Raw genomic sequence first — 55,771 nt, forward strand, 5'->3', positions numbered from 1 at the left:
CTATGGGCGGATCGCTCGTCCTCCTGATCGCCTACCGCCCCCTGCGCGCCACCCCGCGCGACGCCCGCGCCCGCCGCCGCCGGCGGGCCGCCGGGGGGGGCGGGGGGGGCGCCCGGGGGGCCCCCACCCTTCTCGTATCCGTGCGCGCGGGGGGCCGGGGGCCGGACCTACCGGTAGTTCACGAACTGCAGGGCGAAGTCGAAGTCCTTGCCCTTCAACAGGGCGATGACGGCCTGCAGATCGTCACGGTTCTTGGAGCTGACACGCAGCTCCTCGCCCTGCACCTGCGCCTTCACGCCCTTGGGGCCCTCGTCGCGGATGGTCTTCGCCACCTTCTTCGCGTTCTCCTGGGAGATGCCCTCCTTGATCGACGAGAAGATCTTGTACTCCTTGCCGGAGAGCTGGGGCTCGCCCGCCTCCAGAGCCTTCAGCGAGATGCCCCGCTTGATCAGCTTGGACTGGAAGACGTCGAGGATGGCCTTCACCCGGTCCTCGGAGTTCGCCTCCATGAGGATCTGCTCACCGGACCACGAGATCGAGGCACCCACGCCCTTGAAGTCGTAGCGCTGCGAGATCTCCTTGGCGGCCTGGTTGAGTGCGTTGTCGACCTCCTGCCGCTCGACCTTCGAGACGATGTCGAAACTGGAGTCGGCCATGTCCTGTGGCTCCTTGTATCGGGGTGCGTATCGTGCGTACCGGCGTTGTGGGCGGTCGCAGGGCCCGTTCAGGTCCCGGGCCGCATCCGGACAAGCCTAGCCACCCCAGGCCTTCCGAGCGCTGATCAATCGGGTGGCGAAGCACCCCTCGGCATCAGGTATTGTTTACGTCGTTGCCACGGAGCGCCGCGGAAGAGCGGCTCGAAGGGCAGCAACCCCGGCGGTGTGCCCGAGCGGCCAAAGGGAGCAGACTGTAAATCTGCCGGCTTCGCCTTCCCAGGTTCGAATCCTGGCGCCGCCACACTGGGGAAGACCCCCTCTACTCAGGTTGTCACCTGACTAGAGGGGGTTTTTCGTTTCCTCCTCCTGGTCCATCCCAGCCCCCGGCCCCTTGAGCGCCCCCCGGTCCTCCCTCCATCGGCGTGAGCATGATCACTCCACCTCGCCGGGCTGGAAGGCATGGACGTGTCAGGTACGCTGCCGCCTCTTGTAACGGCACCCTTCTGAAGAGGTGTAATGAAAACAGGCAGACGGACCGTCGCGGTGGCCGCGCTCGTGGGGGCGCTGGGGCTCTCGGTGCTGAACGCGCCGGCGGCCCAGGCGGCGGACACCGGTATCACCGTGTCGGACATCGTCATCAACAACGGCAAGCCGATCGTGGTCGGCACGTCGAAGGTGGTGGAGCCGCCCATCAGCTTCAACATCGCGCTGCCCTCCGGGTACAGCACCGCAGCACCGTCCCGCTACGACGCGTATCCCTTCCTCTACCGCGGCGATATCAAAACGGCGGCCGACTCGGGCGAGAACTTCATCCAGCCGGGCAGCTACACCTGCTACGAGATCGACTCCAAGCACGCTCGCTGCGAGGGCGACCTCTACATCGACCCGCACCCGAGCCAGGAACACGTCGACTCCAACAGCGACGCCACGACCTGGAAGGTCGGCGTCTCGCTGAAGCTGTGGAAGGCCGACGGCGGCCTCAAGACCGGGGAACTGGAGACGCGGTCCACGACCGCCCCACTGAAGCGCGCGGCCAAGGCCACCACCAACGCCTCGCCGGAGCCGGTCACCAAGGGCAAGACGATCACCGTCACGGGCAAGCTGACCCGGGCGAACTGGAGCACCAAGAAGTACGACGCCTACAGCGGTCGCACGGTCAGCCTCCAGTTCCGTGCCAAGGGCACCGACACCTTCAAGACGGTCAAGAAGGCGACCACCAGCAGCACCGGAGGACTGAAGACCACGGTCACCGCCTCGGTGGACGGCTACTACCGCTGGGTGTACTACGGCAACTCCACGACCGGCGTCGCCACCAGCGCGGCCGACTACGTCGACGTGCGCTGACGCATTCGCAACCGGACCGGGATCTCGGGTTCAGCCTTCCCCGGTCCTGCTATTGGCGCCGTCACGCCGGGAAAGCCCCCTCTCATCTCCGAAAGACGCTGATGAGAGGGGGCTTTCCTCTTTTCCTCACATCAACGTTCTCGCACCTCAACGGCCGTGCACAGCGGCGTACACGGGGCCCCTGACCTGCCGTTCCGTGGCGGGATGAAAGGTGTTGGCGCACATGAGAAAGGCAAGGAGTCACCTGCTCCTTGCCACTCTCAACGTATAGCGCATGGGGGGCCTTGCGGCAAGACCCCTGTCGTGCCGCACAATTTGCGGCCTGAAGTCAGAGACGGGCGAAAATTGGGGTCTGCCTTGATTGATGTGGTCATTTCCGGCGGTGGACCGACCGGAATGATGCTGGCCGGGGAACTGCGGCTGCATGGCGTGCGTGTGCTCGTGCTGGAGAAGGAGGCGGAGCCGACCCCGCACGTGCGCGCGCTCGGTCTCCACGTGCGCAGCATCGAGGTGCTCGACCAACGCGGGCTGCTGGAGCGCTTCCTCGCCGAGGGCACCAAGCACCCGCTCGGCGGCTTCTTCGCCGGCCTCGCCAAGCCGGCACCCGGCCGGCTGGACACCGCGCACGGCTACGTCCTCGGCATCCCGCAGCCCATCACCGACCGCCTGCTGGCCGAGCACGCGGCCGAGCTCGGCGCCGAGATCCGGCGCGGCTGCGAACTGGTCGGGCTCAGCCAGGACGACGACGGTGTGACCGCCGAACTGGCCGACGGCACGCGGCTGCGCTCCCGCTACCTCGTCGGATGCGACGGCGGCCGCAGCACGGTGCGCAAGCTGCTCGGCGTCGGTTTCCCCGGCGAACCCTCCAGGGTCGAGACGCTGATGGGGGAGATGGAGGTGGCCGCGTCACCGGAGGAACTGGCGGCCGTGATGGCCGAAGTACGCAAAACCCACTTCCGGTTCGGCGCCATGCCGATCAAAGACGGGGTCCACCGCGTCATCGTGCCCGCCGAGGGCTTGACAGAGGACCGCACGGCCCCGCCGACCTTCGACGAGTTCAGGCAGCAGCTGCACAAGTTCGCCGGCACCGACCTCGGTGTGCACTCCCCGCGCTGGCTCTCCCGCTTCGGCGACGCCACTCGGCAGGCCGAGCGCTACCGCACAGGCCGGGTCCTGCTGGCCGGCGACGCCGCGCACGTACACCCGCCGACCGGTGGGCAGGGGCTCAACCTCGGCCTCCAGGACGCCTTCAACCTCGGCTGGAAGCTGGCCGCCGAACTGCGCGGCTGGGCACCGGAGGGGCTACTGGACAGCTACCACACCGAACGCCATCCGGTGGGCGCCGCAGTGCTGGACAACACCCGCGCGCAGATGCACTTGCTGGCTCCCGAGCCCGGGCCGCAGGCCGTGCGCCGGCTCCTCGCGGAGCTGATGGACTTCGAGGAGGTGAACCGGCTCCTGATCGAGAAGGTCACCGCGATCGCCGTCCGCTACGACTGCGGCGAGGGCCACGATCTGCTCGGCCGGAGGCTGCGGGACGTGGGGTTGCAGCGGGGCCGCCTCTACGAGCGGATGCGTGACGGCCGCGGGCTGCTGCTCGACCGGACCGGCGGCCGGCTGTCGGTGGCGGGCTGGTCGGACCGGGTCGGCCACGTCGTCGACGTCAGCGAGGAACTCGACGTGCCCGCGGTGCTGTTGCGACCGGATGGACACGTGGCATGGATCGGCGACGACCAGCAGGATCTGCTCGACCGGCTGCCGAGGTGGTTCGGGTCGGCAACCGGCTGAGGTGACTTGGTGGGGCCGGTGGGGGTGGGGCACGCGAGCGGCCGGGGCACACAACCCCAACCGGCGCGCGCCCGGACACGCCCAACCGCGGGCCCCGGCGGCGCGCGCCCCGGCGCGCCCCAGGCGGCCCGCTCCCGCCATGCCCGAGCGCCCCGCCCCCACCGGCCCCTCCCCGCATGCCGCCGGCACCTCACCCCCACCGCCGCGCACCCTCGCCATGCCCGCATGCCCCGGACGGCCTACTCCCCGCCGGCGTGGGCCAGTTCGATGTCGTGGTCGTCCGCACCGGTGCCCGGGACGGTCAGCGATGCCGCCCGGGGCGGGTAGCCGGTCGCGATGACCGTGTACGCGCCGGTGTCCAGGTCGGAGAAGGCGTACGCACCGTCGAGGCCGGTGCGTGTCGTGGCGACCACGTTGCCCGCCGCGTCCACCAGCGTGACCCGCGCGTCGCTCAGCGGTGCGCCCCCTGCGCGCACCGTGCCCCGCACCTGCGCGCCGGGCCGCAGTTCGAGCGCGACCCTGGTGGTCCCGGCCCCGTCGATCTCGACGACCTGGGCCAGCGGCCGGTGCTTGGGGGAGCTGACCGCGAGGGTCACCGGCCCCGGCACCAGGTCGGTGACCGCGAACTCGCCCAGCACGTCCGTCCGACCCGTCGCCAGCACCTCCCCGCGCGCGTCCGTCACGATGACCACGGCCTCGGCGACCGGTGTCCCACCGTCCGCGGAGCGCACCACCCCGGCGAGACCGCTGGTGCCGCTCAGGAGCATGTCGTACGCCATTGGTTCACAAACAATCTGATTGAGGCGCAGGGCACGTGAAGCGGGCGGTACGTGAAGCGGGCGGTACGTGAAGCGGGCGGTTCATGAAAGGGGCTGTCCGTGATGCGGGCGGCACATGCATCGCCCGGCACGTCAAAGGGCGGCACGGGAAAGGGACCGTGTCCGCGGGGGAGTGACCCCGCGCGGCACACTGGCCCCATGTCCTCCCGCCGCAGACTCTGCCCCGAGTGCCGCCGCGAGATCGCCGTCGTCGCCGGGCGGTACGCACGCCACGACCCGCCCGGCGCCCGCGAGCACGGCGAACTCACCTCGTGCCCGGGCTCCCGCCGCCAGGCACGCCCGGGCCCGGAGCAACCCTCCCTGGACGGCTACACGGTCCCGGACTTCCCCGGCCAACTGCCCCTGTTCTAGAGCCCCACGAAGAGCCCCACGAGTCGCCGGCCGCGAACCTCAGTTCCCGGCCACCGACTTCACCGCCACGGACACCGGCACCGGCCCGCTGATCAGCTCCAGAGTGAGCCCGGCGGTCGCCGACGTGTCCACCAGCTCCGCCAGCACGGCGGCCACGTCGTCGCGCGGGATCGGACCGCGGCCCGTGCGCGCCTCCAGCCGTACGAGACCGGTGCCGGCGTCGTCGGTGAGCTGGCCGGGGCGCAGGATCGTCCAGTCCAGGGCGTCCAGACCGCGCACGTACGCGTCCGCCTCGCCCTTGGCCCGCAGATACACGTCGAAGATCTCGTCACCCTGGTGACGCGGGTCGGCGCCCATGGACGACACGACCACGAAGCGCCGCACGCCCGCCCTCACCGCCGCGTCCGCGAAGAGGACCGCCGCGGCCTTGTCCACCGTGTCCTTGCGGGCCGCCCCGCTGCCCGGCCCCGCGCCCGCCGCGAAGACCGCGGCGTCGGCACCCCTGAGCCGCTCCGCGACCTCGTCGACGGACGCCGACTCCAGGTCGAGCACGACCGGTTCGGCACCGGCCTGCCGTAGCTCGTCGGCCTGTTCGGCCTTCCGGATGATCCCGGCTGCTTCGTCCCCGCGCGCGGCGAGCAGCCGCTCCAGCCGCAACGCGATCTGACCATGACCACCAGCGATGACAATGCGCATGCCTTCGACCGTACGCCTCGACAGCACCCTCCGCCGCACGACTTGAGCCGCGCCCCGCCGCAGGTCCACGACCTCGCCCGCAGTGGGCGGCATGCCCCGCGTTCCACCCCAGGCGTGAGGCCCCTCGCTCCACACAGGCCTACGTCGCGCCTCGCCCCACCCCGTGCCTGCGGCACCCCGCCGGACCCCGTGCCTGCGGCGCCCCGCCGGACCCCGTGCCTGCGGCGCCCCGCCGGACCCCGTGCCTACGGCACCTCACCCCGCCCCCGTGCCTACGGCACCTCACCCCGCCCCCGTGCCTACGGCACCTCACCCCGCCCCTGTCGCGGCAGCCCCAGTTCGACCGAGGCCGCCGAACTGCAGTACTCGCGTACCGCGCTGGTCCGCGCCACCACGCGCCCCTGGTGCACGACGATCCGGCTGTACGCCAGGGACAGCACCCCCGCGAGCCGTTCCCCGCGCACCGCGAGCAGCTCGGCAGGGAAACCCGCCTCCACTCGCACCTCCGGCAGCCCCAGCACCGCCCGCGCCGCGGAGCTCACCGCGTCGTAGGCCTCCTCGGGGGACAACCCGTAGCGCGAGGCCAGCAGGAAGGCCGCCTCCAGGGGGTCACCGCGGCCCACGGGGTTGGAAACGTCCCGCAGTGCCCCGCTCCCGGCGGCCACCCGCACCCCGGCCGCGCGCAGCAGCCGTACCGGGGCCGCCCCGCGCCGGTCGACGCCGCCGCAGCCCCCCTGCGGCAGGCACGCCACGGCCACCCCGGCCGCCGCGAGTTGGTCGGCCGTCCGCGAGGCCACCTCGGAGGGCAGTCGCCCGAGGTCGCCGCACGGGCTGAGGGTCACCCCCGGACGCAGTCCGCCCGCCATCGCGGCGAGCCGGGCCAGCCGGGCCGGGTCCCCGGCGTCCGTGTGCAGGTCGACGGGACAGCCATGCTCGGAGGCCATCTCCAGGACCGCCTCCACGTACCCCGCCGGATCCGGGTCGAGGTCCGGGCGGCCGCCCACCACCGAGGCGCCCATCTTCACCGCGTCCCGCAGCATCGCCAGCCCGTCCGCGCCGGCCACCCCGGTCAGCACCCGGGGCATCGCCACCGTCGTCAGCTCCGCAAGTCCCCGCAGTGCCCGCCGCGCCTGCAGCACGGCCGTCAGCGCGCCGAGGCCCTGGACGTCCCCCACGCGCACGTGCGCCCGCAGCGCCGTCGCCCCGTGCCCGAGCTGGAGCAGCGCGGCCTCCGTCGCCCGGCGCTGCACGTCCTGCGGCTCGTACGAGACCGGCCCCTCGGTGTCGGCCGACAGGGCCGTGTCGGCGTGGGCGTGCGGCTCGGCCGGGGCCGGCAGCAGCAGATAGCCGCTGAGGTCCACACGCGCCCCGCACGCGCGCGTGCCGCCCGCTCCCAGGCTGCCGGCCGTGCCGACCGCCTCGATGCGCCCGCCGCACAGCCGTACGTCCACGGTCCGGCCGTCGGTGAGCCGCGCCCCGCACAGCAGCAGCGACGACGGGTCGGCCGGATCCGGCGAGGACGACGGGGGCGGTGGGGGCTGCGGCCGGCTGTCGGGCATCGCACTCCAGGGGCTCGGGCTGCACGGGAGGACGCGTGATCACGCAGAGTGAGACGAGCCTAGGACGGCCTCACGCCGCTGTCGGGGAGGAGCGCAATAGTCGTACCGGCGTGGTCCGCCCTCGGCCCGCCCACGACCCGACGGAGGCCCGCTCATGGGACGAGAGGCGTTCACGAGGCTGCCGGGAGGACGGTCCGAGCGCCCGGGGCGGGGGCCTCGAAACGGATTTGGGCGAACGGCGGCCGAGCGTGTAATGTCTTCATCGCTCGCCCCAATAGCTCAGTCGGCAGAGCGTCTCCATGGTAAGGAGAAGGTCAACGGTTCGATTCCGTTTTGGGGCTCTGGTGTGACTGGCTCCCGTCGCAAGACGGGGTCCGGACCACATCAAAGCGGTGTAGCTCAGTCGGTAGAGCAAGCGGCTCATAATCGCTGTGTCACCGGTTCAAGTCCGGTCACCGCTACTGACAGTAGCCGATTGCGGGGTCGGTCCTTCGATCGGCTACTCTTTCTTGCGTTGAATAAGTCCATCCGTTCGTCTTAGGAGCACTCACGTGGCTGCCACCGACGTCCGCCCGAAGATCACGCTGGCCTGCGTGGAGTGCAAGGAGCGGAACTACATCACCAAGAAGAACCGGCGTAACAACCCGGATCGTCTTGAGATGAAGAAGCACTGCCCGCGTTGCAACGCGCACACCGCGCACCGCGAAACGCGATAAATCAGGCTCGTACGCGAGGCCGTTCCCGAGTAATCGGGGACGGCCTCGCGTCGTTGAGGTACCCGTACCTGTCAGTAGAGCTACCAGGAGGTGCCGGGCCATGGCGCTCGACCAGTCCTTCGTGGGGCGGACGTACCCGCCCACCGCGCCTTACGAGGTGGGCCGGGAGAAGATCCGTGAGTTCGCCGAGGCGGTCGGGGACGACAACCCGGCGTACACGGACGCGGAGGCCGCCAAGGCGCTCGGCCACCCCGATGTGATCGCCCCGCCGACCTTCGTCTTCGCGATCACCTTCAAGGCCGCCGGCCAGGTCGTCCACGATCCGCAGCTCGGCCTGGACTACAGCCGCGTGGTGCACGGCGACCAGAAGTTCGCCTACCGCCGCCCGGTCCGTGCCGGTGACCGGCTCACGGTCACCTCGACCATCGAGGCGGTCAAGTCCCTCGCGGGCAACGACATCCTGGACGTCCGTGGCGAGGTCCACGACGAGGCCGGCGAGCACGTCGTGACGGCCTGGATCAAACTGGTGGCCCGCGCGGCCGAGGAGGCGTGAGCGATTCCATGACCGCGAAGATCTCCTACGCCGACGTCGAGGTCGGCACCGAACTGCCCGCCCAGACCTTCCCCGTGACCCGCGAGACCCTCGTCCGGTACGCGGGCGCCTCCGGCGACTTCAACCCGATCCACTGGAACGAGAAGTTCGCCAAGGAGGTCGGCCTGCCGGACGTCATCGCGCACGGCATGTTCACCATGGCCGAAGCGATCAGGGTGGTCACCGACTGGGCCGGCGACCCGGGCTCGGTCGTCGAGTACGGCGTCCGCTTCACCAAGCCGGTCGTCGTCCCGAACGACGACCAGGGCGCCGTGATCGAGGTGGCAGGCAAGGTCGCCGCCAAGCTCGACGACAACACGGTCCGCGTGGACCTGACGGCGACCAGCGCCGGGCAGAAGGTGCTGGGCATGTCCAGGGCGGTCGTACGACTGGCCTGAGACGGTTCGCGACATCATGTAAGGGGTGCTCCCATGGCGGCGCACCCCTTACGTATGGCGCGGGCAGACCACCGCTTGACAGAGTTAGTGATTGAGCACTAACTTCATTTGCATGGCCAGGATGAGTGCGGAAGAGCGACGCGAGAGCGTCATCCGGGCGGCGACGACCGAGTTCGCCCGCGGTGGCTACCACGGCACCTCGACCGAGGCGATCGCCCGCCGGGTCGGCGTCTCGCAGCCGTATCTCTTCCGGCTGTTCCCGAGCAAGAAGGCGATCTTCCTGGCGGCGGCCGAGCGGTGCGCCGAGGACACCATCCGGATGTTCGCGGAGGCGGCCGAGGGGCTGGACGGCGAAGAGGCCCGCAATGCCATGGGCGGGGCGTACATCGAGACCATCTCCCAGCAGCCGGAGCGGCTGATGATGCAGATGCAGATGTACCTCGCCGTGGCGGCCGCCGAGGAGGAGGGGGACCGCGAGTTCGGTGAGGCCGTGCGCGCGGGCTGGATGCGGCTCTGGGACACCATCCACCTGCCACTGGGCGCCGACGCTGACGAGACGACGACCTTCCTCGCGCAGGGCATGCTCATCAACTGCCTGGTGGCCATGGGCTTCCCGGCCGATCACCGGGTCTGGGCGGGGCTGGGCACGTCGGACTCCGACAGCTGACAGGGCGGACGAGGAGGCGGGGCCTTTTCATGACCTCGAAAGTTAGTAATCAATAACTAATCGATCACCGCACACACTCCATGGGGGAGCGATGTCACAGCAGACCGCACGTCGCGGGGGAGCCGCCTGGGCCCTCGTCATCACCAGCGTCGCCGGGTTCATGGCGGCTCTCGACAACCTCGTCGTCACCACCGCCCTGCCCTCCATCCGCGAGGACCTCGGCGGCGGCCTGCACGACCTGGAATGGACGGTGAGCGCCTACACGCTCACCTTCGCCGTGCTGCTGATGTTCGGAGCGGCCCTCGGCGACCGCTTCGGCCGCCGCAGGCTGTTCATCGCGGGACTCACCGTCTTCACGGGCGCCTCCGCCGCCGCTGCCATGGCACCCGGCATCGACTCCCTCATCGCCGCCCGGGCCGTACAGGGCGCGGGTGCGGCGGTGATGATGCCGCTGACGCTCACCCTGCTGACCGCCGCCGTGCCCGCCGCCAAGCGCGGTATGGCGTTCGGCATCTGGGGCGCCGTCAACGGACTCGCCATCGCCTCCGGGCCGCTCGTCGGCGGCACCCTCACCGAACACATCTCCTGGCAGTGGATCTTCTGGCTGAACGTCCCGCTGGGCCTGGCCCTGCTGCCACTCGCCCGGCTGCGCCTCGCCGAGTCCCACGGCACCGGAGCCCCGCTCGACGTCCCCGGCACCCTGCTCGCCAGCGGCGGCCTCTTCGGCATCGTCTACGGCCTGGTCCGCGGCCCCGTCGACGGCTGGACCGGCGGCATGGTCCTCACGGGCCTCTTCGCGGGCACCGCGCTGCTGACCGGCTTCGTCCTCTACGGCATCCGCGCCAAGAACCCCATGCTCCCGATGCGGCTGTTCCGCTCCCGGGCCTTCGCCGGCGTCAACGCGGCCAGCCTGCTGATGTTTCTCGGCATGTTCGGCTCGATCTTCCTGCTCAGCCAGTACATGCAGGGCGTCCTCGGCTACTCGCCCACCGAGGCGGGCCTGAGGATGCTGCCCTGGACCGGCATGCCGATGCTGATCGCCCCGATCGCGGGCATCCTGGCCGACCGCATCGGCGGCCGCCCGGTCGTCGCCACCGGCCTCTTCCTGCAGGCCCTGGGCCTCGGCTACATGGCGGTGGTGGCCACGACCGACGCCTCCTACGGCTCGCAGCTGCCCGCCCTGATCATCAGCGGAATCGGCATGGCGCTGTACTTCGCCCCCGCCTCGCACCTGGTGATGTCCAGCGTGCGGCCGTCCGAGCAGGGCATCGCCTCCGGGGCCAACAACGCGCTGCGCGAGGTGGGCGGGGCGCTCGGCATCGCCGTCATGGCCTCGATCTTCGCGGCCCAGGGCGGCTACGAGACCGGCCAGACCTTCGTCGACGGCATGCGGCCCGCCCTGGTGACGGGCTCCGCGGTGGTCGCCCTCGCGGGCGTCGCCGCCCTGCTGATACCGACCCGGCGGCACACCGAGCGGCAGGCCGCCCCGGCCGAACCGGCACCGGTACTGGAGACGGCCGCCCACTGACCCCGAAGGACCCGAACAAGGAGAAGCGGCATGCCCACCCTTCCCTGGACCGTCCCGAACACCCCGCCCCGCGACACCGAGGTGCACGTCTTCGCCTCCCGCTTCGAGACCCGCACGCTGTGGGCGGCGCTGAAGTTCCTCGCCGGGACGCCCGCCGTCTGGCGGCAGGTTCGCCGCAGCCCCGGCGCCTACGGAGCGACCCTGAAGGCGAAGCCCCTCAAGCGGACCTTCTGGACCCTCTCGGCCTGGGAGTCCAAGGACGCGCTGCACGCCTTCGTCCGCGCCGGTGCCCACGGCCCGGCCTCCCGGGGCCTCGCCCCGCAGATGAAGGACGCGGCCTTCACCACCTGGCAGGTGAGCAGCGAGGACCTCCCGCTCCCCTGGTCCGAGGCGCTCCGCCGACTGTCCTGAGAGCCACCACACACACGTGCGGCCCCTTCCTCACGAAAGGGGCCGCACGCACGCGTGCCCGGCGCCGTCACCGCCGTCTCGTACGCTTGGGCCCGTGCAGGAACTCCACGACGCCCCCCTCGCCCCGCTGACGACCTTCCGGCTGGGCGGCCCCGCGACCCGGCTGCTCACCGCGACGACGGACGACGAGGTGATCGCCGCCGTCCGCGAAGCCGACGAGACGGGCACCCCGCTGCTGCTCATCGGCGGCGGCTCCAACCTGGTCATCGGCGACAAGGGCTTCGACGGCACCGCCCTCGTCATCGCCACCCGGGGCTTCTCCCTCGACGGCACGACGCTGGAGCTGGCCGCCGGCGAGGTCTGGACCGATGCCGTCGCCCGCACGGTCGAAGCGGGCCTGGCCGGCATCGAATGCCTGGCCGGCATCCCCGGCTCGGCCGGCGCGACCCCCATCCAGAACGTCGGGGCGTACGGCCAAGAGGTCTCCTCCACGATCACCGAGGTCGTCGCCTACGACCGCCGCACCGGCGACACGGTCACGCTGGCCAACGAGGACTGCGCCTTCTCCTACCGCCACAGCCGCTTCAAGTCCGACCCCGAGCGGTACGTGGTCCTGCGCGTCCGCTTCTCCCTGGAGGACGCCGAGGGCCTGTCCGCCCCCCTCCGGTACGCCGAGACGGCCCGTGCCCTCGGTGTGGAGCCGGGCGATCGCGTCCCCCTCGCGCAGGCCCGTGAGACGGTGCTCAAGCTGCGCGCCGGCAAGGGCATGGTCCTGGACCCCGAGGACCACGACACCTGGTCGGCGGGCTCCTTCTTCACCAACCCGATCCTCACGGACACGGACTTCGAGACGTTCCGCACGCGCGTCCACGACCGGCTCGGCGACGGTGTGGAGCCCCCGGCGTACCCGGCCGGCGAGGGCCGTAGCAAAACCTCCGCGGCCTGGCTGATCGACAAGGCGGGCTTCACGAAGGGGTACGGCGAGGGCCCGGCCCGCATCTCCACGAAGCACACCCTGGCGCTGACGAACCGCGGCACCGCGACGACCGAGGACCTCCTCGCCCTGGCCCGCGAGGTCGTGGCCGGAGTCCACGAGGCCTTCGGAATCACCCTGGTCAACGAGCCGGTGACCGTGGGAGTGAGCCTGTAGGTACCCGGCGTCAATGCTGGGGCGGGGTGGGTGCGCAACTCGGCGCGACGAGGTGCCTCCCCCAAGCTCTCGGCTTCGCTCGAGCAGGGGGGACCCCCATGCCCACCCGTGCCGCCCTTGGCGGCACGCATGCCCGCAGGCTGAGCGGACCCGCACCGCGTACGGCGAGAAGGGGCCGTGTCGGGGGGTGTCCGCCCGCAGCGGTTGTCGCGTCGACGGGCAGCCAGTCGGTGTGCAAGCCCATCGCGACGTTCCGAGGACGGACACCCCCCGGCGCGGCCCCGCCCCACCACCCGCCGTCAGGCGAAGACGCGCACCCTACCGGACCGCCACAGTCAGCCGCAGGCACCACCGCATCGAACCGACGCACGCGCGCTACGACGCCAGCCAGTCGTCCACCCCCGACAGCAGCTTCGTCTTCATGTCCTCCGGCGCCGCCGACCCCCGCACCGACTGCCGCGCCACCTCCGCCAGCTCCGCATCCGTGAACCCGTGATGCCGCCGCGCGATCTCGTACTGCGCCGCCAGCCGCGACCCGAACAGCAACGGATCGTCCGCGCCCAGCGCCAGCGGCACCCCCGCCTCGAACAACGTCCGCAGCGGCACGTCCTCCGGCTTCTCGTACACCCCCAGCGCCACGTTCGAGGCCGGGCACACCTCGCACGTCACCTGCCGGTCCGCCAGCCGCTTCATCAGCCGGGGATCCTCCGCCGCCCGCACCCCGTGCCCCACCCGGTTCGCCCCCAGGTCGTCCAGACAGTCCCGCACCGACGACGGCCCGGCCAGCTCACCCCCGTGCGGCGCCGACAGCAACCCGGCCTCACGTGCGATCCCGAACGCCCGGTCGAAGTCCCGCGCCATCCCCCGCCGCTCGTCGTTCGACAGCCCGAACCCGACGACCCCCTGGTCCGCGTATCGAGCCGCCAGGCGCGCCAGCGTCCGCGCGTCCAGCGGGTGCTTCATCCGGTTCGCCGCGACCAGGACCCGCATCCCGAGCCCGGTCTCCCGCGACGTCGTCTCCACCGCGTCCAGGATGATCTCCAGCGCCGGGATCAGCCCGCCCAGCCGCGGCGCGTACGACGTCGGGTCGACCTGGATCTCCAGCCACCCGGACCCGTCCCGCAGATCCTCCTCCGCGGCCTCCCGCACCAGCCGCTGGATGTCCTCCGGCTCCCGCAGGCACGAGCGCGCAGCGTCGTACAGCCGCTGGAAGCGGAACCAGCCCCGTTCGTCCGTCGCCCGCAGTTTCGGCGGCTCCCCGCCGACCAGCGCCTCGGTCAGCGCGTCGGGCAGCCGCACCCCGTACTTGTCGGCCAGTTCCAGCACGGTCGAGGGCCGCATCGACCCGGTGAAGTGCAGGTGCAGATGGGCTTTCGGCAGCTCAGAGACATCACGTACACGCTCCATCCAAAGATCCTGCCGTACGCCCCAGCCGTCCCGGTAGCCGTTTCCCCTTTCGTGGTCTTGCTCGCACAAATAAATGGGGCACATACCGGACCCGGTATGTGCCCCACGCTCCGCTCCCTGTCACGGGAGCGGCGAAGCGGACGTCAGTCGCGCGCCTCCGCCAGCAGCTTCTGGATCCGGCTCACGCCCTCGACCAGATCCTCGTCGCCCAGCGCGTAGGACAGCCGCAGGTACCCCGGCGTGCCGAACGCCTCACCCGGCACCACCGCGACCTCGGACTCCTCCAGGATCAGCGCCGCCAGCTCGACCGTGTCCTTGGGCCGCCTGCCCCGGATCTCCTTGCCGACCAGCGCCTTCACCGACGGGTACGCGTAGAACGCCCCCTCCGGCTCCGGGCACACCACGCCGTCGATCTCGTTCAGCATCCGCACGATGGTCTTGCGGCGCCGGTCGAAGGCCTCCCGCATCTTCGCCACGGCGTCCAGCTCACCGGAGACGGCGGCCAGCGCGGCCGCCTGGGCGACGTTGGACACGTTGGAGGTGGCGTGCGACTGCAGGTTCGTCGCGGCCTTGACGACGTCCTTCGGGCCGATGATCCACCCGACGCGCCAGCCGGTCATCGCGTACGTCTTCGCGACGCCGTTCACCACGACGCACTTGTCGCGCAGCTCGGGCAGCACCGCCGGCAGCGACACGGCGGAGGCGTCGCCGTAGACCAGGTGCTCGTAGATCTCGTCCGTCATCACCCACAGACCGTGCTCGACGGCCCAGCGGCCGATCGCCTCGGTCTCCGTCTCGCTGTAGACCGCGCCGGTCGGGTTGGACGGCGAGACGAAGAGGACGACCTTGGTCTTCTCCGTACGGGCCGCCTCCAACTGCTCGACGGTCACCCGGTAGCCGGTCGTCTCGTCGGCGACGACCTCCACCGGGACACCCCCGGCCAGCCGGATCGACTCCGGGTAGGTCGTCCAGTAGGGCGCGGGCACGATGACCTCGTCGCCCGGGTCGAGGATCGCGGCGAAGGCCTCGTAGATGGCCTGCTTGCCACCGTTGGTGACCAGGATCTCCGAGACGTCCGGCTCGTAGCCCGAGTCACGCAGGGTCTTCGCGGCGATCGCGGCCTTCAGCTCGGGGAGACCGCCGGCCGGCGTGTAGCGGTGGAACTTCGGGTTCGAGCAGGCCTCGATCGCGGCCTGGACGATGTAGTCCGGGGTCGGGAAGTCCGGCTCGCCCGCGCCGAAGCCGATCACCGGACGCCCGGCGGCCTTGAGGGCCTTGGCCTTGGCGTCCACGGCGAGGGTGGCGGACTCGGAGATCGCGCCGACTCGGGCGGAGACCCGGCGCTCGGTGGGAGGGGTTGCAGCGCTCATGGGCCCCATCGTTTCAGACCGGAAACGCGCGCGGCACGGGGGTTTCACAGACTGAACAACGTCGGGCAAACCCTTGAACAACAGTGCGGATCGCCCGCTCGGCCTGGGCGATCTTCACCGGATTCACGTCAGCCCGGCCCCCCTTCCGCAGGCGATCTTCCGCCAACGGGCCCTCCCGCGGGCCCTTTCTGTTCGACGACCGGCCGCGGAGCACGTACACTCTCACCTCGTTGGCCTCTCGCAGGCCGCGCCCGTTCGGTGCACACCAAGCATCCGGACGGATGCGGTACGTTGGGGGACACACAAAGGGTCGTAGCTCAATTGGTAGAGCACTGGTCTCCAAAACCAGCGGTTGGGGGTTCAAGTCCCTCCGGCCCTGCTACACACTCCATCGCCAGGATGTGTGCGCATGTACGTACAGCAATGCACCGCCGTGCGGCTCAGACCGGGCGCGGCACGGCCACGACCCGGAATCAGGTGAGGACGAGTGACGGACGCCGTGGGCTCCATCGACATGCCTGATGCCCAGGACGAGGCGCCGGAGTCCAAGAAGGCTCGCAAGGGCGGCAAGCGCGGAAAGAAGGGCCCGCTGAAGCGGCTCGCCCTCTTCTACCGCCAGATCGTCGCGGAGTTGCGCAAGGTCGTCTGGCCGACCCGCAACCAGCTGACGACCTACACGACCGTGGTGATCATCTTCGTCGTCATCATGATCGGCCTGGTCACCGTGATTGACTATGGGCTCAGCAACGCCGCGAAGTACGTGTTCGGCTGAGCAGTCCGCGAAGAGCGCCGAGGTACCCGGCGCTCCTTTCGCATGTTCCACCCCCATGTATCCAGGAAGAAGCAGCCACCGTGTCTGACCCGAACGTGAACGACGCCATCGAGCCTGTCGAGTCCGTCGAGGACGAGCTCGACATCGTCGAGGGCGCGGACAGCGAGGACACCGAGGCCTCCGCCGAGGTCGAGGCTGCCGACGCCGTCGCGGACGACGCCGCCGAGGCGGAGACCGAGGACGCCGAAGAGGCCGAGGACGCCGAAGAGGCCGCGGAAGAAGCCGAGGAGCTCGAGGAAGAGCCCGAGGACGACCGGGACCCGATCGAGAAGCTCCGCGAGGAACTGCGGGTCCTGCCCGGCGAGTGGTACGTCATCCACACCTACGCCGGCTACGAGAACCGCGTGAAGACCAACCTCGAGCAGCGCGCCGTCTCGCTGAACGTCGAGGACTACATCTTCCAGGCAGAGGTGCCGCAGGAAGAGGTCGTCCAGATCAAGAACGGCGACCGCAAGACGATCAAGCAGAACAAGCTCCCGGGCTACGTCCTGGTCCGTATGGACCTGACGAACGAGTCGTGGGGCGTCGTCCGGAACACCCCCGGCGTCACGGGCTTCGTGGGCAACGCCTACGACCCGTACCCGCTGACCCTGGACGAGATCGTCAAGATGCTCGCCCCCGAGGCCGAGGAGAAGGCCGCTCGCGAGGCCGCCGAGGCCGAGGGCAAGCCGGCTCCGCAGCGCAAGGTCGAGGTCCAGGTGCTGGACTTCGAGGTCGGCGACTCGGTCACCGTCACCGACGGCCCGTTCGCCACGCTGCAGGCGACCATCAACGAGATCAACCCGGACTCGAAGAAGGTCAAGGGCCTCGTCGAGATCTTCGGCCGCGAGACGCCGGTCGAGCTCTCCTTCGACCAGATCCAGAAGAACTGACTTCCGGACACACCGCTTCCGCGCAGGTCAGGCGATCGCTCCGGCGCTTGCCTGACCTGCTCGGTTTTCAGCCGCGCATCCATACCCGTTATCGTTGTGCGGTATGCCTGCATCCGGGTGGTCCCCGGGCGCGGGCAGGACCCGAATCGAAAGGACCCGGAGAGCTATGCCTCCCAAGAAGAAGAAGGTCACGGGGCTCATCAAGCTCCAGATCCAGGCCGGTGCCGCCAACCCGGCCCCGCCGGTCGGCCCCGCGCTGGGTCAGCACGGCGTCAACATCATGGAGTTCTGCAAGGCCTACAACGCCGCGACCGAGTCGCAGCGTGGCTGGGTGATCCCGGTGGAGATCACGGTCTACGAGGACCGTTCCTTCACCTTCATCACCAAGACGCCGCCGGCCGCGAAGATGATCCTGAAGGCCGCGGGCATCGAGAAGGGCTCCGGCGAGCCGCACAAGACCAAGGTCGCGAAGATCACGCGTGACCAGGTCCGTGAGATCGCCACGACCAAGATGCCCGACCTCAACGCCAACGACCTGGACGCCGCCGAGAAGATCATCGCCGGCACCGCCCGTTCCATGGGCGTCACGGTCGAGGGCTGAGCCCCAACCTCCATCAGCAGAAGTGGCGGGGCCTGCTCGGCCCGGACCACGACTCCTAAGAATCCACAGGAGCAGTAGTGAGCAAGCGCAGCAAGTCCCTTCGCGCTGCGGACGCCAAGGTCGACCGGGAAAAGCTCTACGCCCCGCTCGAGGCCGTCCGTCTCGCCAAGGACACCTCCACGACCAAGTTCGACGGCACCGTCGAGGTCGCCTTCCGCCTGGGTGTCGACCCGCGCAAGGCCGACCAGATGGTCCGTGGCACCGTGAACCTTCCGCACGGCACCGGCAAGACCGCCCGGGTCCTGGTCTTCGCGACCGGTGACCGTGCTGCGGCCGCGGAGGCCGCGGGCGCCGACATCGTCGGCTCCGACGAACTGATCGACGAGGTGGCGAAGGGCCGTCTGGACTTCGACGCCGTCGTCGCCACCCCGGACCTCATGGGCAAGGTCGGTCGTCTCGGCCGCGTGCTCGGTCCGCGTGGTCTGATGCCGAACCCGAAGACCGGCACCGTCACCCCCGACGTGGCCAAGGCCGTCACCGAGATCAAGGGCGGCAAGATCGAGTTCCGCGTCGACAAGCACTCGAACCTGCACTTCATCATCGGCAAGTCGTCCTTCGACGACACCAAGCTGGTGGAGAACTACGGCGCCGCGCTGGAGGAGATCCTCCGTCTGAAGCCGTCGGCCGCCAAGGGTCGCTACATCAAGAAGGCCGCCATCAGCACCACGATGGGCCCCGGCATTCCGGTCGACCCGAACCGCACCCGCAACCTCCTCGTCGAGGAGGACCCGGCTGCGGTCTGAGCCTGAGGCTCACCCAACCGGTCACGGGCCCCGCACCTCTTACAGGTGCGGGGCCCGTTCCCTTTTCCGGTACGTACGCCGGTGGCCTGGGTTAACGTGCGGGATCCGGATACGAACGGGGGGACGTATGCAGGGCACGACCGTGCGCCGCGTGGGCCTGGTGCTCGCGGCGACCGCGCTGACGGGGGTGGCCGCCTGCACGTCCCATGAGTCCTCCGGCACCCCCGGCCGGGACGACGGCGCCGCACGCGGCCGGGCCCTCGTCGCCCTGCGTGCCGCCGAGCGTGCCACCGAGCACGCCGAGTCCGCCCGGGTGGAGTCCACGACGTCCATGGGTTCGCTGATGTCCATGACCGCCGACGGCACCCTCGGCTGGGGCGACGGCATCACCGGCACCCTCACCATCAAGTACACCGGCGGCACCATCGCCGACACCATGCGGCGGCTCGGCACCACCTCGATGGAAGCCCGCTACCTGCCCGAGGCGTACTACGCGCGCATGGGCGAGAAGTTCGCCGAGCAGACCGGCGGCAGGCGCTGGATCCGGTACGCGTACGAGGACCTCGAAGCCCTCGCCGGCGGCTCCGGCGCCCACCTCGGCGACCAGATGCGCAGCACCACACCGAACCAGTCCGTGAAGCTCCTGCTGTCCTCCGGGGACGTCAGGAAGGTCGGCGAGGAGACCGTCCGCGGCCGGTCCGCGACGCACTGGTCCGGCACGGTGACAGCGGCCGACGTCGCCGATCCCGGATTGCGGAAGCAGCTCACCGAGGCCGGTGTGGCCACCGAGACCGTCGACATCTGGGTCGACAAGCGGAACCTGCTGGTCAAGAAGGTCGAGAAGGCGCGGATGTCCACCGGCCTGATGACCCAGACCGCGCACTACGCCGACTATGGCGTGCCGGTCCGGGCCGAACGGCCACCGCGGTCCGACACCGGGGACTTCGAGGACCTGATGCGCAAGCAGCCCGGCACGCCCTGAGTCTCCGTCTAATCCGATAGATCACTTGTGCCCCCTGGGATAGGCTCACGGCCTTGCTGTGAAGCAAGCGTGTATTCCTTGGGGGGAATCGATGAGGACATCCATACCTGCCGCCGGGGCGTGTGCCCTGCTTCTCGCCGCCGGTGCCGTCGGCTGCGGATCCGAGCAGTCGCCGGAGATGACGCCCGCCGCGGCCGTAGCCAAGGCGGCGAAGAACACGGAGGACATCACGTCCCTCCAGTACCGCCTGAAGGGCACGGTCCCGGAGTCGGGCCGTGTCGAGGGCGAGGCGTCCATGCGCCTGAAGCCCACGGTCGCCATGAGCATGAAGATGACGGCGCCCGACCAGGCCGCCGGCGAAAGCGTGGAGATCCGTCTCGTCGACAAGGCCATGTACCTCGGTGGGGGAGCCGAGATGGCCAAGGAGATGGACGGCAAGCGCTGGCTGAAGTTCGATCTGTCCGGCTCCGAGGCCGGCAAGGACCTGGACAAGATGGGGTCCCCGAGCCAGGCCGAGCAGAACCCGGCGGCGGAGTCCACCTTCCTCACGGGCGCCAAGGACGTGAAGAAGGTCGGCAGCGAGAAGGTCGAAGGGGTCGAGACCACCCACTACACGGGCACGGTCACCCTCGCCGACCTGCGCACCTCGCTCAAGGACGAGAAGGCCGAGACCCGCAAGCAGCGCGAGAAGAGCATCAAGCAGTACGAGAAGCTGGGCGTCGACAAGTTCACGATGGACATGTGGGTCGACGGCGAGGACCACACCAAGCAGTTCCGCATGAAGGGCCAGGCAGACAAGGGTCCGATGGACATGACCATCACCTTCCTCGACTACAACAAGCCCGTCACCGTCACGGCCCCGCCGGCCAAGGACGTCGCGGACCTGAGCGAGATGTTCAAGGAGCTGGGGCAGGGCTGAACCGCCCCGCGCCGATCCGCCGTACGGGCGGATTTGCCTCACGGTGAACCGTTCCCGTACTCTCCTACAGAAGCCAAAGACCGCTGGTCGTTACCGCGCGCTCATCAGAGGGCGCGGTGGCCGAAGGATCCGCTGAACGGCGGACGACCCGCGCAGGTGACACTGGAGAAGCTCCCGGAGTCCGCCGCCTCGTGCGTGTGTGAAACCGGTTGAGCTACGCCCCGTGCGCTTGCGCCGGGGCGTTTCGTTTTCCCCAGTCCTCCTTCGGGTCCGCGCGGTCCGAATCACCCGGAAGGAGGCCGAGGCTCATGGCGAGGCCTGACAAGGTCGATGCCGTCGAGGAGATGCGGGACAAGTTCCGCAACTCCAACGCTGCTGTCGTTACCGCGTACACCGGTCTCACCGTCGCGCAGCTCCAGAAGCTGCGTCGTTCACTCGGTGAGAACGCTCAGTACCGTGTGGCGAAGAACACGCTGACCAAGATTGCGGCCAACGAGGCCGGGATCACGACGCTGGACGACCTCTTTGCGGGTTCGTCGGCGGTCGCCTTCGTGACCGGTGACCCGGTCGAGGCGGCGAAGGGTCTCCGTGACTTCGCCAAGGACAACCCCAACCTCGTCATCAAGGGCGGCGTCCTTGACGGCAAGGCGATGTCCGCCGATGAGATCAAGAAGCTTGCGGACCTCGAGTCCCGCGAGGTTCTGCTCTCCAAGCTGGCGGGTGCCTTCAAGGGCAAGCAGTCCCAGGCTGCTCAGCTCTTCCAGGCGCTTCCCTCGAAGCTCGTCCGCACCGTGGACGCGCTCCGTGCCAAGCAGGACGAGCAGGGCGGTGCCGAGTAACTCGGCTCGCATCCCGGCCGCCGCTGCCTAACGCGGCGACCGTCGCGGGCCAGTAGTACGCCCGCCTCACATGTACATCCGGCACCTGCCGATATTAGTGGAAGGACCGCCAATCATGGCGAAGCTCAGCCAGGACGACCTGCTCGCGCAGTTCGAGGAGATGACCCTCATCGAGCTCTCCGAGTTCGTGAAGGCGTTCGAGGCAAAGTTCGACGTCACCGCCGCCGCGGCCGTCGCCGTCGCCGGCCCGGCCGGCCCGGCCGCCCCGGCCGAGGCCGAGGCCGAGCAGGACGAGTTCGACGTCATCCTCACCGGTGCCGGCGACAAGAAGATCCAGGTCATCAAGGTCGTGCGTGAGCTGACCTCCCTGGGTCTGAAGGAGGCCAAGGACCTCGTGGACGGCGCCCCGAAGCCCGTCCTCGAGAAGGTCGCCAAGGACGCCGCCGAGAAGGCCGCCGAGTCCCTCAAGGGCGCCGGCGCCTCCGTCGAGGTCAAGTAACACCCCCGGATCCGTCAGGATCCACAACGCGTCCCACTGGACGTGTAACGCGTAAGCGCGGAAGAGCGATCATCCATCCGGGTGGTCGCTCTTCGGCGTTCTCGGGGGCGGGCCACGGTTACCTTGAAGCCCCGGTGACGGGGGGTATGGTGATCTTCGTTGTGTCCCCGGGCGGCCCCGGATCGGGCAGGGGGGCCTTGACGAACCGCACGCAGCGCGCAATTCTCAGGACGCGTCGTCACAGGATCCGAATCCGAGGCATGGATCGACGACGAAGAGGGCAGTATCAACGTGCGTTGAGGGCAGCGCCTTGTCGCAGGAGTGGAACAACGAGGGTGAACACGGGTTCCAGAACCCGCACTGGACATCAGTGTGCCAAGTGGCTACACTGACCCTTTGCGCTGCCTGTTAGCTGTCCCCTGCCCGTCACCAGGGGTCTGCCCTCGCCCGAGCATCGACGACAAGACATGTCCGACCTGGCCTTTCGGCCGGACTGACACAGCTTGTCTCTGTGTACGGGAGAGGGGCCGGTACGCGCGTAGTGAGTCCGAGCCCTCGGAAGGACCCCCTCTTGGCCGCCTCGCGCAACGCCTCGACCGCGAATACGAACAACGCCGCCAGCACTGCCCCGCTGCGCATCTCTTTTGCAAAGATCAAGGAGCCTCTTGAGGTTCCGAACCTGCTCGCGCTGCAGACCGAGAGCTTCGACTGGCTCCTCGGCAACACCGCCTGGCAGAGTCGGGTCGAGGAGGCTCTCGAGAACGGTCAGGACGTCCCCACCAAGTCCGGGCTCGAGGAGATCTTCGAGGAGATCTCCCCGATCGAGGACTTCAGCGGGTCGATGTCGCTGACCTTCCGCGACCACCGCTTCGAGCCGCCGAAGAACTCCATCGACGAGTGCAAGGACCGTGACTTCACGTACGCGGCCCCGCTCTTCGTCACTGCCGAGTTCACGAACAACGAGACCGGCGAGATCAAGTCCCAGACGGTCTTCATGGGCGACTTCCCGCTCATGACGAACAAGGGCACCTTCGTCATCAACGGCACCGAGCGTGTCGTGGTGTCGCAGCTCGTCCGTTCGCCCGGTGTCTACTTCGACTCCTCCATCGACAAGACGTCCGACAAGGACATCTTCTCCGCCAAGATCATCCCCTCCCGGGGTGCCTGGCTGGAGATGGAGATCGACAAGCGCGACATGGTCGGTGTCCGCATCGACCGCAAGCGCAAGCAGTCCGTCACCGTCCTGCTCAAGGCGCTCGGCTGGACCACCGAGCAGATCCTCGAGGAGTTCGGCGAGTACGAGTCCATGCGCGCCACCCTGGAGAAGGACCACACCCAGGGCCAGGACGACGCACTGCTCGACATCTACCGCAAGCTGCGTCCGGGCGAGCCCCCCACGCGTGAGGCCGCGCAGACGCTGCTCGAGAACCTCTACTTCAACCCCAAGCGCTACGACCTGGCCAAGGTCGGCCGCTACAAGGTCAACAAGAAGCTGGGTGCGGACGCTCCGCTGGACGCGGGCATCCTGACCGTCGAGGACATCATCTCGACGATCAAGTACCTGGTGAAGCTGCACGCGGGCGAGACCGAGACGGTCGGCGACAGCGGTACGAACATCGTCGTCGAGACCGACGACATCGACCACTTCGGCAACCGCCGCCTGCGCAGCGTCGGCGAGCTCATCCAGAACCAGGTCCGTACGGGTCTGGCGCGTATGGAGCGTGTCGTCCGCGAGCGGATGACGACCCAGGACGTCGAGGCGATCACGCCGCAGACCCTGATCAACATCCGGCCGGTCGTCGCCTCCATCAAGGAGTTCTTCGGCACCAGCCAGCTGTCGCAGTTCATGGACCAGAACAACCCGCTGTCGGGTCTCACCCACAAGCGCCGTCTGTCGGCCCTTGGCCCGGGTGGTCTGTCCCGTGAGCGGGCCGGCTTCGAGGTCCGTGACGTGCACCCCTCGCACTACGGCCGCATGTGCCCGATCGAGACGCCCGAAGGCCCGAACATCGGTCTGATCGGCTCGCTCGCCTCCTACGGCCGGGTCAACGCGTTCGGTTTCGTCGAGACCCCCTACCGCAAGGTGTTCGAGGGCCAGGTCACCGACGAGGTCGACTACCTGACCGCCGACGAGGAGGACCGCTTCGTCATCGCGCAGGCCAACGCGCAGCTGACGGACGACCTCCGCTTCGCCGAGGCCCGGGTGCTCGTCCGCCGTAAGGGCGGCGAGGTCGACTACGTCACCGGTGAAGACGTCGACTACATGGACGTCTCGCCGCGCCAGATGGTGTCGGTCGCGACCGCCATGATCCCCTTCCTCGAGCACGACGACGCCAACCGTGCCCTCATGGGCGCGAACATGATGCGTCAGGCCGTGCCGCTCATTAAGTCCGAGGCCCCGCTCGTCGGCACCGGCATGGAGTACCGCTCCGCGGTCGACGCCGGCGACGTGGTCAAGGCCGAGAAGCCCGGTGTGGTCCAGGAGGTCTCCGCGGACTACATCACCACCGCCAACGACGACGGCACGTACATCACGTACCGCCTGGCCAAGTTCGCCCGCTCCAACCAGGGCACCTCGGTCAACCAGAAGGTCATCGTCAACGAGGGCGACCGGATCATCGAGGGCCAGGTCCTCGCCGACGGTCCGGCCACCCAGAACGGCGAGATGGCGCTGGGCAAGAACCTGCTCGTGGCGTTCATGCCGTGGGAGGGTCACAACTACGAGGACGCGATCATCCTGTCGCAGCGCCTCGTGCAGGACGACGTCCTCTCCTCGATCCACATCGAGGAGCACGAGGTCGACGCCCGTGACACCAAGCTCGGCCCCGAGGAGATCACCCGGGACATCCCGAACGTCTCCGAGGAGGTCCTCGCCGACCTCGACGAGCGCGGCATCATCCGCATCGGTGCCGAGGTCGTCGCCGGCGACATCCTCGTCGGCAAGGTCACGCCCAAGGGTGAGACCGAGCTGACCCCGGAGGAGCGCCTGCTGCGCGCCATCTTCGGTGAGAAGGCCCGTGAGGTCCGGGACACCTCGCTGAAGGTGCCGCACGGCGAGATCGGCAAGGTCATCGGCGTCCGCGTCTTCGACCGCGAGGAGGGCGACGAGCTTCCCCCCGGTGTGAACCAGCTGGTGCGCGTCTACGTCGCGCAGAAGCGCAAGATCACCGACGGTGACAAGCTCGCCGGCCGTCACGGCAACAAGGGCGTCATCTCGAAGATCCTGCCGATCGAGGACATGCCGTTCCTGGAGGACGGCACCCCGGTCGACATCATCCTCAACCCGCTCGGTGTGCCGTCCCGAATGAACCCGGGACAGGTTCTGGAGATCCACCTCGGCTGGCTCGCCAGCCGCGGCTGGGACGTCTCCGGCCTCGCGGACGACTGGGCGCAGCGCCTGCAGGCCATCGAGGCCGACCAGGTCGACCCGGGCACGAACGTCGCCACCCCCGTCTTCGACGGTGCGCGTGAGGACGAGCTGGCCGGTCTGCTGAACCACACCATCCCGAACCGCGACGGCGAGCGCATGGTGCTCCCGACCGGTAAGGCGCCGCTGTTCGACGGCCGCTCCGGCGAGCCGTTCCCGGAGCCGATCTCGGTCGGCTACATGTACATCCTCAAGCTGCACCACCTGGTCGACGACAAGCTGCACGCCCGGTCGACCGGTCCGTACTCGATGATCACCCAGCAGCCGCTGGGTGGTAAGGCCCAGTTCGGTGGCCAGCGCTTCGGTGAGATGGAGGTGTGGGCGCTGGAGGCTTACGGCGCCGCGTACGCCCTCCAGGAGCTGCTGACCATCAAGTCCGACGACGTGACCGGCCGCGTGAAGGTCTACGAGGCCATCGTCAAGGGCGAGAACATTCCCGAGCCCGGCATCCCCGAGTCCTTCAAGGTGCTCATCAAGGAGATGCAGTCCCTGTGCCTCAACGTGGAGGTGCTGTCCTCGGACGGCATGTCCATCGAGATGCGCGACACCGACGAGGACGTCTTCCGCGCTGCGGAGGAGCTTGGCATCGACCTGTCCCGGCGTGAGCCGAGCAGCGTCGAAGAGGTCTGACGGGAGTTCGGCGGCCTTCGTCATGAAGGCCGCCGGCCCCAGGACCCCCGTATCAGACCCCATGACTTACAACCCTGAGAGGGATTGACGCATAGTGCTCGACGTCAACTTCTTCGACGAGCTCCGGATCGGTCTGGCCACCGCTGACGACATCCGTCAGTGGAGCCACGGCGAGGTCAAGAAGCCCGAGACGATCAACTACCGCACGCTCAAGCCCGAAAAGGACGGACTCTTCTGCGAGAAGATCTTCGGTCCGACCCGGGACTGGGAGTGCTACTGCGGCAAGTACAAGCGTGTCCGCTTCAAGGGCATCATCTGTGAGCGGTGTGGCGTCGAGGTCACCCGCGCCAAGGTGCGCCGTGAGCGGATGGGCCACATCGAGCTGGCCGCCCCCGTCACGCACATCTGGTACTTCAAGGGCGTCCCGAGCCGTCTGGGCTACCTGCTCGACCTGGCTCCCAAGGACCTCGAGAAGGTCATCTACTTCGCGGCGTACATGATCACGTACGTCGACGAGGAGCGCCGTACGCGCGACCTGCCCTCGCTGGAGGCCCACGTCTCCGTCGAGCGCCAGCAGATCGAGCAGCGCCGCGACGCCGACCTGGAGGCCCGCGCCAAGAAGCTCGAGACCGACCTGGCCGAGCTGGAGGCCGAGGGCGCCAAGGCGGACGTGCGCCGCAAGGTGCGCGAGGGTGCCGAGCGTGAGATGAAGCAGCTGCGTGACCGCGCGCAGCGCGAGATCGACCGCCTCGACGAGGTGTGGAACCGCTTCAAGAACCTCAAGGTCCAGGACCTCGAGGGCGACGAGCTGCTCTACCGCGAGCTGCGTGACCGCTTCGGCACGTACTTCGACGGCTCGATGGGTGCCGCGGCGCTGCAGAAGCGCCTGGAGTCCTTCGACCTCGACGAGGAGGCCGAGCGTCTCCGCGAGATCATCCGCACCGGCAAGGGCCAGAAGAAGACCCGTGCGCTCAAGCGCCTGAAGGTCGTCTCCGCGTTCCTGCAGACCAGCAACAGCCCCAAGGGCATGGTGCTCGACTGCGTGCCGGTCATCCCGCCGGACCTCCGCCCGATGGTGCAGCTGGACGGTGGCCGCTTCGCGACCTCCGACCTGAACGACCTGTACCGCCGTGTGATCAACCGGAACAACCGCCTGAAGCGCCTTCTCGACCTCGGTGCGCCCGAGATCATCGTGAACAACGAGAAGCGCATGCTCCAGGAGGCCGTGGACGCGCTGTTCGACAACGGCCGTCGTGGCCGTCCGGTCACCGGTCCCGGTAACCGCCCGCTGAAGTCCCTCAGCGACATGCTGAAGGGTAAGCAGGGTCGATTCCGTCAGAACCTGCTCGGTAAGCGTGTGGACTACTCCGCGCGTTCCGTGATCGTCGTCGGTCCGCAGCTGAAGCTGCACCAGTGCGGTCTGCCCAAGGCGATGGCGCTGGAGCTCTTCAAGCCGTTCGTGATGAAGCGCCTGGTCGACCTGAACCACGCGCAGAACATCAAGAGCGCCAAGCGCATGGTCGAGCGCGGCCGCACGGTCGTGTACGACGTGCTGGAAGAGGTCATCGCCGAGCACCCGGTTCTGCTGAACCGTGCGCCCACGCTGCACCGCCTCGGCATCCAGGCCTTCGAGCCGCAGCTGGTCGAGGGCAAGGCCATCCAGATCCACCCGCTCGTCTGCACCGCGTTCAACGCGGACTTCGACGGTGACCAGATGGCCGTCCACCTGCCGCTCTCCGCGGAGGCGCAGGCCGAGGCCCGCATCCTGATGCTGTCCTCGAACAACATCCTCAAGCCCGCCGACGGCCGTCCGGTGACGATGCCGACCCAGGACATGGTCCTCGGTCTGTTCTTCCTCACCACCGACGGCGAGATGCGCGACCTCAAGGGCGAGGGTCGTTCCTTCGCCTCGGTCGCCGAGGCGATCATGGCCTTCGACGCGGGCGAGCTGTCGCTCCAGTCGAAGATCGACGTCCGCTTCCCGGTCGGCACCATCCCGCCGCGTGGCTGGACCCCGCCGGCGCGTGAGGAGGGCGAGCCCGAGTGGCAGCAGGGTGACAGCTTCCGGCTGAACACCACCCTGGGCCGCGCGCTCTTCAACGAGCTGCTGCCCGAGGACTACCCGTTCGTCGACTACGAGGTCGGCAAGAAGCAGCTCTCCGAGATCGTCAACGACCTCGCCGAGCGCTACCCCAAGGTCATCGTGGCGGCGACGCTCGACAACCTGAAGGCGTCCGGCTTCTTCTGGGCGACCCGTTCCGGTGTCACCGTGGCCATCTCCGACGTCGTCGTTCCCGAGGCGAAGAAGGAGATCGTCAAGGGCTACGAGGCGCAGGACGAGAAGGTCCAGAAGCAGTACGAGCGCGGTCTGATCACCAAGGACGAGCGCACGCAGGAGCTCATCGCGATCTGGACCAAGGCGACCAACGAGGTCGCCGAGGCGATGAACGACAACTTCCCGAAGACCAACCCGATCTTCATGATGGTGAACTCGGGTGCACGAGGCAACATGATGCAGATGCGTCAGATCGCCGGTATGCGTGGTCTGGTGTCGAACGCGAAGAACGAGACGATCCCGCGTCCCATCAAGGCCTCCTTCCGTGAGGGCCTGTCCGTGCTGGAGTACTTCATCTCCACGCACGGTGCCCGTAAGGGTCTGGCGGACACCGCTCTGCGTACCGCCGACTCGGGTTACCTCACTCGTCGTCTGGTCGACGTCTCCCAGGACGTCATCATTCGCGAGGAGGACTGCGGCACCGAGCGCGGTCTGAAGCTGCGGATCGCCTCGAAGGACGAGGCGGGTGTCCTGCGCAAGGCCGAGGACGTCGAGACCAGCGTCTACGCCCGCATGCTCGCCCAGGACGTCGTCATCGACGGCAAGGTGATCGCGCCGGCCAACGTGGACCTGGGTGACGTGCTCATCGACCAGCTCGTGCACCACGGCGTCGAGGAGGTCAAGACCCGCTCGGTCCTGACCTGCGAGTCCGCCGTCGGCACCTGCGCGATGTGCTACGGCCGCTCGCTGGCCACCGGCAAGCTGGTCGACATCGGTGAGGCGGTCGGCATCATCGCCGCCCAGTCCATCGGTGAGCCCGGTACCCAGCTGACGATGCGTACCTTCCACACCGGTGGTGTGGCCGGTGACGACATCACCCAGGGTCTGCCGCGTGTCGTCGAGCTCTTCGAGGCCCGTACCCCGAAGGGTGTCGCCCCGATCTCCGAGGCCCAGGGCCGCGTGCGGATCGAGGAGACCGAGAAGACCAAGAAGCTCGTCGTCACCCCGGACGACGGCAGCGACGAGACGGCGTTCCCGATCTCGAAGCGTGCCCGTCTCCTGGTCAGCGAGGGCGAGCACGTCGAGGTGGGCCAGAAGCTCACCGTGGGTGCCACCAACCCGCACGACGTGCTGCGCATCCTGGGTCAGCGTGCCGTCCAGGTCCACCTGGTCGGCGAGGTCCAGAAGGTCTACAACTCGCAGGGTGTGTCGATCCACGACAAGCACATCGAGATCATCATCCGGCAGATGCTCCGCCGCGTGACGATCATCGAGTCCGGCGACGCCGAGCTGCTGCCCGGCGAGCTGGTCGAGCGCTCGAAGTTCGAGACCGAGAACCGTCGTGTGGTCCAGGAGGGCGGTCACCCGGCCTCCGGTCGTCCGCAGCTCATGGGTATCACCAAGGCCTCGCTGGCCACGGAGTCCTGGCTGTCGGCGGCGTCCTTCCAGGAGACGACGCGAGTCCTCACGGACGCGGCGATCAACGCCAAGTCCGACTCGCTCATCGGCCTCAAGGAGAACGTCATCATCGGTAAGCTCATCCCGGCCGGTACGGGTCTGTCCCGCTACCGCAACATCCGGGTCGAGCCGACCGAGGAGGCCAAGGCCGCGATGTACTCGGCCGTCGGCTACGACGACATCGACTACTCGCCGTTCGGCACGGGCTCCGGCCAGGCCGTTCCGCTGGAGGACTACGACTACGGTCCGTACAACCAGTAAGCGAGTCGCTTGAGTCGAAGGGCGGTCACCCTGCGGGGTGGCCGCCCTTGGGCGTTTCCCGGTACCGGGGGCCCGGCGGTACCGGGAGCCCGGGCGGGAAGGGCCCCTACGCCGTCTCACCGGGCGTCTGCGGGCGGCGCGGCCACGGCGGTGGAACCGAGGCGCGTCCGCGCGTGGGACCGTCTCTGTCGGCTGTCTGGCCGACTTCCGGCGCCCCGCCCCGGTGTACCGGTGCCGGAATCTGCGCTTCGGCGCATCATGGAAGGACTCCGGCCACCGGGGAGGTGCTCCGTGTCGCAGTCGCGCTATCCGTCCTGGCAGCCCTGGCAGGGCTCCGGTGCCCCGTCGATGCTGGCGTCGCACGCCGACCGGGAGCGGGCCGTGGATGTGCTCAGAGCCGGGTACGGCGAGGGGCGGATGGAGCAGGCCGAGTTCGAGCAGCGGGTGGGACGGGCGTACGCGGCGCGGACCGTGGGGGAGCTGGCGCTGCTCGTCGCGGATCTGCCGCAGGGGCCGTTGTCGCAGCCGGCCTCGGTCGTGCCCGTTCCGGCGACGTTCCTGCCCGTGCCGCGGGCGCGGACCAACGGCAAGGCCGTCGCGGCCGGGGTGTGCGGGCTGCTGTGCGTGCCGACCATGGGGCTGACCGGGATCCCGGCCGTCGTGCTGGGGCATGTGGCCCGGGCCGAGATCCGCAGCCGTGGGGAGCTGGGGGACGGGCTCGCGCTGACCGGCCTCGTGCTCGGGTGGTTGTCCACGGCGGGCTGGGCACTCGTTCTGGTGTTGCTCACGGTGGTGTCCGTCGTAGCATCGTGAAAGTGTGCAAAACGGATAGTCGCCGTCGAATTGAAGATCGATAACGGCCGGGGGGCTTGACATGTCCCGCATGCCGATGCGGGCGCTGCCCATTTGTTTTGACCGCAGCGAATGCGATAGGTACGCTCAGACCTTGTGCCTGGGGTGTGCCCTGGCTCGCGTGTGTGCCATGAACCGCACGGCGAGCCGACACCGGCCACCGTAATCTGCGCTGTTTCTGCCTCGCGGCGGGAGTCCGCGGGTTCGACACACCCGACCGCGTGGGTCGGCGATGTTCCAGGTTAGCTTTACGATTCGGCACACAGAAACCGGAGAAGTAGTGCCTACGATCCAGCAGCTGGTCCGCAAGGGCCGGCAGGACAAGGTCGAGAAGAACAAGACGCCCGCACTCGAGGGTTCCCCTCAGCGCCGGGGCGTCTGCACGCGTGTGTTCACGACCACCCCGAAGAAGCCGAACTCGGCCCTGCGTAAGGTCGCGCGTGTGCGTCTGACCAGCGGGATCGAGGTCACCGCTTACATTCCGGGTGAGGGACACAACCTGCAGGAGCACTCCATCGTGCTCGTGCGCGGCGGCCGTGTGAAGGACCTGCCGGGTGTTCGCTACAAGATCATCCGTGGCTCCCTCGACACCCAGGGTGTCAAGAACCGCAAGCAGGCCCGTTCCCGCTACGGCGCCAAGAAGGAGAAGTAAGAATGCCTCGTAAGGGCCCCGCCCCGAAGCGCCCGGTCATCATCGACCCGGTCTACGGTTCTCCTCTGGTGACGTCGCTCATCAACAAGGTGCTGCTGAACGGCAAGCGCTCCACCGCCGAGCGCATCGTCTACGGCGCCATGGAAGGTCTGCGTGAGAAGACGGGCAACGACCCGGTCATCACGCTGAAGCGCGCGCTGGAGAACATCAAGCCGACCCTCGAGGTCAAGTCCCGCCGTGTCGGTGGTGCGACGTACCAGGTTCCGATCGAGGTCAAGCCCGGTCGCGCCAACACGCTCGCGCTGCGCTGGCTGGTCGGTTACTCCCGCGCCCGCCGCGAGAAGACCATGACCGAGCGTCTGCTCAACGAGCTTCTCGACGCCTCCAACGGCCTCGGTGCCGCTGTGAAGAAGCGCGAGGACACCCACAAGATGGCCGAGTCCAACAAGGCCTTCGCGCACTACCGCTGGTAGTCGCTACCCACATCGAGACCGAGAGAAGACTGAAGCCTTATGGCTACCACTTCACTTGACCTGGCCAAGGTCCGCAACATCGGGATCATGGCCCACATCGACGCGGGCAAGACGACCACCACCGAGCGGATCCTGTTCTACACCGGCGTGTCGTACAAGATCGGTGAGGTCCACGACGGCGCTGCCACCATGGACTGGATGGAGCAGGAGCAGGAGCGTGGCATCACGATCACGTCTGCTGCGACCACCTGTCACTGGCCGCTCGAGGACAACGACTACACCATCAACATCATCGACACCCCGGGTCACGTCGACTTCACCGTCGAGGTGGAGCGCTCCCTGCGCGTGCTCGACGGTGCCGTGACGGTGTTCGACGGTGTCGCCGGTGTCGAGCCGCAGTCCGAGACGGTGTGGCGTCAGGCCGACCGTTACGGCGTGCCCCGCATCTGCTTCGTCAACAAGCTGGACCGTACCGGCGCCGAGTTCCACCGCTGCGTGGACATGATCTCGGACCGCCTGGGCGCGCAGCCGCTGGTCATGCAGCTGCCGATCGGTGCAGAGGCGGACTTCAAGGGCGTCATCGACCTCGTGACGATGAAGGCCCTGGTCTGGTCGGCCGAGGCGACCAAGGGCGAGATGTACGACACCGTCGACATCCCGGACACCCACGCCGAGGCTGCCGAGGAGTACCGCGGCAAGCTGCTCGAGGCCGTCGCCGAGAACGACGAAGAGCTGATGGAGCTGTACCTGGAGGGCACCGAGCCCACCGTGGAGCAGCTCTACGCCGCGATCCGTCGTATCACCATCGCGTCCGGCAAGAGCGGCGGCACCACCGTCACTCCCGTGTTCTGCGGCACCGCGTTCAAGAACAAGGGCGTCCAGCCCCTGCTCGACGCGGTCGTGCGCTACCTGCCCACCCCGCTCGACGTCGAGGCCATCGAGGGCCACGACGTCAAGGACCCGGAGCAGGTCATCGCGCGCAAGCCGTCCGAGGACGAGCCCCTCGCCGCGCTGGCGTTCAAGATCATGAGCGACCCGCACCTCGGCAAGCTCACCTTCGTCCGCGTGTACTCCGGCCGCCTTCTGTCCGGCACCGCCGTGCTGAACTCGGTGAAGGGCAAGAAGGAGCGCATCGGCAAGATCTACCGCATGCACGCGAACAAGCGTGAGGAGATCGAGTCGGTGGGCGCCGGCGACATCGTCGCCGTGATGGGTCTGAAGCAGACCACGACCGGTGAGACGCTGTCCGACGACAAGAACCCGGTCATCCTGGAGTCCATGGACTTCCCGGCGCCGGTCATCCAGGTCGCCATCGAGCCCAAGTCGAAGGGCGACCAGGAGAAGCTGGGCGTCGCGATCCAGCGCCTGGCCGAGGAGGACCCGTCGTTCCAGGTCCACTCGGACGAGGAGACGGGCCAGACCATCATCGGTGGTATGGGCGAGCTGCACCTCGAGGTGCTGGTCGACCGCATGCGCCGTGAGTTCAAGGTCGAGGCCAACGTCGGCAAGCCGCAGGTCGCCTACCGCGAGACGATCCGCAAGGCCGTCGAGCGCGTGGACTACACCCACAAGAAGCAGACCGGTGGTACCGGTCAGTTCGCCAAGGTGCAGATCGCGATCGAGCCGATCGAGGGCGGCGACGCCTCGTACGAGTTCGTGAACAAGGTGACCGGTGGTCGCATCCCGAAGGAGTACATCCCTTCGGTCGACGCCGGTGCGCAGGAGGCCATGCAGTTCGGCATCCTGGCCGGCTACGAGATGACGGGCGTCCGCGTCACGCTCATCGACGGTGGCTACCACGAGGTCGACTCCTCCGAGCTCGCGTTCAAGATCGCCGGTTCGCAGGCCTTCAAGGAGGCCGCGCGCAAGGCCAGCCCCGTGCTGCTCGAGCCGATGATGGCCGTCGAGGTCACCACGCCCGAGGACTACATGGGTGAGGTCATCGGCGACATCAACTCCCGCCGTGGTCAGATCCAGGCCATGGAGGAGCGGGCCGGTGCCCGCGTCGTGAAGGGCCTCGTGCCCCTCTCGGAGATGTTCGGCTACGTCGGAGACCTCCGCAGCAAGACGTCGGGTCGCGCAAGCTACTCGATGCAGTTCGACTCCTACGCCGAGGTTCCCCGGAACGTCGCCGAGGAGATCATCGCGAAGGCCAAGGGCGAGTAACGCACCGCGTCTACACGCCGTAGGCTTGACTCCGGTGCTCAGGGGCATTCCGCCGCAATCGTGGTGAGAATGCCCCGAGGCCCGGGCTTTCCAGCAAAGATCACCTGGCGCCGATGAGTAAGGCGTACCAGAACCACTCTCAGGAGGACCCCAGTGGCGAAGGCGAAGTTCGAGCGGACTAAGCCGCACGTCAACATCGGCACCATCGGTCACATCGACCACGGTAAGACGACCCTCACGGCCGCCATTACCAAGGTGCTGCACGACGCGTACCCGGACCTGAACGAGGCCTCGGCCTTCGACCAGATCGACAAGGCTCCTGAGGAGCGCCAGCGCGGTATCACCATCTCCATCGCGCACGTCGAGTACCAGACCGAGACGCGTCACTACGCCCACGTCGACTGCCCCGGTCACGCGGACTACATCAAGAACATGATCACGGGTGCGGCGCAGATGGACGGCGCCATCCTCGTGGTCGCCGCCACCGACGGCCCGATGCCGCAGACCAAGGAGCACGTGCTCCTGGCCCGCCAGGTCGGCGTTCCGTACATCGTCGTCGCCCTGAACAAGGCCGACATGGTGGACGACGAGGAGATCCTGGAGCTCGTCGAGCTCGAGGTCCGTGAGCTCCTCTCCGAGTACGAGTTCCCGGGCGACGACCTGCCGGTCGTCAAGGTCTCGGCGCTCAAGGCCCTCGAGGGCGACAAGGAGTGGGGCAACTCCGTCCTCGAGCTCATGAAGGCCGTGGACGAGAACATCCCGCAGCCCGAGCGTGACGTCGACAAGCCGTTCCTGATGCCGATCGAGGACGTCTTCACGATCACCGGTCGTGGCACCGTCGTCACCGGTCGTATCGAGCGTGGTGTCCTCAAGGTCAACGAGACCGTTGACATCGTGGGCATCAAGCAGGAGAAGACCACCACCACGGTCACCGGCATCGAGATGTTCCGCAAGCTGCTCGACGAGGGCCAGGCCGGTGAGAACGTCGGTCTGCTCCTCCGTGGCATCAAGCGCGAGGACGTCGAGCGCGGCCAGGTCATCATCAAGCCGGGCTCGGTCACCCCGCACACCGAGTTCGAGGCGCAGGCCTACATCCTGTCCAAGGACGAGGGTGGCCGCCACACGCCGTTCTTCAACAACTACCGCCCGCAGTTCTACTTCCGTACGACGGACGTGACCGGCGTGGTGACCCTCCCCGAGGGCACCGAGATGGTCATGCCGGGTGACAACACCGAGATGAAGGTGGAGCTCATCCAGCCCGTCGCCATGGAGGAGGGCCTGAAGTTCGCCATCCGTGAGGGTGGCCGGACCGTGGGCGCCGGCCAGGTCACCAAGATCAACAAGTAAGTCCTCGGACTGGCTTGAGGGTCCACTGACCTGAGTGGCTCGAAAGGGCCCGTACGACTTCGGTCGTGCGGGCCCTTTTGCCGTTGGCCCACGAGTACGCCGAGGTTCGCCAAGGCGGCGAGCCACAGGGCGCCGGCGCCCAGCCCGAAAGCGGTTGCCGGAGCGCCGGCCGGGGTCACTGCATGTTCTGGACGTGCGGGTGGTCGGAGGACGTCCGGCAGATGTAGAGCTGCATGCTGTAGCTCCTGCCGATCTCCAGCTGCGTGTCGCGAGCCGGGCCGAGGAAGTGGTAGCCGTCGTAGCCGGCGTCCTCGATCGGCCGCCAGCTTCCGCTGCCGCCGTCCCACTCCGTGCCGTCGATGGTGAGCAGGGGGCGGACCGGCGCACCGCACTCGGTGCAGGACATGGGGAACGGATCGGAGAAGCTCCAGGGAGCGTGACCGCCGGCCTTGCTGCCCGGGGCGACCGCGAGGTCGTACTGGTAGCAGACCTCGGCCTCTCCCTCGTCGGCCTCCTCCTCGTTCTGTTCCTCCCACGCGCTGATCCGCTCTGCGAGCTCCTCGGGCAGTTCGTGCGGTGCCGGGTACTCGGTGACCGGTTCGGGATGCAGGACGCACGGCTCGGGCAGGTAGCCGCCGTTGCCGATGACGGACGGCCGCGGAGCGTCGTTGAGTGGGGTCTCCACGTCGGCCGCGGTGCGCCAGCGCAGCTCCGTGTACGGCAGGTAGTCCGGGTCGTGGTCGAAAGGGCACCACAGCACCTGAAGCAGATCGGCTCCCTCCGGGCAGGGCAGGCCCGGAACGTCCCGGGCGTACAACTGAGCAACCGGCACCAACGGGACGGGTCCGTCCTGCGGTATGCGGGTCTTCCCGGTCGCACGGTCGACGATCACCCGCTCCTCCTCGCTCAGCAGTTCCTCTCCCTCCGCGCGTGGCCGAGCCCAGGCTTCCGCGAGGATCCGCCGTCGGAGCCTGACGTCGGCCGGGTCCAGACCGCGATGCCGGGGACCGGTGTGCTCGGGGCAGCCGGGCCACGGTTCACCGGCCGGCCACAGCAGGGGCCCGCCGATGGAACTGTCCGTCGCGGTCGGCGCTCCGGCCCGGGGATGCAGCCGTACGGCGGTGCGGGCGAGCGGGGTGAGCTCAGGGTAGAGGGCGGTGACGTCGAGGGGGCGGGGCGGGGTGGTACGGGTCATGGGCGCAGGGTACGGGGCTGCACTGACACCGCTCGGCTTTCCTCACGGGGATCCGGTTCGGTCCGCCCCTGTCATGCCGTCAGACTGGGGCATGACTTCAGGACCGGCAGCCCGTGATGACCAACTCGACCTGGATGTGATCGAGGAGCTGTGCGTCGCCCCGACTTCGGATCCGGTACTGGCCTCCACGGGTGGAGCGCATCGGTCTCTCGCGCGCGGAGGCGGTCGCGAGGATCAACGCGTCGTACGGGACGCGTGCGTGGGTCTCCCTGGATCTGCAGCTCATGGGGCACGAACTGCCCGAGTACTGGGCCTACGGGGTGTACTGCGGCCCGGATGAGCAACACCGCGTTCCCGAGGGAAGCCCGACCGCAGACGCAGACATCGACTTCAGCACACACCCCGTACGCCCCGCACCGCCGAAGGACTCGCCGTTCTGGACGCTGCACGAGTAGTGGCACGATGTCCGCACGAGTGATCGAGCGAATGGGGAGGCCGGCTTCATGGCTCGCTACATGGAGACACTGACCGTCGAGCGGGGCGGGTTCCGGATCAAGGTGCCGGAGTCGTGGTGGGAGTTCGACGTACGGCCGGAGTCCCGGGACGACTCGATTCGCCGCATGGTGAGCGAACGGGTGCAGCAGCGACCGGAGTTGGAGCCGTACCGGGACACCTACGTCGACTTCCTCCGGAAGGCCGCCGCGGATGCCTGGAAGTCGGGCGCGATGTACTGCGGCTGCATGGCGGAGAACTTCGGCGGGGACACGCCGATCACGGGTTCGGTGACCGTCTCTCTCGTCGGCGGCCGCAACGAGCGTGGCGAGACGCTGTCGAACGACCCGGCGGTCATCGCGAGCCAGCTCGCGGTGAAGGAGGCCAAGCGGGAGGGCGACTCCTGGCGCAAGGTGACGACGGTCGACATCCCGGGTGTCGGCCCGGCCGCGCGCACGCACGGCATCGAGGACATCGCCGTATCGGGCGACGCGCTCAACCGCACGATCAGGGCCGTGCTGATGCAGACGTACATCCCCGTGCCGGGCCAGGAGGGCAAGGTCGCCCTGGTCGCCGGCAGCAGCCAGGTCCTCGACCTCGCGGACTCCTTCTTCGACATCTTCGACGCGATCACTTCGACGTTCCGCTTCACGGGTTGATCCCGTTGCCGCAAGGACCAGATTCAGCAGTGACCAGCTTTGACATCACAGGGACATCAAAGCCCTGGGTCATCTTCGTTCCGCAAGGAGAGAGCAGCACCCAGCGGCAGCTGTCGCGTCTGGAGGCGAGGGGAGGGCGTGTCCACCGCTTGGACTCCCGCGACCTGATGACCGAGCAGGGGGTCTACCGCTCGTTCGCGGAAGCTCTGCGATTCTCCGGCCACTTCGGCGGGAACTGGGACGCGTTGGTGGACTGCCTGGACGACCTGTGCGGCGCGGTGACAGGTGGAGTCGGGATCGTGGGGGTGATTCATGATGCGGATCGTCTGCTGCAAGCGCCACACTTCCCGATCTTCGTGTCAGTTCTTTGCCAAGGCGCGGACCGTGCGAACTCTGCGGTGGATCTCGATGGTTTCCCCTTGGACCGCCCGGCGATCGCCCAGCACTTCCTATTCGAGTTTCGTGAGTTCGATCGGGAAACGGTGGCCGCGAAGATCGAACAACCGGATTTGACCGTCGTGACCGGAGAGCCCTTTGTCGCTGCCGAGCTCTCGCAGGAGCAATGGCGCTGAGTCACGGAGAGGGGCCCACGGAGAGGGCGTATATGAGGCGCTGCGAGCGGAAGGCGCCAGCGGGGTAGCGGACGCCCTAAGCCCCTGTCGTCGGCCTCTGCGGCTCGCACTGCGAACCCCACTCTTCCGTCGAACCGGCGGCCCGGTCCGGAAGGCATGACCTTGGGGCGAGCGATTCTGCTTGGCGTCGACGGAGGTGTGTCAGCCAGGGCTCAGCAAGCCTGTACGGCATCGACAGGGCGCGCACGACCGGGTCCAGCTGGTAGTCCTGGATCTCGAGGCCCGAGCGGAAGGGCGCTTGGAGCGCCGTCTTGTCGGCCGAGGCGATGGCACCCCAGCGGACCGCGTCCAGGAAGGCGTCGAGACGGCCGGGCTCGTCGAAACCGGCGGCGGGCGACGGCAACTCGTCCTCGTCGCGGACGCTGGTACCCGGCTCCAGCTCCCACACCACGCGCAGCCGCTCGTCCCGGGCGTCCCCCTCCAGCGAGGACAGCTCGACCAGGTGCGTCGCGGAGGCTTCGGCGGCGCGAGCCGGGTCGTCGGAGACGGTTGCGGAACGGGTCACGTCGGTGACCACCCAAGGGCGGTTGCGCACCTTGACGCGCTGACCAGGGGCCGGCACTCCGGAGTCCTGCGCCTCGAAGTTCTCCGTGTTCTCCAGCCGCACAGTCATCCGCGCCCGCCCCCTGTCACATGTGTCAGCGCTTGGGAAAGTCTATGGGCGTCGTGAGCGCGGAGGTGGGTTGTTCGCATACCGCCAAGAACGGGCGACAAGCCTGGACGGACGAGATCAGCCTCGTTGATCTCCCCTTGGCGGAACTTTTGATCGAACCGCTGCGCCTTGTAAGTTCACACGCGCACACGGTTGTTGACAGTGACACGTCTGTGACGGGGGTTGCGGTATGGCTGGGCACAGGCCGACGGACTGGCATGTCCTGGACTTGGACAAGGATCCGACGCCTGGGGATCCGCAGCGGGTGCGCACACTCGCGAAGACCCTGCACGACTTCGCCGACGACGTGTCCGACGCATTGCGTCTGGTCAAGGGGATGGCGGGGGAGGGCACGCTCCTGGAGTGGGCCGGCAAGTCGGCGGACGTCTTCAAGGAGGACTTCGCCGACGTCCCGAAGAACCTCAAGAAGCTGAAGAAGTCCTATGAGATGTGCGGGGGCGCGCTGGCGGACTTCTGGCCGAAGCTGGAGCGTGCGCAGTCTCTGGCGGACAAGGCTCTACGCAAAGGCCGCGAGGCGCGCGACAACCTCTCCTCCGCCCAGTCCCGCCTCACCTCGGCCGACTCGTGGGTGACGCGGGCCGGCAAGGAAGCGGACAAGTACAAGGACGACCCGACGGGCAGCAAAGGCGCCGAGAAGCCTGACGAGGCCAAGGTCCGTGCCGCGACTCGGGACGTCCAGCACGCCAAGTCGGCACAGACTAAAGCGCAGTCGGACGTCTCCGACGCGCAGGACGCCCTCGCCGCCGCGAAGAAGATGGCCGAGGACGCGCGCAAGATGCGCGACGATGCGGCCCGTGAGGCGAAGTCGAAGATCGACGAGGCCTCCGATGCCGGTATTCAGAACCGGTCGTGGTGGGAGGACATCGGCGACTGGTTCGTCGACAACTGGGACAACATCGTCGCCGTGTGCAAGGTCGTCGTCACGGTGGTCGGGATCGTCGCGATGATCATCGGTGGGCCGATCCTGGGCGCGATCGTGCTGATCGCCGCCGCGGCCGTGCTCGCGGACACCCTCTACAAATATTCCAAGGGGCAGGCGTCCCTATGGGACGTGGGGCTGGCGGCGCTGGACTGTATACCGGGCATGAAGGGCCTGACCACCCTCGGCGGCCTCGCCAAGGGGATGAAAGGGCTCAAAGCGACGCGCCTGAAGGGGATGGCCAACGCTGTACGGGGCCTTGCCAAGAGCGGCCGGAAAGCTGTCACCGACGCGGGGAAAGGCGCGTACGACCGGGTCAAGTCCTTGTTCAAGCGCTGCGGTGACCCAGTCGATCCGGCCACTGGCTACATGTATATGCAGCAGACCGACATCTCCCTGCCAGGGACACTCCCGCTTGTCATCACCCGCCACGTCTCCTCGGGATATCGCAGCGGCTGGTGGTTCGGGCCTACTTGGGCCTCGACGATCGATCAGCGCCTTGAGGTGGACGAACAGGGGATCGTGTTCGTCACCGAGGACGGCATGCTGCTCACATATCCGCACCCGCAGGGGCTCGACGAGACCGTGCTGCCGGAATCGGGACCACGCTGGCCGCTGATGCGCTTGGCTCATCACGGTTACCGGATTTCCAACCCCACCACGGGTCACAGTCGGTACTTCGCGGCGCCCGTCGGCGGAGTGGCGGTCCTGGAGCGGATAGCCGATCGCAATCACAACACGATCACGTTCGACTACGACTCGGACGGCACCCCCGTGGCGATTCGTCATTCCGGCGGCTACTGCCTCGCCCTCACGGTCGATGAGCACCGCATCACTGCCCTGCGCCTGGTCGATGCCGCGGGCGGCTCAAGTTCGGATGTCGTGATCAAGCGGTATGGCTATACCGGCGGCAACCTCTCCCAGGTGATCAACTCCTCCGGTGTGCCGACGCAGTTCACTTATGACGAACGTCTGCGCGTCACGTCATGGGAGGACACGAATCACTCGCGTTACTTCTACACGTACGACCACGAAGATCGTTGCGTACGCCAGGGCGGAGAGGCTGGGCACCTTGCCAATACCTTCGCTTACGACGGCATCGACCCCGCCTGGCCCGAATGCCGTATGACCGAGGTCACCACAGCTGATGGCGTCGCTTCCCGCTTCGCGATCAACGACGCATGCCTGGTCGTCGGAGAGGTCGACTCCAGAGGCCAGAGCACTCGCTACGTTTTCGACAGCCGGAATCAGCTTCTCGCCCGCACTGACGCCCTCGGCCATACGACGAGTTACACCTGGGATGAGGACAGCAATCTCACCGTCGTCCTGCACGCTGACGGCGCAAGGACCAGCATGTCCTACAACCACATCGGCCAACCGGTGGAAGTTGTGGAGCCGGGCGGCGCGACCTGGCGGTACGCCTTTGACGACCGAGGTAACCACCTCGCGACGGCTACTCCGGAGTCCGCGGCCACACACTTCTCCTACGATGATGCCGGCCGACGGACGGCGATCATTGATCCCCGTGGCGGCCGGGCAGAGGTGGAGTGCGATGCCGCAGGTCTGCCGATCAAGGTGACGGACCCGGTGGGTGGTGTTGCCCGTTATCAGCGAGACATTTTCGGGCGTCCGGTCGAGTTCATCGACCCGGCAGGGAATGCGACGCAACTGGAATGGACGGTGGAAGGCCGTATCTCCCGGCGCATCGCGTCTGACGGAAGCACTGAAGCGTGGACGTACGACGGAGAAGGGAACTGCACCAGTTACACCGATGCCATTGGCGGTGTAACCACCTTCGAGTACACCCACTTCGACCTGCTGGCCGTCCGTACGGAACCCGACGGCGCCCGATACGCCTTTGAACACGACGCAGAACTACGGCTGACAGAGGTCACGAATCCGCTCGGCTTGACGTGGTCTTACACGTACGACCACAGCGGTCTACTGACGGCCGAGACCGACTTCGACGGTCGCACTCATACCTACGCCCACGATGCAGCCGGTCGACTGACGACCTGGACCACCCCTGACGGTCAGAGGATCCGCTATGAGCGCGATGCACTCGGGCGTCCGGTGGTCAAGGACGTGCAGGGCGCAGTGACCACGTACGCATATGACGAGGCAGGCGATCTGATCGCGGCTTGTGGTCCTGACGCAGCGCTCACCTTGGAGCGCGACCGTGAGGGGCGAGTGCTGTCGGAAACCGTCAACGGCCGGACCCTGAAGTACTCGTACGATCCGCTTGGGCGTCGTACGGGCCGTACGACACCGTCCGGTGCCGTCAGCAACTGGACTTACGACGCCGCGGGGAACCGCTCCGCGTTGGCTACTTCCGGCAGGCTCCTGAGTTTCTCCTTCGATGAGGCGGGCCGGGAGCTGTCCCGCTGTGTGGGTGAGAACCTCATGCTGGAACAGAGCTACGACTCCATGGGCCGTCTGATCCGGCAGAACCTCTACGGCTTGGACGAGACTCAAACAAGGAGCCGTACCTATGCCTATCGCGCGGACGGGTACCTCATCCGCAGTACCGACGAAGTCGGCGGGAGCCGGCACATCGACCTGGACTCCGCGGGCAGGGTCACCGGGATTCGCGCGCCAGACTGGACAGAGGCCTACGCGTATGACGCTGCGGGCAACCAGACCCAGGCGATGTGGCCGAGCGGGATGCCGGGACAGGAAGCAGTCGGCTCACGCAACTACGCCGGTGCGCGCATTCAAAGGGCCGGAAACGTCCGCTACGAGCACGACGATGCGGGGCGGATCGCGCTACGCCAGAAGATCCGGTTGTCTCGTAAGCCGGATACCTGGCGCTTTCGCTGGGACGCCGAGGACCGGCTTATGTCTGTCGTCACTCCTGACGGGACGCGCTGGCGGTACCAGTACGACCCGCTTGGTCGGCGTATAGCCAAACAGCGATTGGCCGACACCGGCGAAACCGTCATTGAGCACGTGCACTTCGCTTGGGACGGAAGCACCCTGTGTGAGCAGAGCAGCCTTTCCCCGGATGGTGGTGAAGCGATCACTCTCACATGGGACCACGACGGTCTGCGCCCTCTGTCGCAGACGGAACGCAAGACGAGCGTTGACGCCGACATGGCGCAATGCGAGATCGACCGCCGCTTCTACGCCATTGTTACCGACCTCATAGGCACTCCCATTGAACTGCTCGATGAGCAGGGGGAAACAGCCTGGCGCACTCGCACGACCCTTTGGGGTTGCACTGCGTGGAACCGTGAAGCAGTCGCCTACACGCCGCTTCGTTACCCGGGTCAGTATTACGACCCTGAGACAGGCCTCCACTACAACTACTTCCGCTATTATGACCCGGAAACCGCTCGCTATCTCACACCCGATCCCCTTGGGCTCACCCCTGACCCGAACCCAGACACGTATGTTCACAACCCTCATACTTGGGCCGACCCGCTCGGCCTGAACCCCTGTAAGGAAGACGAGATTCTTCCTGAGGGGTATACGTCGTCCCCGGCACTGGAAAAGGATCCATATCACCCGGATAAGGTGAAGGAGCGCAGCGACGGGAACAGAGAACTTTATGCGTCGACTCCGGCGGACAGGGCTGCCGAGCTCGGTTACAAGAGGAGAATTTCCCCTCAGAAGGCTCCCTTCCATTCCCACGGGCAAGAGGTGTTCTTCAACGGGAAGAATTACATCACACCGGACGTGGACGGGCACAACGTCTCCGATGGCTGGAAGATGTTCAACAAGAAGGGGCAGAGGGTTGGCACCTACGACGCAGACCTCAACTACATCAAGAAATGACGCCTTCTCCATTCGGGTGGTTTCCGAGCCGTTGTCAGCGGAAGGGCAGCTCGATGAAGGTGCCGTCGGTTGCATCACAGTGCGGGACTTTGAAGAGAATTTCCCGATGGATCTGACCTATTGGAGTGTGGAGCGGTACCGGGAAAGTTGGATTCGGTCCCTTCGGGTCCTCGAAACTGGGAATGACGTGGCGTCATGCCTCATTTCGTCCATCACGGACCCAGTCAATACCAACTTCATCTTCTGCTGGCCTCTCTACAGGTCCGGGGGTATTGTCTACGTTCAGAACTCGATCATTTTTCTCGAAGAGCTCGAGGAAGATTTTTCCCCTGACGAGCCATGGCGATTCGTTGAACCGCGGTCCGCGTTTGACGAAGACGGGAACGAGATCTCCGAGTGGCAAACATCCTTCGATTCAGTCAGTGACTTTCTTCGTGTGGTGCAGTCATGAATCGGGCGATCCGTCGAGGTGATGATGCGGCCGTACGTCAACGGTGGCCAGGTGCGGAGCTGGCCCTCGCAGACCGAAGAAGTGCTGCGCCGCGCAGGCTGGCGCCCCAGCCGTTCGGTACCGACAGGCACCTGGGAGTCGATCCTGCGTGAGCGGGGCACATTTGTGGCCCACGATGCCGCGCGTCGGTTCCTCTCCGAGCTCGGAGGGCTGGTGACCTACGGCTGGCCCGCCGGTTCGATCACCACGTCGTCCGCCATCCGGTTCGATCCCCTCCGTGCCCAGTGGCAGGACGAGCGGTTCGCGAAGGCGAGCCGGGAAGCGGGGGCGTCCCTCTACCCCGTGGGCACGGCCGATGAAGGCGCCAGCTTCGTCGGCATCACCGAGGACGGGGCGCTCCACCTTGTAAGGGATCGCGTGGAAGTGCTTGCCTCAAACACCGACCAGGCGCTGGACCGCCTGGTCGGTGTGCAGGGCGTCCAGTCCGCCCTCTGGGTGCCCGCTGCTCCGGCGCCCGAGCACCCCTTCTGGAAGCGGCTGCACGCCCCTGGCCCGAAGAGACGGACCGGATACTGCGGGCGGGCGGTTGGTTCCCGGGCCGGTCGGTCACTACGGACACCTGGGAGGACATGCTTCTGCAGACCGGCGAGTTCGAGATGCACGATGCGGCACGACGGTTCCTGTCGGAGTTCGGTGCCGTCGGGGCGCCCTACCGTGAGCCATGGGACTCGATGCCGTGGATGGAGTTCTCGCTGGATCCGCTGCTGGCGTTCTGGGACGCGGAGATCATCGACGATCTCGCCGAGCAGGCAGGCGTCGACCTGTACCCCATCGGCATGCGCGACCGCGGGAATCAGTACCTGGCCATGGCGGAGGACGGTTCGGTCCATGCAGGCATGGACAGCGTCTGGCTGCTGGCTCCCACACCCGACGAGGCGCTGCAGAGGCTCACCAGCAGGATCCGGCCGACCGCCGCCTGACAGCCTGTGATCCTTGCCGTCGTGGACCGAGAGCTACGCGTACGACTCCGGTGGACGGCTGGTCTCCTCCCGCCAGGAGCAGGGGGGAGAGAGTTCCGAGGACGAAACGGTATGAGCGGAATGAGTAAATGGTTGACGTAAGCGCGGAACTGGGGCAGCTGGCCGAACTCGACGAACTCACCGGCCCGGCGGTGGCCGCCGTTCTCGACGCCTCGGGCTGGGAAGGCGAGCGCAGGAACCCGGCGAAGCAGTGGGCCACCACGTGGCGCCGCGGTGACGCGCACGCCTGGATCCAGGGCGACGGCCCGGTGGAGGTGGAGTTCACGCTCTGGTGCCGGGAGGTCGAGGACGAGCGGCCGGACCCGGACACCTACATCGACGAGCTGTACGACGCCGCTTCCGCCGAACTTCCCCGCCTTGCCGACCAGTTGGAGTCGGGAGTGCTCGGGGCGCGCCTCGAGACCGTGGACGAGGACCTGACGGACGGGGCGGACTACATCGACCACACGGCGTGGCGGATCGGGGACAAGGTCGTCCTGGCCGGCGTCAAGCATGACGACACCGACGCACCCGTTCAGCTGGTGGTCGTGGTGCGGGGGAACGGCACGGGCGAGCAGGACGACGCGGGGGAGTGGCTCTGACGCGCAGCCTGGAGTGGGGCGACGGCCGGGTCCCCCCAGCCCGAGCCGAGCCCATGGCGCGGGCTGTCTTCGCCGCCCTGGGCGGCGTCGTGGAGATCGGTGCCGTCCGGGCTGCCGGAACCTGGCTGCTCCCCGACGTCTCGGTCGGGGCGTTCCTCGAACCCCGGCAGGAGGACCTGGGCCGCCTCATGGAGGGCGTGCGCGTCGTCGGGCGGTTCTCCGGCGAGGTCATGGCCGTCGCCGACGAGCTCGGGTACTTCGCGGACCACGAGGTGCCCGCGGCCTCCCTGCTGCTGTGGTCCGAAGGGATCGCCGGCCTCCCCGAGCCCGTGGAGCGGCTGGAGGAGCCCGAGCTGGTGCGGCGCATGTGCCGTATCGGGGCCGATCTTCAGCTGACCCGGCTGCTACAGGCCCTCGTCACCGCCGCTCTCGCCGCCGGCACCGAGCCAGGGGACGGAGCCGCCGGGATCGCGGGGATCCTCCCTGTCGCATGCGGCCTCGCCGAACCGGGCCGCGCCGGGATCACCCCCGCCGACGTCCACCGCGTGTGGCGCGTAGCCCACCTGCCCGGCATCCTGAGCCCGGCGTCCGGCGCACCCGAGTGGGGGAAGGCCGGCTACCGGGCCTACGACGCAGAGCTGGAGCGGGTCGTGCAGGGGGAAGGGCCCGGGACGGTCCGGCCTTGTGTTTGACCTACGTCACCCCCGGGGTATTCTCCTCGGCTCGATTGGCGTCAGCCCTGCCCCATATGGCAGACTGTCCGAGTTGCTCGGTCGAGTGTTGATGCTGCGCGCCTCCCGCCGGGGGGACCGGAAGCGAGTCCCACAGTACTCGTCGCCCTAACTGCCGCAAGGCAGCGCTGGGGCGGACGTACGGGAATCTTCCGGGAAGTGTCAGCGCGGCACCGACCAGGCACCCGGTGGGCCTTCGCCCCCGGCCTGCGGTTCCGGAAGGGCCGTGTGCATTCCCAGCAGGGATGTTCGAACAAGGGACATCTGTGTCAGCGGGAGCGCGACACGCCCGACCGCGTGGGTCGGAGGAACGAAGGCAGCAGAAGGAATCCACCGGGTTCCAGAGCGTTAGAGAGACAGGACTACTGAGTAGCCATGGCGGGACAGAAGATCCGCATCCGGCTCAAGGCCTACGACCACGAGGTCATCGACTCTTCGGCGAAGAAGATCGTCGAGACGGTGACTCGCACTGGTGCGTCGGTCGCGGGCCCGGTGCCGCTGCCCACTGAGAAGAACGTGTACTGCGTCATCAAGTCGCCGCACAAGTACAAGGACTCGCGCGAGCACTTCGAGATGCGCACGCACAAGCGCCTGATCGACATCCTCGACCCGACCCCCAAGACCGTTGACTCTCTGATGCGACTCGACCTCCCGGCCGGTGTCGACATCGAGATCAAGCTCTGAAGGCCGGTGATCTGAGAATGGCTAAGCAGATCAAGGGCATCCTGGGCGAGAAGCTCGGCATGACGCAGGTGTGGGACGCGAACAACCGTGTTGTTCCGGTCACCGTCGTCAAGGCCGGCCCCAACGTCGTCACCCAGGTCCGTACGAACGACGTCGACGGCTACGAGTCCGTCCAGATCGCGTTCGGCGAGATCGACCCGCGCAAGGTGAACAAGCCCCTCAAGGGCCACTTCGCCAAGGCCGACGTCACTCCCCGCCGCCACCTCGTCGAGATCCGTACCGCTGACGCCAGCGAGTACACCCTCGGCCAGGAGATCACCGCCGAGGTGTTCGAGGCCGGCCTCAAGGTCGACGTGACCGGCAAGAGCAAGGGCAAGGGCTTCGCCGGTGTCATGAAGCGTCACAACTTCAAGGGCCTCGGCGCCGGACACGGCACCCAGCGCAAGCACCGCTCGCCCGGTTCCATCGGTGGCTGCGCCACCCCGGGCCGCGTGTTCAAGGGCCTCCGCATGGCGGGTCGCATGGGCAACGAGCGTGTCACCACCCAGAACCTGACCGTCCACGCCGTTGACGCGGAGAAGGGTCTGCTGCTCATCAAGGGCGCGGTTCCCGGTCCGAACGGCGGCCTCGTCCTGGTCCGCACCGCGGCCAAGGGGGCCTGAGGTACCGATGAGCACTGTTGACATCCTTTCGCCTGCAGGCGAGAAGACCGGTAGCGTCGAACTCCCCGCGGAGATCTTCGGCGTGGAGAAGATCAGCATCCCGCTGATCCACCAGGTCGTCGTCGCGCAGAACGCCGCTGCCCGTCAGGGCACGCACAAGACCAAGACCCGCGGCGAGGTTCGCGGTGGCGGCAGGAAGCCGTACCGCCAGAAGGGCACCGGCCGCGCCCGCCAGGGTTCGACCCGTGCGCCGCAGTTCGCCGGCGGTGGCGTCGTCCACGGCCCGCAGCCGCGTGACTACTCGCAGCGGACCCCGAAGAAGATGAAGGCCGCGGCCCTGCGCCACGCCCTCACCGACCGGGCCCGTCACAACCGCATCCACGTCGTCTCCGGCGTGGTCGAGGGCGAGACCCCCTCCACGAAGGCCGCCAAGTCGCTGTTCGGCAAGATCTCGGAGCGCAAGAACCTGCTCCTGGTCGTCGACCGCGCCGACGAGGCCGCGTGGCTGTCCGCCCGCAACCTGCCCCAGATCCACATCCTGGAGCCGGGCCAGCTGAACACGTACGACGTTCTCGTCTCGGACGACGTGGTCTTCACCAAGGCCGCCTTCGAGTCCTTCGTGTCCGGCCCGAAGGCCAATGACACCGAAGGGAGCGAGGTCTGATGGCTATCCGTCACCCCGCTATCGCCTCCAAGGCGGCGAAGAAGGCCAAGGCCGCGCGCGTCGCCAAGGCGCGCCGCCACGCCGCCGAGGGCAAGAACACCGTCGAGACCCCGCTGAGCAAGTCCTTCACGGACCCCCGTGACGTGCTGCTCAAGCCGGTCGTCTCCGAGAAGAGCTACGCGCTTCTCGACGAGGGCAAGTACACGTTCGTCGTGGACCCGAGCGCCAACAAGACCCAGATCAAGCAGGCCGTCCAGGCGGTCTTCTCGGTCAAGGTCACCGGGGTCAACACGATCAACCGCCAGGGCAAGCGCAAGCGGACCCGCACCGGCTTCGGCCAGCGCGCGTCCACCAAGCGCGCGATCGTGACCCTCGCTGAGGGCGACCGTATCGACATCTTCGGCGGTCCGACCGCCTAAGGGCGGTCCGGATCGTCCGATATCGGACGAGGACTGAGAAATGGGAATCCGCAAGTACAAGCCGACTACGCCGGGCCGTCGCGGCTCCAGCGTCGCCGACTTCGTCGAGGTCACGCGGTCCACGCCGGAGAAGTCGTTGGTCCGCCCCCTGCACAGCAAGGGTGGCCGTAACAACTCCGGTCGTGTGACCGTCCGCCACCAGGGCGGTGGCCACAAGCGCGCCTACCGCGTGATCGACTTCCGTCGTCACGACAAGGACGGCGTGCCGGCGAAGGTCGCGCACATCGAGTACGACCCCAACCGCACCGCGCGCATCGCGCTGCTGCACTACGCCGACGGCGAGAAGCGCTACATCCTCGCCCCGCGCAACCTGCAGCAGGGTGACCGCGTCGAGAACGGTCCCGGGGCCGACATCAAGCCGGGCAACAACCTTGCCCTGCGCAACATCCCGGTCGGTACCACGCTGCACGCCATCGAGCTGCGTCCGGGCGGCGGCGCGAAGTTCGCCCGCTCCGCCGGCGCCTCGGTGCAGCTGCTCGCGAAGGAGGGCTCGATGGCCCACCTCCGCATGCCGTCCGGTGAGATCCGCCTGGTCGACCAGCGCTGCCGCGCCACGGTCGGCGAGGTGGGCAACGCCGAGCAGAGCAACATCAACTGGGGTAAGGCGGGCCGTAAGCGCTGGCTGGGCGTTCGCCCGACCGTGCGTGGTGTGGTCATGAACCCGGTGGACCACCCGCACGGTGGTGGCGAAGGCCGTACCTCGGGTGGTCGTCACCCGGTGTCCCCCTGGGGCAAGAAGGAAGGCCGTACTCGTTCGCCCAAGAAGGCGTCGAACAAGTACATCGTCCGCCGCCGCAAGACGAACAAGAAGCGCTAAGGACGGGTTGAGATGCCTCGTAGCTTGAAGAAGGGGCCCTTCGTCGACGACCACCTGATCAAGAAGGTGGACGCCCAGAACGAAGCCGGCACCAAGAACGTCATCAAGACCTGGTCCCGTCGCTCCATGATCGTGCCGGCCATGCTCGGCCACACGCTCGCGGTGCACAACGGCAAGACCCACATTCCGGTGTTCGTCACCGAGTCGATGGTCGGCCACAAGCTCGGCGAGTTCTCGCCGACGCGCACCTTCCGGGGTCACGTCAAGGACGACCGGAAGTCGAAGCGCCGCTAAGCGCGGGGTGGAATGACCATGACAGACACTGGAAGGACAACCATGGAAGCCAGGGCCCAGGCGCGGTACATCCGCGTCACGCCCATGAAGGCCCGCCGTGTGGTGGACCTCATCCGTGGCCTGAACGCCACGGAGGCTCAGGCGGTCCTGCGTTTCGCCCCGCAGGCCGCGAGCCAGCCGGTCGGCAAGGTGCTTGACAGCGCCATCGCCAACGCCGCGCACAACTACGACCACACCGATGTCGACAGCCTCTTCGTCTCCGAGGCCTACGTCGACGAGGGCCCGACCCTGAAGCGGTTCCGGCCGCGCGCCCAGGGCCGTGCCTACCGGATCCGCAAGCGGACCAGCCACATCACCGTGGTCGTCAGCAGCAAGGAAGGAACCCGGTAATGGGCCAGAAGGTAAACCCGCACGGGTTCCGGCTCGGTGTCACGACCGACTTCAAGTCGCGTTGGTACGCCGACAAGCTGTACAAGGACTACGTCAAGGAAGACGTCGCCATCCGTCGGATGATGACGTCCGGCATGGAGCGCGCCGGCATCTCCAAGGTCGAGATCGAGCGCACCCGTGACCGCGTGCGTGTGGACATCCACACCGCTCGTCCGGGCATCGTCATCGGCCGCCGTGGCGCCGAGGCCGACCGCATCCGCGGTGACCTCGAGAAGCTCACGGGCAAGCAGGTCCAGCTGAACATCCTCGAGGTCAAGAGCCCCGAGACCGACGCTCAGCTGGTTGCCCAGGCCGTCGCCGAGCAGCTCTCCTCCCGCGTCTCCTTCCGTCGCGCCATGCGTAAGAGCATGCAGGGCACGATGAAGGCCGGCGCCAAGGGCATCAAGATCCAGTGCGGTGGCCGCCTCGGTGGCGCCGAGATGTCCCGCTCGGAGTTCTACCGCGAGGGCCGTGTGCCCCTGCACACGCTCCGCGCGAACGTGGACTACGGCTTCTTCGAGGCCAAGACGACCTTCGGCCGCATCGGCGTGAAGGTCTGGATCTACAAGGGCGACGTCAAGAACATCGCCGAGGTCCGCGCCGAGAACGCTGCGGCCCGTGCGGGTAACCGCCCGGCCCGTGGTGGCGCCGACCGCCCGGCCCGTGGTGGCCGCGGTGGCGAGCGTGGCGGGCGCGGTCGTAAGCCGCAGCAGGCTGCCGGCGCCGAGGCCCCCAAGGCCGAGGCTCCCGCCGCCGCCGCTCCGGCTGAGAGCACCGGAACGGAGGCCTGACCGTCATGCTGATCCCCCGTAGGGTCAAGCACCGCAAGCAGCACCACCCCAAGCGCAGTGGTATGGCCAAGGGTGGTACTCAGGTCGCGTTCGGCGAGTACGGCATCCAGGCGCTGACCCCGGCCTACGTGACGAACCGCCAGATCGAGGCGGCCCGTATCGCGATGACCCGCCACATCAAGCGTGGCGGCAAGGTCTGGATCAACATCTACCCGGACCGCCCCCTCACCAAGAAGCCCGCCGAGACCCGCATGGGTTCCGGTAAGGGTTCTCCTGAGTGGTGGATCGCCAACGTCAAGCCCGGACGTGTGATGTTCGAGCTGTCGTACCCCAACGAGAAAATCGCGCGCGAGGCGCTGACCCGTGCGGCCCACAAGCTGCCGATGAAGTGCAAGATCGTCAAGCGCGAGGCAGGTGAAGCGTGATGTCGGCCGGTACCAAGGCGTCCGAGCTGCGCGAGCTGGGCAACGAGGAGCTCCTCAACAAGCTCCGCGAGGCCAAGGAAGAGCTGTTCAACCTCCGCTTCCAGGCGGCGACGGGCCAGCTCGAGAACCACGGTCGGCTCAAGGCCGTCCGTAAGGACATCGCGCGGATCTACACCCTGATGCGTGAGCGCGAGCTGGGCATCGAGACGGTGGAGAGCGCCTGATGAGCGAGAGCAACGTGACTGAAGAGACCAAGACGGACCGCGGTTTCCGCAAGACCCGTGAGGGTCTGGTCGTCAGCGACAAGATGGACAAGACCGTCGTCGTCGCCGTCGAGGACCGCGTCAAGCACGCGCTGTACGGCAAGGTCATCCGCCGTACGAGCAAGCTCAAGGCCCACGACGAGCAGAACGCCGCGGGTGTCGGCGACCGCGTCCTCCTCATGGAGACCCGGCCGCTGTCCGCGACGAAGCGCTGGCGCGTCGTCGAGATCCTCGAGAAGGCCAAGTAATTCCCGCGAGGGAATTCCGAAGGCAAGCACATCCCTCCTAGGGGGACTCCCTAGGAATCGTTCCGCCAGGCTCGGGGCGGGGAGCGCCACGCACCCCGCCCCGGGAACCGGCAGACAATCAGGAGATAGACGTGATCCAGCAGGAGTCGCGGCTGCGTGTCGCCGACAACACTGGTGCGAAGGAGATCCTTTGCATCCGTGTGCTCGGTGGCTCCGGTCGCCGCTACGCGGGTATCGGTGACGTCATCGTCGCCACCGTCAAGGACGCGATCCCCGGCGGCAACGTGAAGAAGGGTGACGTCATCAAGGCGGTCATCGTTCGCACCGTCAAGGAGCGCCGCCGTCCGGACGGCTCGTACATCCGCTTCGACGAGAACGCCGCTGTCATTCTGAAGAACGACGGCGACCCTCGCGGCACCCGTATCTTCGGCCCGGTCGGCCGTGAGCTGCGCGAGAAGAAGTTCATGAAGATCATCTCGCTCGCGCCGGAGGTGCTGTAAGCATGAAGATCAAGAAGGGCGACCTGGTCCAGGTCATCACCGGTAAGGACAAGGGCAAGCAGGGCAAGGTCATTGCCGCTTACCCGCGCGAGGAGCGCGTCCTGGTCGAGGGTGTCAACCGGGTCAAGAAGCACACCAAGGCCGGTCCGACGGCTCGCGGTTCGCAGGCCGGCGGCATCGTCACCACCGAGGCGCCGGTCCACGTCTCCAACGTCCAGCTGGTCGTGGAGAAGGACGGCAACAAGGTCGTGACCCGCGTCGGTTACCGCTTCGACGACGAAGGCAACAAGATCCGCGTTGCCAAGCGGACGGGTGAGGACATCTGATGACGACCACCACCAGCCCGCGTCTGAAGCAGAAGTACCGTGAGGAGATCACGGGCAAGCTGCGTGACGAGTTCAAGTACGAGAACGTCATGCAGATCCCCGGTCTCGTCAAGATCGTGGTCAACATGGGTGTGGGCGACGCCGCCCGCGACTCCAAGCTGATCGAGGGTGCCATCAAGGACCTCACCACGATCACCGGTCAGAAGCCGGCCGTCACCAAGGCCCGCAAGTCCATCGCGCAGTTCAAGCTGCGTGAGGGCCAGCCGATCGGTGCCCACGTCACGCTTCGTGGCGACCGCATGTGGGAGTTCCTGGACCGCACCCTGTCGCTCGCGCTGCCGCGCATCCGCGACTTCCGCGGCCTGTCCCCCAAGCAGTTCGACGGCCGTGGCAACTACACCTTCGGTCTCACGGAGCAGGTCATGTTCCACGAGATCGACCAGGACAAGATCGACCGCACCCGGGGTATGGACATCACCGTGGTGACCACGGCGACCAACGACGCTGAGGGCCGCGCGCTCCTTCGTCACCTCGGCTTCCCCTTCAAGGAGGCGTGAGCGAGATGGCGAAGAAGGCTCTGATCGCTAAGGCTGCTCGCAAGCCCAAGTTCGGTGTGCGTGGCTACACCCGCTGCCAGCGCTGCGGCCGCCCGCACTCCGTGTACCGCAAGTTCGGCCTCTGCCGCGTGTGCCTTCGTGAGATGGCTCACCGTGGCGAGCTGCCGGGCGTGACCAAGAGCTCCTGGTAATCCCCCTTATAGGGATTCGCAGGGCTCTCGGTAAGCACGTAGGGGTGGCAGGACGCCCGGCCCGCATGGCTTAGGCTTGTGGGGTTGGGCGTCTGCCGCCGCCCTTGCATCGCGGACAGCTGTCCGCTCATTGAATGCTTACTACGCCGTAGGTCCACCGCGCCGCACCCGTCCCGTCTCGGATCGGGGAGAGGGATGGCGCACCAGGAAACCCCGGCGAGAGAGGCCGAAGGCCAATTCATGACCATGACTGATCCGATCGCAGACATGCTGACGCGTCTGCGGAACGCGAACTCGGCATACCACGACTCCGTGACGATGCCGGCGTCCAAGATCAAGTCGCACATCGCGGAGATCCTCCAGCAGGAGGGCTTCATCACGGGCTGGAAGGTCGAGGACGCCGAGGTCGGCAAGAACCTCGTCCTGGAGCTGAAGTTCGGCCCCAACCGTGAGCGCTCCATCGCGGGCATCAAGCGGATCTCCAAGCCCGGTCTCCGGGTGTACGCGAAGTCCACCAACCTGCCGAAGGTTCTGGGCGGCCTGGGCGTGGCCATCATCTCCACGTCCCACGGTCTCCTGACCGGCCAGCAGGCGCAGAAGAAGGGCGTGGGTGGGGAAGTCCTCGCCTACGTCTGGTAATTCGGGAACGGAGGAGAGACAGCAATGTCGCGTATCGGCAAGCTCCCCATCCCGGTTCCCGCCGGCGTGGACGTCACCATCGACGGCCGTACGGTCGCGGTCAAGGGCCCCAAGGGCGAACTGACCCACACCGTCATCGCGCCGATCGACATCGCGAAGGCCGAGGACGGCACCCTTCAGGTGCTGCGGCCGAACGACGAGCGGCAGAGCAAGGCCCTGCACGGCCTGTCCCGCACGCTGGTGGCGAACATGATCACCGGTGTGACCACGGGATACGTCAAGAAGCTCGAAATCAGCGGTGTCGGCTACCGTGTCCTGGCCAAGGGCTCCAACCTGGAGTTCTCCCTGGGCTACAGCCACCCGATCCTGGTCGAGGCCCCCGAGGGCATCACCTTCAAGGTGGAGTCCCCGACCCGTTTCTCGGTCGAGGGCATCGACAAGCAGAAGGTCGGCGAGGTTGCGGCCAACATCCGCAAGCTGCGCAAGCCCGACCCGTACAAGGCCAAGGGCGTCAAGTACGAGGGCGAAGTCATCCGCCGCAAGGTCGGAAAGGCGGGTAAGTAAGCCATGGCATACGGGCAGAAGATCCTTAAGGGCGACGCCTACAAGCGCGCCGCGATCAAGCGCCGCCACATTCGTATCCGTAAGCACATCAACGGTACGGCGGAGCGTCCGCGTCTGGTCGTTACCCGCTCGAACCGCCACATCGTGGCCCAGGTGATCGACGACATCAAGGGTCACACCCTGGCGTCGGCGTCCACCCTGGACACCTCGATCCGCGGTGGCGAGGGCGACAAGTCCGCGCAGGCCAAGCAGGTCGGCGCCCTGGTCGCCGAGCGTGCCAAGGCCGCCGGTGTCGAGGCCGTCGTGTTCGACCGTGGTGGTAACCAGTACGCGGGGCGCATCGCCGCCCTGGCGGACGCCGCCCGCGAGGCCGGACTCAAGTTCTGAGTCGGTTCCGTAGCTAGCGGAAACAGAGAGAGGTAATTCCAATGGCTGGACCCCAGCGCCGCGGTGGCGGTGCCGGTGGCGGCGAGCGGCGGGACCGGAAGGGCCGTGACGGCGGCGCTGCTGCCGCCGAGAAGACCGCGTACGTTGAGCGCGTTGTCGCGATCAACCGCGTCGCCAAGGTTGTGAAGGGTGGTCGTCGCTTCAGCTTCACTGCGCTCGTCGTAGTGGGCGATGGCGATGGCACCGTCGGTGTCGGTTACGGCAAGGCCAAGGAGGTGCCGGCCGCCATCGCCAAGGGTGTTGAGGAGGCCAAGAAGCACTTCTTCAAGGTCCCCCGTATC

General features: G+C 67.6%; 59 protein-coding genes, 4 tRNA genes and 2 pseudogenes (1 of these 65 cut by a window edge). 57 read left to right on the top strand and 8 right to left on the bottom strand.

Going from position 1 to position 55,771, the window contains the following annotated elements; translation table 11 throughout:
* Positions 1-167: 167 nt before the first annotated feature.
* Positions 168-656: a YajQ family cyclic di-GMP-binding protein gene (locus ABTX60_RS35900; RefSeq protein ID WP_031108414.1), complete on the bottom strand. Its 489-nt coding sequence runs from the start codon at positions 654-656 to the stop codon at positions 168-170.
* Positions 657-875: 219 nt separating this feature from the next.
* Between ABTX60_RS35900 and ABTX60_RS35905 the strand changes: the two genes are divergently transcribed.
* From ABTX60_RS35905 to rox, 3 genes are all read left to right on the top strand, one after another.
* A tRNA-Tyr gene (locus tag ABTX60_RS35905) sits at positions 876-957 on the top strand.
* A gap of 215 nt (positions 958-1,172) precedes the next feature.
* Positions 1,173-2,000, top strand: coding sequence for a hypothetical protein (locus tag ABTX60_RS35910; RefSeq protein WP_352101215.1), 828 nt, complete (start codon positions 1,173-1,175; stop codon positions 1,998-2,000).
* 357 nt (positions 2,001-2,357) lie between these two features.
* Complete coding sequence (rox, locus tag ABTX60_RS35915) at positions 2,358-3,788, top strand: rifampin monooxygenase (RefSeq protein ID WP_352101216.1); 1,431 nt, start codon at positions 2,358-2,360, stop codon at positions 3,786-3,788.
* A 239-nt stretch (positions 3,789-4,027) separates the two neighbouring features.
* Here the strand turns inward: rox and ABTX60_RS35920 are convergent.
* Positions 4,028-4,573 (bottom strand): annotated as a pseudogene (locus tag ABTX60_RS35920) (MSCRAMM family protein); the annotation flags it as partial.
* Between the two features lie 192 nt (positions 4,574-4,765).
* Between ABTX60_RS35920 and ABTX60_RS35925 the strand changes: the two are divergent.
* On the top strand, positions 4,766-4,978 hold the full coding sequence (locus tag ABTX60_RS35925) for a hypothetical protein (protein ID WP_053674492.1): 213 nt from the start codon (positions 4,766-4,768) through the stop codon (positions 4,976-4,978).
* A gap of 39 nt (positions 4,979-5,017) precedes the next feature.
* Here ABTX60_RS35925 and ABTX60_RS35930 read toward each other — a convergent pair whose 3' ends face one another.
* Both ABTX60_RS35930 and ABTX60_RS35935 read right to left on the bottom strand, forming a co-directional pair.
* Positions 5,018-5,674 (bottom strand): NAD(P)H-binding protein, encoded by a 657-nt coding sequence (locus ABTX60_RS35930; RefSeq protein ID WP_352101217.1) that lies wholly within the window; start codon positions 5,672-5,674, stop codon positions 5,018-5,020.
* 299 nt (positions 5,675-5,973) lie between these two features.
* Positions 5,974-7,233 carry an amidohydrolase family protein gene (locus tag ABTX60_RS35935; protein ID WP_352101218.1) on the bottom strand — a complete coding sequence of 420 codons (1,260 nt, stop codon included), beginning with the start codon at positions 7,231-7,233 and terminating at the stop codon, positions 5,974-5,976.
* Between the two features lie 268 nt (positions 7,234-7,501).
* On the opposite strand from ABTX60_RS35935, the gene ABTX60_RS35940 reads away from it, so the two are divergent.
* The 9 genes from ABTX60_RS35940 to ABTX60_RS35980 all read left to right on the top strand — a co-directional run bounded on the left by ABTX60_RS35940 (position 7,502) and on the right by ABTX60_RS35980 (position 12,695).
* A tRNA-Thr gene (locus ABTX60_RS35940) sits at positions 7,502-7,574 on the top strand.
* Positions 7,575-7,621: 47 nt separating this feature from the next.
* A tRNA-Met gene (locus tag ABTX60_RS35945) sits at positions 7,622-7,694 on the top strand.
* A 90-nt stretch (positions 7,695-7,784) separates the two neighbouring features.
* The gene (rpmG, locus tag ABTX60_RS35950; protein WP_003948671.1) at positions 7,785-7,949 is read left to right on the top strand and encodes a 50S ribosomal protein L33; all 165 of its coding nucleotides are present in this window, start codon (positions 7,785-7,787) and stop codon (positions 7,947-7,949) included.
* A 100-nt stretch (positions 7,950-8,049) separates the two neighbouring features.
* Positions 8,050-8,502 (top strand): FAS1-like dehydratase domain-containing protein, encoded by a 453-nt coding sequence (locus tag ABTX60_RS35955; protein WP_352101219.1) that lies wholly within the window; start codon positions 8,050-8,052, stop codon positions 8,500-8,502.
* A gap of 8 nt (positions 8,503-8,510) precedes the next feature.
* A complete protein-coding gene (locus tag ABTX60_RS35960; RefSeq protein WP_352101266.1) occupies positions 8,511-8,939 on the top strand; it encodes a MaoC family dehydratase in 429 nt (142 codons plus the stop codon).
* 112 nt (positions 8,940-9,051) lie between these two features.
* Positions 9,052-9,606, top strand: a complete 555-nt coding sequence (locus tag ABTX60_RS35965) for a TetR/AcrR family transcriptional regulator (RefSeq protein ID WP_352101220.1) — start codon at positions 9,052-9,054, stop codon at positions 9,604-9,606.
* A 91-nt stretch (positions 9,607-9,697) separates the two neighbouring features.
* A complete protein-coding gene (locus tag ABTX60_RS35970) occupies positions 9,698-11,134 on the top strand; it encodes an MFS transporter (protein WP_352101221.1) in 1,437 nt (478 codons plus the stop codon).
* A gap of 30 nt (positions 11,135-11,164) precedes the next feature.
* Positions 11,165-11,545, top strand: a complete 381-nt coding sequence (locus tag ABTX60_RS35975) for a DUF3291 domain-containing protein (RefSeq protein ID WP_352101222.1) — start codon at positions 11,165-11,167, stop codon at positions 11,543-11,545.
* A 94-nt stretch (positions 11,546-11,639) separates the two neighbouring features.
* Complete coding sequence (locus tag ABTX60_RS35980; protein ID WP_352101223.1) at positions 11,640-12,695, top strand: UDP-N-acetylmuramate dehydrogenase; 1,056 nt, start codon at positions 11,640-11,642, stop codon at positions 12,693-12,695.
* A 375-nt stretch (positions 12,696-13,070) separates the two neighbouring features.
* Here ABTX60_RS35980 and ABTX60_RS35985 read toward each other — a convergent pair whose 3' ends face one another.
* Together ABTX60_RS35985 and ABTX60_RS35990 are read right to left on the bottom strand one after the other, a co-directional pair.
* Positions 13,071-14,102: an adenosine deaminase gene (locus ABTX60_RS35985; protein WP_352101224.1), complete on the bottom strand. Its 1,032-nt coding sequence runs from the start codon at positions 14,100-14,102 to the stop codon at positions 13,071-13,073.
* Positions 14,103-14,245: 143 nt separating this feature from the next.
* Positions 14,246-15,472 (bottom strand): pyridoxal phosphate-dependent aminotransferase, encoded by a 1,227-nt coding sequence (locus tag ABTX60_RS35990; protein WP_352101225.1) that lies wholly within the window; start codon positions 15,470-15,472, stop codon positions 14,246-14,248.
* 306 nt (positions 15,473-15,778) lie between these two features.
* Between ABTX60_RS35990 and ABTX60_RS35995 the strand changes: the two genes are divergently transcribed.
* The 16 genes from ABTX60_RS35995 to tuf all read left to right on the top strand — a co-directional run bounded on the left by ABTX60_RS35995 (position 15,779) and on the right by tuf (position 35,360).
* Positions 15,779-15,851: transfer RNA gene (locus ABTX60_RS35995), tRNA-Trp, on the top strand.
* 108 nt (positions 15,852-15,959) lie between these two features.
* The gene (secE, locus tag ABTX60_RS36000) at positions 15,960-16,244 is read left to right on the top strand and encodes a preprotein translocase subunit SecE (protein ID WP_104785540.1); all 285 of its coding nucleotides are present in this window, start codon (positions 15,960-15,962) and stop codon (positions 16,242-16,244) included.
* An 80-nt stretch (positions 16,245-16,324) separates the two neighbouring features.
* A complete protein-coding gene (gene nusG / locus ABTX60_RS36005) occupies positions 16,325-17,176 on the top strand; it encodes a transcription termination/antitermination protein NusG (RefSeq protein WP_352101226.1) in 852 nt (283 codons plus the stop codon).
* 166 nt (positions 17,177-17,342) lie between these two features.
* On the top strand, positions 17,343-17,777 hold the full coding sequence (gene rplK, locus ABTX60_RS36010) for a 50S ribosomal protein L11 (RefSeq protein ID WP_003992325.1): 435 nt from the start codon (positions 17,343-17,345) through the stop codon (positions 17,775-17,777).
* 77 nt (positions 17,778-17,854) lie between these two features.
* On the top strand, positions 17,855-18,580 hold the full coding sequence (gene rplA, locus ABTX60_RS36015) for a 50S ribosomal protein L1 (RefSeq protein WP_352101227.1): 726 nt from the start codon (positions 17,855-17,857) through the stop codon (positions 18,578-18,580).
* Between the two features lie 127 nt (positions 18,581-18,707).
* Positions 18,708-19,562: an SCO4651 family lipoprotein gene (locus ABTX60_RS36020; protein ID WP_352101228.1), complete on the top strand. Its 855-nt coding sequence runs from the start codon at positions 18,708-18,710 to the stop codon at positions 19,560-19,562.
* Between the two features lie 91 nt (positions 19,563-19,653).
* Positions 19,654-20,481: an SCO4651 family lipoprotein gene (locus ABTX60_RS36025; RefSeq protein WP_352101229.1), complete on the top strand. Its 828-nt coding sequence runs from the start codon at positions 19,654-19,656 to the stop codon at positions 20,479-20,481.
* A gap of 308 nt (positions 20,482-20,789) precedes the next feature.
* Positions 20,790-21,320 (top strand): 50S ribosomal protein L10, encoded by a 531-nt coding sequence (rplJ, locus tag ABTX60_RS36030; RefSeq protein WP_104785526.1) that lies wholly within the window; start codon positions 20,790-20,792, stop codon positions 21,318-21,320.
* Positions 21,321-21,435: 115 nt separating this feature from the next.
* Positions 21,436-21,819, top strand: a complete 384-nt coding sequence (gene rplL, locus ABTX60_RS36035; RefSeq protein WP_352101230.1) for a 50S ribosomal protein L7/L12 — start codon at positions 21,436-21,438, stop codon at positions 21,817-21,819.
* A gap of 571 nt (positions 21,820-22,390) precedes the next feature.
* The gene (gene rpoB / locus ABTX60_RS36040; protein WP_352101231.1) at positions 22,391-25,876 is read left to right on the top strand and encodes a DNA-directed RNA polymerase subunit beta; all 3,486 of its coding nucleotides are present in this window, start codon (positions 22,391-22,393) and stop codon (positions 25,874-25,876) included.
* Positions 25,877-25,970: 94 nt separating this feature from the next.
* On the top strand, positions 25,971-29,870 hold the full coding sequence (locus ABTX60_RS36045) for a DNA-directed RNA polymerase subunit beta' (RefSeq protein ID WP_352101232.1): 3,900 nt from the start codon (positions 25,971-25,973) through the stop codon (positions 29,868-29,870).
* Between the two features lie 291 nt (positions 29,871-30,161).
* Positions 30,162-30,683 carry a DUF1707 and DUF4190 domain-containing protein gene (locus ABTX60_RS36050; protein ID WP_502992463.1) on the top strand — a complete coding sequence of 174 codons (522 nt, stop codon included), beginning with the start codon at positions 30,162-30,164 and terminating at the stop codon, positions 30,681-30,683.
* A gap of 319 nt (positions 30,684-31,002) precedes the next feature.
* Positions 31,003-31,374: a 30S ribosomal protein S12 gene (rpsL, locus tag ABTX60_RS36055; protein WP_003948652.1), complete on the top strand. Its 372-nt coding sequence runs from the start codon at positions 31,003-31,005 to the stop codon at positions 31,372-31,374.
* Positions 31,375-31,376: 2 nt separating this feature from the next.
* Entirely contained in the window at positions 31,377-31,847 is a 471-nt protein-coding gene (rpsG, locus tag ABTX60_RS36060; RefSeq protein ID WP_003974303.1) for a 30S ribosomal protein S7, read from the top strand.
* A 39-nt stretch (positions 31,848-31,886) separates the two neighbouring features.
* Positions 31,887-34,013 (top strand): elongation factor G, encoded by a 2,127-nt coding sequence (gene fusA / locus ABTX60_RS36065; RefSeq protein ID WP_030839709.1) that lies wholly within the window; start codon positions 31,887-31,889, stop codon positions 34,011-34,013.
* Positions 34,014-34,166: 153 nt separating this feature from the next.
* Positions 34,167-35,360: an elongation factor Tu gene (gene tuf / locus ABTX60_RS36070; protein WP_030839706.1), complete on the top strand. Its 1,194-nt coding sequence runs from the start codon at positions 34,167-34,169 to the stop codon at positions 35,358-35,360.
* Positions 35,361-35,535: 175 nt separating this feature from the next.
* On the opposite strand, the gene ABTX60_RS36075 is transcribed toward tuf, so the two are convergent.
* Positions 35,536-36,555, bottom strand: coding sequence for a hypothetical protein (locus ABTX60_RS36075; RefSeq protein ID WP_352101233.1), 1,020 nt, complete (start codon positions 36,553-36,555; stop codon positions 35,536-35,538).
* 191 nt (positions 36,556-36,746) lie between these two features.
* On the opposite strand from ABTX60_RS36075, the gene ABTX60_RS36080 reads away from it, so the two are divergent.
* From ABTX60_RS36080 to ABTX60_RS36090, 3 genes are read left to right on the top strand one after another with little or no spacing between them, the layout of a single operon-like run.
* Positions 36,747-37,010, top strand: coding sequence for a hypothetical protein (locus ABTX60_RS36080; RefSeq protein WP_352101234.1), 264 nt, complete (start codon positions 36,747-36,749; stop codon positions 37,008-37,010).
* 48 nt (positions 37,011-37,058) lie between these two features.
* Positions 37,059-37,706 (top strand): hypothetical protein, encoded by a 648-nt coding sequence (locus ABTX60_RS36085; RefSeq protein WP_352101235.1) that lies wholly within the window; start codon positions 37,059-37,061, stop codon positions 37,704-37,706.
* Between the two features lie 29 nt (positions 37,707-37,735).
* A complete protein-coding gene (locus ABTX60_RS36090; protein ID WP_352101236.1) occupies positions 37,736-38,278 on the top strand; it encodes a barstar family protein in 543 nt (180 codons plus the stop codon).
* Positions 38,279-38,354: 76 nt separating this feature from the next.
* Here ABTX60_RS36090 and ABTX60_RS36095 read toward each other — a convergent pair whose 3' ends face one another.
* Entirely contained in the window at positions 38,355-38,951 is a 597-nt protein-coding gene (locus tag ABTX60_RS36095) for a hypothetical protein (RefSeq protein WP_352101237.1), read from the bottom strand.
* 229 nt (positions 38,952-39,180) lie between these two features.
* On the opposite strand from ABTX60_RS36095, the gene ABTX60_RS36100 reads away from it, so the two are divergent.
* The 25 genes and pseudogenes from ABTX60_RS36100 to rpsE form a co-directional block, all read left to right on the top strand.
* On the top strand, positions 39,181-43,707 hold the full coding sequence (locus ABTX60_RS36100; RefSeq protein WP_502992464.1) for a DUF6531 domain-containing protein: 4,527 nt from the start codon (positions 39,181-39,183) through the stop codon (positions 43,705-43,707).
* Positions 43,708-43,813: 106 nt separating this feature from the next.
* Positions 43,814-44,158: a hypothetical protein gene (locus ABTX60_RS36105; RefSeq protein ID WP_352101239.1), complete on the top strand. Its 345-nt coding sequence runs from the start codon at positions 43,814-43,816 to the stop codon at positions 44,156-44,158.
* 24 nt (positions 44,159-44,182) lie between these two features.
* Positions 44,183-44,563, top strand: a pseudogene (locus ABTX60_RS36110) (SUKH-3 domain-containing protein); the annotation flags it as partial.
* 167 nt (positions 44,564-44,730) lie between these two features.
* Positions 44,731-45,138, top strand: coding sequence for an SUKH-3 domain-containing protein (locus ABTX60_RS36115; RefSeq protein ID WP_352101268.1), 408 nt, complete (start codon positions 44,731-44,733; stop codon positions 45,136-45,138).
* 128 nt (positions 45,139-45,266) lie between these two features.
* Positions 45,267-45,779 carry a hypothetical protein gene (locus ABTX60_RS36120; protein WP_352101240.1) on the top strand — a complete coding sequence of 171 codons (513 nt, stop codon included), beginning with the start codon at positions 45,267-45,269 and terminating at the stop codon, positions 45,777-45,779.
* Positions 45,770-46,471: a hypothetical protein gene (locus ABTX60_RS36125; protein WP_352101241.1), complete on the top strand. Its 702-nt coding sequence runs from the start codon at positions 45,770-45,772 to the stop codon at positions 46,469-46,471. The genes ABTX60_RS36120 and ABTX60_RS36125 overlap by 10 nt, the downstream gene beginning before the upstream one ends.
* 414 nt (positions 46,472-46,885) lie before the next feature.
* Complete coding sequence (gene rpsJ / locus ABTX60_RS36130) at positions 46,886-47,194, top strand: 30S ribosomal protein S10 (RefSeq protein ID WP_003948644.1); 309 nt, start codon at positions 46,886-46,888, stop codon at positions 47,192-47,194.
* 17 nt (positions 47,195-47,211) lie between these two features.
* Positions 47,212-47,856, top strand: coding sequence for a 50S ribosomal protein L3 (gene rplC / locus ABTX60_RS36135; RefSeq protein WP_030839681.1), 645 nt, complete (start codon positions 47,212-47,214; stop codon positions 47,854-47,856).
* Positions 47,857-47,863: 7 nt separating this feature from the next.
* On the top strand, positions 47,864-48,520 hold the full coding sequence (rplD, locus tag ABTX60_RS36140; protein ID WP_352101242.1) for a 50S ribosomal protein L4: 657 nt from the start codon (positions 47,864-47,866) through the stop codon (positions 48,518-48,520).
* The gene (rplW, locus tag ABTX60_RS36145) at positions 48,520-48,939 is read left to right on the top strand and encodes a 50S ribosomal protein L23 (protein WP_031105224.1); all 420 of its coding nucleotides are present in this window, start codon (positions 48,520-48,522) and stop codon (positions 48,937-48,939) included. The genes rplD and rplW overlap by 1 nt, the downstream gene beginning before the upstream one ends.
* A 40-nt stretch (positions 48,940-48,979) precedes the next feature.
* Positions 48,980-49,816, top strand: coding sequence for a 50S ribosomal protein L2 (gene rplB, locus ABTX60_RS36150; RefSeq protein ID WP_030839671.1), 837 nt, complete (start codon positions 48,980-48,982; stop codon positions 49,814-49,816).
* A 12-nt stretch (positions 49,817-49,828) separates the two neighbouring features.
* On the top strand, positions 49,829-50,110 hold the full coding sequence (rpsS, locus tag ABTX60_RS36155) for a 30S ribosomal protein S19 (protein WP_003992359.1): 282 nt from the start codon (positions 49,829-49,831) through the stop codon (positions 50,108-50,110).
* A gap of 42 nt (positions 50,111-50,152) precedes the next feature.
* Positions 50,153-50,500, top strand: coding sequence for a 50S ribosomal protein L22 (gene rplV / locus ABTX60_RS36160; RefSeq protein ID WP_030839668.1), 348 nt, complete (start codon positions 50,153-50,155; stop codon positions 50,498-50,500).
* The gene (gene rpsC / locus ABTX60_RS36165) at positions 50,500-51,330 is read left to right on the top strand and encodes a 30S ribosomal protein S3 (RefSeq protein WP_030046378.1); all 831 of its coding nucleotides are present in this window, start codon (positions 50,500-50,502) and stop codon (positions 51,328-51,330) included. The genes rplV and rpsC overlap by 1 nt, the downstream gene beginning before the upstream one ends.
* A 5-nt stretch (positions 51,331-51,335) precedes the next feature.
* The gene (gene rplP, locus ABTX60_RS36170) at positions 51,336-51,755 is read left to right on the top strand and encodes a 50S ribosomal protein L16 (RefSeq protein ID WP_255954215.1); all 420 of its coding nucleotides are present in this window, start codon (positions 51,336-51,338) and stop codon (positions 51,753-51,755) included.
* Positions 51,755-51,979, top strand: a complete 225-nt coding sequence (gene rpmC, locus ABTX60_RS36175) for a 50S ribosomal protein L29 (RefSeq protein WP_010036720.1) — start codon at positions 51,755-51,757, stop codon at positions 51,977-51,979. The genes rplP and rpmC overlap by 1 nt, the downstream gene beginning before the upstream one ends.
* Complete coding sequence (rpsQ, locus tag ABTX60_RS36180; protein WP_030839660.1) at positions 51,979-52,266, top strand: 30S ribosomal protein S17; 288 nt, start codon at positions 51,979-51,981, stop codon at positions 52,264-52,266. Before rpmC ends, rpsQ begins: the two co-directional genes overlap by 1 nt.
* 131 nt (positions 52,267-52,397) lie before the next feature.
* The gene (rplN, locus tag ABTX60_RS36185) at positions 52,398-52,766 is read left to right on the top strand and encodes a 50S ribosomal protein L14 (protein ID WP_003992364.1); all 369 of its coding nucleotides are present in this window, start codon (positions 52,398-52,400) and stop codon (positions 52,764-52,766) included.
* A 2-nt stretch (positions 52,767-52,768) separates the two neighbouring features.
* Positions 52,769-53,092, top strand: coding sequence for a 50S ribosomal protein L24 (gene rplX / locus ABTX60_RS36190; protein ID WP_352101243.1), 324 nt, complete (start codon positions 52,769-52,771; stop codon positions 53,090-53,092).
* Positions 53,092-53,649 (top strand): 50S ribosomal protein L5, encoded by a 558-nt coding sequence (gene rplE / locus ABTX60_RS36195; RefSeq protein WP_003992366.1) that lies wholly within the window; start codon positions 53,092-53,094, stop codon positions 53,647-53,649. The genes rplX and rplE overlap by 1 nt, the downstream gene beginning before the upstream one ends.
* A 5-nt stretch (positions 53,650-53,654) precedes the next feature.
* Complete coding sequence (locus ABTX60_RS36200) at positions 53,655-53,840, top strand: type Z 30S ribosomal protein S14 (protein WP_003948630.1); 186 nt, start codon at positions 53,655-53,657, stop codon at positions 53,838-53,840.
* A 240-nt stretch (positions 53,841-54,080) separates the two neighbouring features.
* Positions 54,081-54,479: a 30S ribosomal protein S8 gene (rpsH, locus tag ABTX60_RS36205; RefSeq protein WP_104789270.1), complete on the top strand. Its 399-nt coding sequence runs from the start codon at positions 54,081-54,083 to the stop codon at positions 54,477-54,479.
* Between the two features lie 24 nt (positions 54,480-54,503).
* A complete protein-coding gene (rplF, locus tag ABTX60_RS36210) occupies positions 54,504-55,043 on the top strand; it encodes a 50S ribosomal protein L6 (RefSeq protein WP_352101244.1) in 540 nt (179 codons plus the stop codon).
* Positions 55,044-55,046: 3 nt separating this feature from the next.
* A complete protein-coding gene (gene rplR, locus ABTX60_RS36215) occupies positions 55,047-55,430 on the top strand; it encodes a 50S ribosomal protein L18 (RefSeq protein WP_007494754.1) in 384 nt (127 codons plus the stop codon).
* A 41-nt stretch (positions 55,431-55,471) separates the two neighbouring features.
* Positions 55,472-55,771: the 5' end (the start) of a 30S ribosomal protein S5 gene (gene rpsE, locus ABTX60_RS36220; protein WP_009190144.1), read on the top strand. Its footprint extends 306 nt past the window's final position; only the first 300 of its 606 coding nucleotides appear in the window; it begins with the start codon at positions 55,472-55,474; the stop codon falls past the right edge of the window.

The sequence above is a fragment of the Streptomyces sp. NPDC126510 genome (assembly GCF_040302345.1).
Lineage (GTDB): Bacteria > Actinomycetota > Actinomycetes > Streptomycetales > Streptomycetaceae > Streptomyces.

Bases quoted from the DNA above. Each gene is read 5' to 3' on its own strand.
- ABTX60_RS36085 (WP_352101235.1), top strand. From the start codon at position 37,059: ATGGCTCGCTACATGGAGACACTGACCGTCGAGCGGGGCGGGTTCCGG.
- ABTX60_RS36100 (WP_502992464.1), top strand. From the start codon at position 39,181: ATGGCTGGGCACAGGCCGACGGACTGGCATGTCCTGGACTTGGACAAG.
- ABTX60_RS35990 (WP_352101225.1), bottom strand. From the start codon at position 15,472: ATGAGCGCTGCAACCCCTCCCACCGAGCGCCGGGTCTCCGCCCGAGTC.
- rplD (WP_352101242.1), top strand. From the start codon at position 47,864: ATGAGCACTGTTGACATCCTTTCGCCTGCAGGCGAGAAGACCGGTAGC.
- ABTX60_RS36200 (WP_003948630.1), top strand. From the start codon at position 53,655: ATGGCGAAGAAGGCTCTGATCGCTAAGGCTGCTCGCAAGCCCAAGTTC.
- rplB (WP_030839671.1), top strand. From the start codon at position 48,980: ATGGGAATCCGCAAGTACAAGCCGACTACGCCGGGCCGTCGCGGCTCC.
- rplV (WP_030839668.1), top strand. From the start codon at position 50,153: ATGGAAGCCAGGGCCCAGGCGCGGTACATCCGCGTCACGCCCATGAAG.
- rplK (WP_003992325.1), top strand. From the start codon at position 17,343: ATGCCTCCCAAGAAGAAGAAGGTCACGGGGCTCATCAAGCTCCAGATC.
- ABTX60_RS35935 (WP_352101218.1), bottom strand. From the start codon at position 7,233: ATGCCCGACAGCCGGCCGCAGCCCCCACCGCCCCCGTCGTCCTCGCCG.
- rpsJ (WP_003948644.1), top strand. From the start codon at position 46,886: ATGGCGGGACAGAAGATCCGCATCCGGCTCAAGGCCTACGACCACGAG.
- rplF (WP_352101244.1), top strand. From the start codon at position 54,504: ATGTCGCGTATCGGCAAGCTCCCCATCCCGGTTCCCGCCGGCGTGGAC.
- rpsG (WP_003974303.1), top strand. From the start codon at position 31,377: ATGCCTCGTAAGGGCCCCGCCCCGAAGCGCCCGGTCATCATCGACCCG.
- rplR (WP_007494754.1), top strand. From the start codon at position 55,047: ATGGCATACGGGCAGAAGATCCTTAAGGGCGACGCCTACAAGCGCGCC.
- ABTX60_RS36120 (WP_352101240.1), top strand. From the start codon at position 45,267: ATGGTTGACGTAAGCGCGGAACTGGGGCAGCTGGCCGAACTCGACGAA.
- ABTX60_RS35910 (WP_352101215.1), top strand. From the start codon at position 1,173: ATGAAAACAGGCAGACGGACCGTCGCGGTGGCCGCGCTCGTGGGGGCG.
- ABTX60_RS36095 (WP_352101237.1), bottom strand. From the start codon at position 38,951: ATGACTGTGCGGCTGGAGAACACGGAGAACTTCGAGGCGCAGGACTCC.
- ABTX60_RS35930 (WP_352101217.1), bottom strand. From the start codon at position 5,674: ATGCGCATTGTCATCGCTGGTGGTCATGGTCAGATCGCGTTGCGGCTG.
- ABTX60_RS35975 (WP_352101222.1), top strand. From the start codon at position 11,165: ATGCCCACCCTTCCCTGGACCGTCCCGAACACCCCGCCCCGCGACACC.
- rplE (WP_003992366.1), top strand. From the start codon at position 53,092: ATGACGACCACCACCAGCCCGCGTCTGAAGCAGAAGTACCGTGAGGAG.
- rpsQ (WP_030839660.1), top strand. From the start codon at position 51,979: ATGAGCGAGAGCAACGTGACTGAAGAGACCAAGACGGACCGCGGTTTC.
- ABTX60_RS35925 (WP_053674492.1), top strand. From the start codon at position 4,766: ATGTCCTCCCGCCGCAGACTCTGCCCCGAGTGCCGCCGCGAGATCGCC.
- fusA (WP_030839709.1), top strand. From the start codon at position 31,887: ATGGCTACCACTTCACTTGACCTGGCCAAGGTCCGCAACATCGGGATC.
- ABTX60_RS35965 (WP_352101220.1), top strand. From the start codon at position 9,052: ATGGCCAGGATGAGTGCGGAAGAGCGACGCGAGAGCGTCATCCGGGCG.
- ABTX60_RS35970 (WP_352101221.1), top strand. From the start codon at position 9,698: ATGTCACAGCAGACCGCACGTCGCGGGGGAGCCGCCTGGGCCCTCGTC.
- rpsS (WP_003992359.1), top strand. From the start codon at position 49,829: ATGCCTCGTAGCTTGAAGAAGGGGCCCTTCGTCGACGACCACCTGATC.
- rplW (WP_031105224.1), top strand. From the start codon at position 48,520: ATGGCTATCCGTCACCCCGCTATCGCCTCCAAGGCGGCGAAGAAGGCC.
- ABTX60_RS36075 (WP_352101233.1), bottom strand. From the start codon at position 36,555: ATGACCCGTACCACCCCGCCCCGCCCCCTCGACGTCACCGCCCTCTAC.
- rpsC (WP_030046378.1), top strand. From the start codon at position 50,500: ATGGGCCAGAAGGTAAACCCGCACGGGTTCCGGCTCGGTGTCACGACC.
- rpmC (WP_010036720.1), top strand. From the start codon at position 51,755: ATGTCGGCCGGTACCAAGGCGTCCGAGCTGCGCGAGCTGGGCAACGAG.
- rplJ (WP_104785526.1), top strand. From the start codon at position 20,790: ATGGCGAGGCCTGACAAGGTCGATGCCGTCGAGGAGATGCGGGACAAG.
- rplX (WP_352101243.1), top strand. From the start codon at position 52,769: ATGAAGATCAAGAAGGGCGACCTGGTCCAGGTCATCACCGGTAAGGAC.
- ABTX60_RS36025 (WP_352101229.1), top strand. From the start codon at position 19,654: ATGAGGACATCCATACCTGCCGCCGGGGCGTGTGCCCTGCTTCTCGCC.
- rplP (WP_255954215.1), top strand. From the start codon at position 51,336: ATGCTGATCCCCCGTAGGGTCAAGCACCGCAAGCAGCACCACCCCAAG.
- ABTX60_RS36020 (WP_352101228.1), top strand. From the start codon at position 18,708: ATGCAGGGCACGACCGTGCGCCGCGTGGGCCTGGTGCTCGCGGCGACC.
- rplL (WP_352101230.1), top strand. From the start codon at position 21,436: ATGGCGAAGCTCAGCCAGGACGACCTGCTCGCGCAGTTCGAGGAGATG.
- ABTX60_RS35960 (WP_352101266.1), top strand. From the start codon at position 8,511: ATGACCGCGAAGATCTCCTACGCCGACGTCGAGGTCGGCACCGAACTG.
- ABTX60_RS36105 (WP_352101239.1), top strand. From the start codon at position 43,814: ATGGATCTGACCTATTGGAGTGTGGAGCGGTACCGGGAAAGTTGGATT.
- rpsH (WP_104789270.1), top strand. From the start codon at position 54,081: ATGACCATGACTGATCCGATCGCAGACATGCTGACGCGTCTGCGGAAC.
- rplC (WP_030839681.1), top strand. From the start codon at position 47,212: ATGGCTAAGCAGATCAAGGGCATCCTGGGCGAGAAGCTCGGCATGACG.
- ABTX60_RS35985 (WP_352101224.1), bottom strand. From the start codon at position 14,102: ATGGAGCGTGTACGTGATGTCTCTGAGCTGCCGAAAGCCCATCTGCAC.
- ABTX60_RS35955 (WP_352101219.1), top strand. From the start codon at position 8,050: ATGGCGCTCGACCAGTCCTTCGTGGGGCGGACGTACCCGCCCACCGCG.
- ABTX60_RS35900 (WP_031108414.1), bottom strand. From the start codon at position 656: ATGGCCGACTCCAGTTTCGACATCGTCTCGAAGGTCGAGCGGCAGGAG.